Here is a 57,671-nt window from a genome sequence, read left to right as displayed (position 1 = left end):
GACAGCGTCGGCGCCGGCCCGGGCATCAACGACAACGGCTCCGGCTCGGCCGCACTGCTGGAGACGGCACTGACCCTCGCCGAGCAGCACCCCGCCATGGCGGCCCGCGTCCGCTTCGGCTGGTGGACGGACGAGGAACAGGGCCTCAACGGCTCCGACTTCTACGTCAACTCCCTCTCCTCCGCCGAGCGCGCAAAGATCAAGGCGTACTACAACTTCGACATGATCGCCTCGACCAACGGCGGCTACTTCATCAACCACATCGGCTCCGCCGCGGCCCAGCCGATGAAGGCCTACTGGGACTCGCTGGGCCTCCAGCCGGAGGAGAACACCGAGGGCGCCGGCCGCTCCGACGACTACTCCTTCGAGCAGGCAGGCATCGCGACCTCCGGCTATGCGATGGGCGCAAGCGCCCGGAAGACCACGGCGCAGGCGGCCAAATGGGGTGGCACCGCGAACCGCGCCTATGACTCCTGCTACCACCAGTCCTGCGACACCACCGGCAACATCAACGCCACCGGACTCAACCGCAGCGTCGACGGCATCGCCTCCACGCTGTGGCAGCTCGCCGTCACCTCCTCCACCCCGGCGAACGACTTCTCGCTGACGACCAGCCCCACGGCCGGCAGCGTCGACCCGGGTGCGTCGGCCACCAGCGCCGTTTCCACGGCCACCACCAGCGGGTCCGCCCAGTCCGTCAACTTGTCGGCGTCCGGCGCACCGGCCGGGGTGACCGTCTCCTTCAGCCCCTCCTCGGTGACCTCCGGCGCCGGCTCCACCATGACCGTCGCCACGACCTCGGCCACCGCGCCGGGCACCTACCCCCTCACCGTCACCGGCACCGGGTCCGTCACCCACACCACGACCTACACCCTGACGGTCAAGGGAGCCGGCGGCTGCACCGGCCAACAGCTCCTCACCAACGGCGGTTTCGAGAGCGGCACCACGCCCTGGACGGGCGACACCGGCACCATCGGTGCCCACACCGGCCAGTCCGCCCACGGCGGCAGCAGATTCGCCTGGCTCGGCGGCTACGGTTCCTCGGCCACCGACACCCTCAGCCAATCGGTGACCGTGCCCGCCGGATGCCGCAAGGCCACCTTGACCTACTGGCTGCACATCGACACCGATGAGACCGGCTCCGCCGCCTACGACACCTTCAAGGTCAAGGTGGGCAGCACCACCCTGACGACCCTCACCAACACCGACGCAGCCGCCGGCTACACCCAGCGCGCCCTGGACCTGAGCCCCTACATCGGACAGCGGATCACCCTCACCTTCACCGCCACCGAGGACGCCAGCCTCCAGAGCAGCTTCGTCCTCGACGACGCGGCCCTGCAGACCGGCTGACCCTTCGAAGAACGAGCCGGAGGGGCGGGCCCGCAGCGGATCCCGCCCCTCCGGTGCTTCCCGCAGTGGGTCAGGCTGTCGTCTCGTCCGTTTGGTAGCACGCGGTGGTGTAACGGTCCCGGTCGCCGGTGGGCGTCCAGCCGCCGGTGCCCTGGCCGGGGTCGGCCAGGGCGAAGCCGTTGTCGAGCAGCTGCGCGCGGAGTGAGTCGGCCGGGAAGCCGCTGCCCTCGGGGGTCTCCCCGACCGGCCAGAGGGTGACGAGCAGGGCTTCGGTGTCGCCGGTGTCGGGTTCGCGGTCGAGGCTGGCGACTTCGAGGTGCCAGCGGCCATGCCGGACGAAGGCCTGCGCACGGTAGACGGCTCGCGCGGCCGGCGTGTTCTGGTCGGTCTCGGTCATGCGGGGTGGGCTCCTGTCGTGGGGCGGGGAGGCGGCGGGGAGTGCGGCGCGTATGGAGAGTCTGCCGGTGATGCCTGCCTCGCAGCGTACGGTTCCTCTGCTCCGACCGTGCAGAGCTTCCGCCGCCGGGTGACGGTCCGGCCCCGGCCCCGGCCCCGGCCCCGGCCGCGTCCCGCCCGGGCGGCTGCTGCCACGCACCGCGACTGACCATACGCCCGGACACTCACGGCTCCTCGGCGCCGGGCTTTGTCCAGCGGGCGGGCAGGGCGGTGGCGGGGGTGGTGTGTTCGGGCAGGCCGGCGAGGGCTTCGACGTGGGCCGGGCGGTAGGGGGTGGGGCCACTCCACTCCAGCAGCAGCACGGTGGCGTCGTCGTTCAGCCGCCCATCGTGGTACGCGAGGTGACGTCTCATCAGGCGGCGCAGTGTCTCGGGCACCGGCAGCCCGTCGGCGTGGTGCTGGATGAGGAAGTCGGTGAAGCTGGGCAGGCCGAACTCCCGGCCTTCGCTGTTGCGGGCCTCGGTGATGCCGTCGCTGTAGAGCAGCAGGCGGTCACCGGGCTCCAGCTGATCCCGGCAGAGGGAGGGCGGCAGGCCCAGGCCGGTGCCCATGGGAGGTGCGGGTGAGCAGGGCAGGCTCAGGGCGGTGCGTCCGTTGCGGATGATGACCGGTGGGGGGTGTCCGAGGCTGGTCCAGATGAGGACTCCGGTCTCGGTGTTCAGCTCGGCCAGGACGCCCGTGGCGAAGCGGTTGGTGTCGAACTGCTCCGCGAGGATGCGTTCCACGGCTTCGGCCGTCGGCAGGAGCCCGGAGCCCTGCCGACGGTGGTTGCGGCTGGCGGCGACCGCGAGGTTCGCGGTCAGCCCGGCGGCGGTGTCATGGCCCATGGCGTCGAAGAGCGCGAGGTGCACGATGTCACGGGCGACGGCGTAGTCGAAGACATCGCCACTGACCTCGTAAGCGGGCTCCATCACCGCACTGATCAGCACCCGGCCGGTGGCGAAGGTCCGCGGTGGCATCACGCGCCACTCCATCTCCGCGGCGATGTTCATCCGCCGGCGCCGTACGAGCCGTGCGTACGTATCGCTCGTCCCGCGCTTGCTGACCACCATCAATGCGAGCAGCCCGGCAAGATTGCGCAGGTCCTGGGCCGCTTGCGCGTCCCATTCCGTATCGGGGGCCGCGGTGGCCCGCAGCACTCCCAGACGCTCGGTGCCGTCGAGCAACGGCACCCACCAGACCCCGCCTTCGGAGGCGGCGCCGGCGACGATGCTCCCCGTCTGGAAGGCACGCCCCGCGAGGGTGCCCTCGATCCGCAGCTCATCGGGGACGGTCTCCGCCCCGCCGCCGGCCCCGGACTCCTGGCCCGCGAGCAGGCACAGCACATCCTGCTGGAGATCGGCCAGGTAGATCAGAACCTCCTGCCAGCCGACCCGGGCCGCATGCTTGGCGACCATGTCCGGGATCTGATCGAGTGTGACCACATGGCTGGCAGCAATCAGATCACCCAGCATCCGTCCGCGGGCCGCTGGACTGCTCATTCAGGCACCTTTCCTCGGGCCCCGGCTCGCCGAGCCGTGCGCCCTGTGGGCTGTCCCTTCGTCGCACCGCCGGTCGCCGGCGCACCCTGTGGCGGTGCGTGTGCTGTCGATGGTGACACCGAGACGGAGTTCGCCCGGAGCGACACCGCGGGGAGGCACGAGAGCGACACCTCGGAGCGCAGATTCTTGACGCGTGCCGAACGGCCGTCGGGCTGCGCGCAGCCACTCGGGTCACGAGCGGTCAGGGAACCATCCGGACCACCTCTCCTATCTCCAGTGCCACATAGAGGGCGCCGTCCGGCCCGAATGCCAGACCGTGCGGTTCCGATGAGGGGGTCGGCAGGTCGAATTCCTCGATACGGCCGTCCGGAGTGATGCAGCCGATGCGGTTGGCTCCCCATTCGGTGAACCAGCAGCCTCCGTCCGGGCCCGCGACGATCGCATGCGGCCGGGATGCGGGGTCCGTGAGGGGGAACTCCTCGATCCGGCCGTCCGTCGAGATCCGGCCGATCCGGCCGGCGCCGATCTCGACGAACCAGAGGGCGCCGTCCGCGCCGCAGGTGATGCCGACCGGTGCGGCGTTCTCGGTCGGCAGGGGATAGAGGGTTATCTCTCCGCGGAGGCTGATACGGCCGATCGCGTGCGCTTGATTGAGGGTGAACCACAGGGCGTCATCGGGGCCGGTGGTGAGGGCCGAGGCGAACGCGCCGCTGACGGGCAGCGGAAACTCCGTCACCTGGCCGTCCGTGGTGATCCGGCCGATGCGGTCGGCGTGCAGCTGGGTGAACCACAGTGCTCCGTCGGGGGCGGACACCATGCCGAACGGCCCACTGGCCGGAGTCGGAAGGGGGAACGAGGTCGCCTCTCCGGTGACCGTGATCCGTCCGATCCGATGGTCCTGACTCCGGGCGAACCACAACGCGCCATCGGGGCCGGAGGTGATGACGGTCGGGCCGCAGGTCGCGGAGTCGAGCTGGTGGCAGGCGAGTTGACCGTCCGGAGTCAGGCGGACGATCTGCCCGGCGTGGACCAGGGTGCACCACAGTGCGCGATCGGGGCCGGGAGTGAGGGCGTACGGACCCGCGCCGGAGTCGGAGACGGGGAACCGCTGGAACGAGGCGGCACGGGGCGACATGACTGGGGCTCTTCCTTATCCGGACATCACTAGTGCTACAAAAGTTGCATTAAGAATGCTGCCACGGCGCCGCCCCGCAGGCAAGCGGATTAACGTCGCCGGGCGGCCCGACCCGGACGCGCGCCCCGCCCCGCAGGCGCGTCCTGGTGCCGAACTCCCCCAGATCCAGGGCGTGTTCAGGCTGCGAAGAGGAACTGCCGGACCGTCGACGGACCGGAGTCCGTCCGGCCCCGATCCCCAAGCGTCGTCCAGATGTAGGGACATACCGACGGCAGCGCCGGGTAGGGGACCGACCGACGGGGGCTCGGCAAGAGGAGGAGCCAGAGCATGACGAGCAACAGCACGTTGACGGCAGAAAGGAACCCGAAGGCCACGGCGAAGCGGTGTGCCGCACAGGCCCCGAGGGCGCTGCCGAAGATCCAGGCCCCGCAGCGCGTCGCCCCCGCCGACGCACGGGAGTTGTCCAAGCGGTTCCTGCTGAGGCTGGACGAGCTCGAGGAGGGGACGAGCGAGTACCAGTACGTGCGGAACACCCTGATCGAGATGAACCTCTCCCTGGTGCGCTATGTCGCGCGCCGCTTCTCCAGCCGCAGGGAATCCATGGAGGACGTCCTGCAGGTCGGCACGATCGGTCTGATCAAGGCGATCGACCGTTATGACTCCTCCCGCGACGTGGAGTTCACCACGCTGGCCGTCCCGTACATCCAGGGCGAGATCAAGCGGTTCTTCCGCGACACGACCTGGTCGGTGCGCGTGCCCCGGCGGCTGCAGGAACTCCGTATCGACCTGGCCCGCGCCCGGGAGGAGCTGGAGTGCGAGGGCATCCACGAACCGACCGCCGCCGACCTCGCCGCCCACCTCGATCTGACGGAGGATGAGGTGGCCGAGGGACTTGTGGCCTCCAATGGCTATGACAGCGACTCCATCGACCGGCCCATCCAGGCCGGCGGCGGAAAGCAGCAGACCGGACTGGTCGCCGACCTCATCGGCACCGAGGACCCCGCTCTCGCGCTGGCCGAAGACATCCAGGCCCTCAAGCCGCACCTGGCCGATCTGGACGACCGGGACCGCACCCTCCTCCAGCTGCGCTTCGGGGCGGAAATGACGCAGGCAGAGATCGGCGAGGAACTCGGCCTCTCCCAGATGCATGTCTCCCGCCTTCTGACCCGCGCCTGCACCACGCTCCGCAAGCGACTCCTGGCCGAGGGCTGAGGTCCGGCGTCGTCAGCCGGCCTGGTCGCTGTCCTTCATCGCGCCCCAGCCGTGCCAGCGGTCGATCTCGATCCAGGCGCTGACCCGGCGGCGGTCCCGCTGCGGGTACGGCTTGCCGAGGTAGCGCTGCGCCAGCCGGTCGATATCGGCGAGGTCCTCGTCCGCAGTGATGTCGGCGACGCGACCGATCAGGCTGAGGTGGGTGTACCAGTTGCCTTCGTCCAGCACGGTGAGGCTGACCCGGGGGTCACGGCGGATGTGTGTCAGCCGTTTGCGGCCCTCGTCCATGTTGACCAGGACCTGGCCGTGATCCCAGAGGTACCAGGTGGCCGTGGAGACCGGCTGGCCGTCCGACCGCAGTGTCGTGATGACCGCCGGATTCACCTTGGCCAATACGGCGACTGCCGCATCGGGAAGCGGTGGTTTCGACATAAGAGGCGCTCCTTGCTGGGTTGCTTGATCCGGCCGGACGGCGGTGACCGGCGGCTCGCGTCCGACGGACCGGCGCGACGGGTCTTCCGCCGGTCCGGCCGGACCGCGTCGGGCACGACGGACGTACGGCCCAACTGACCGGCCCGGGGCCATCTTGCACGGCTACTTGCGCTTTATTCGGCAGCACCCACCGGAGGAGAGGCGCACCGGTTGCTGCGGCCCGTCGGCCGCGCCGGTCCGGTCGAGGCCGCCGGGGCGGTGCCGGCCGGCTTCCGCAGGAGCAGCATCGCGGCGTCGTCATGCAGCTCGCCGCCCACGTGCGCGAGCAGATCGTCATGGAGCGCGGCGAGGGTGCGGGACGGCTCCTCCGACAGGTGCTGGGCCAGCCGTTCCCCGAGCGGGTAGAACGCCCGCTCGTGGTCGCGGGCCTCGGTGACCCCGTCGGTGTAGAAGAGCATCTGATGCCCGTCCGCCAGCGTCACATGCTGGAGACCCGGCGACTCGCCCGAGAGGGACCGCAGTCCGAGCGGCGGTGCCGGATGGACGGGCTCGACCGGCAGGATGCCGGAATCATGGACCAGCAGCGGAGCGGCGTGCCCGCAGTTGACCAGCTCCATGCGGCCGTCCTCGGGGTAGCCGGCGAGCACGGCCGTGACGAAGTCGTCCGGACCGAGGTTGCGCGCCAGGCTCCGCTCGATTCGGTGCACCACATCCAGGAGATCCGGCTCGTCGTAGGCGGCCTCCCGGAACACGCCCAGCACCAGGGCGGCCACCCCTACCGCCGGCAGCCCCTTGCCGCGTACATCGCCCACGATGAGCCGCACCCCGTACGGCGTGGACACCAGCGCATAGAGGTCGCCGCCGATCCGCGCCTCGGCTGCGGCGGCGCTGTAGTGGACCGCCGTCTGGAACGGCCCGACGGTCGACGGCACCGGCTTGAGAAAGGCGTGCTGGGCGGCTTCGGCCACCGAACGGACGGCGGCCAGCACCTGTTCGCGGCGCCTGCGAAGGGCGCTGGCCAGGGCGCTGGCCAACGTCACGGCGGTCAGTGCGGACAGCACGATTGCCTGCTCGGTCCCCGGCACACCGCCATGCACACCGAACACCGCGCCCAGCGCCACCGCCAGGGCACCGATGCGCAGCACTCCCCATGGCCCGCTGGTCGCGGCGGCCAGCGCGGGGCCGACGGCGAGCAGCGGCAGCCAGCTCATACCGGTGTCGCCGGCGAGGGCGAGAAATGCGACGACGGCGATGATCAGAACCGGTGCGCCATGTGCGTAGTGCCGGCGGACGCCCCTGGTTCCGGACGGTTGGTCCGCGGTGCGGCGCACCGGCGCCCACAGGGCGGAGAGCGGTGTGGTGAGCTGCCATCGCGGCCGGGGCTCGTGGTGGTGGATTCGGGCCTGGCGCATGTCCTCGTCCGCAGCTCGCTTCCCTGCTCATGGCACTTACGTACCTAAATGTCCGTTTCATTAAGGAAACGGGCATCGCGCGGCAGGTGCAAGGACCCGGATTTCAGATAGTGAGCGACAAACCCCTGGTCACGCGGCTCGCTGCCGGAAGCAGCCGGTCCCGGACCTCGTCGAGGCGGGAGATCCGGTCCGCCCGGAGCGAGACGCCGAGCGAGCCGAGTGTCTCCCCGCTGTACACCGGCACCGCGACGCAGAAGGTGCCGAGGCTGTACTCCTCCATGTCCGTGACCACCGCCGGCGCGGGCGTCAGGTCGAGCCTTCGGCACAGTTCGGCGCGGCCGGTGATCGTGCGCGGGGTGAGGTCGGCCATTGGGTGTCGGGACAGGTAGTCGTCGCGAGCCTCGGTGTCCAGTTCGCGCAGGACGCACTTGCCCAGCGCCGTGGCATGCCCGGCGTCCTCGAAGCCCACCCAGATGTCGACCCGCGGCGCCCGGGGGCCGTCGACGATCTCGACGACCCGGATCTCGCCGTCCTCGTAGAAGGTCAGATAGGCGGCGGCCGACAGATCGTCGCGCAGGGCCGCGAGTGCGGGCCGGACCCGGTTGAGCAGGGCCTGTGCCTGCCCGCCGGACTGCAGTGTGTCCAGCCTGTCGCCGAGGACGTAACCGCCGTCCTCCAGCTTCCGGATGTACCCGTCGTGAGTGAGCGTACGCAGCAGGTGATAGGCGGTGGCCAGCGGCAACTCCGTCTCCCGTGCCAGCTGCTTCGCCGGGGCGCCGCCCTCGTGTGCACCCACGGCCTCCATCAACCGGAAGGCGCGCTGGACGGAAGTGATCAGCGTCGGGCCTTCTGCGGTGCCCATACGTTCAGCCTGCTCCCGGCGCCCCGCTCAGGCAAGGGTGATCGGCGGGTGGCGCCACGCGTGTGTGGTGGGGCGGCGGAGTCTGTCGCCGCCCGCGATGGGAACACAAATTCGAATGCATGGGTACGCTGAAGGCATGCATCTTCAGGGCTCGCTCTTCGACCAGACCGACGAGGTCCGGCTCGGGTCGCTGCGCGGGATGCGCCGGACGGTGCTCGGCGACGGGGCCTGGCTCGATCTGCTCCCGGGGTGGCTGAGCGGGGCCGACGCCCTGTTCGCGCAGCTCGCCGCCGAGGTTCCCTGGCAGGCCGAGCGCCGGCAGATGTACGAGCAGGTGGTCGACGTGCCGCGACTGCTCGCCTTCTACCGGTCCGACGACCCGCTGCCGCACCCCGTACTGGACGAGGCGCGCGAGGCACTCTCCGCCCACTATGCCGACGAGCTCGGCGAACCGTTCACCACGGCCGGGCTCTGCTACTACCGGGACGGCCGCGACAGTGTGGCCTGGCACGGCGACCGGATCGGCCGCGGCCGGCGCGAGAACACCATGGTCGCCATCCTGTCCGTGGGGGAGCCGCGCGACCTGCTGCTGCGCCCGCGGCGCGGTGGCAGCAGCGTGCGACGGCCGCTCGGTCACGGCGACCTGATCGTGATGGGCGGCTCCTGCCAGCGGACCTGGGAGCATGCGATCCCCAAGACCGCGAGGGCGGCGGGGCCGCGGATCAGCATCCAGTTCCGGCCGCACGGCGTGCGCTGACGCGACGACGGGGCGCCGCCCGGCGACGGGGTGCCGCCGCACGCCGCACACCGCGGGTGAGGGGCCTCGGCGACACAGCGAACGGGCCCCCGAGCCGAAGCGGCTCAGGGGCCCGGCAACTGCCGAGGCGGAATGCTCAGCGCCGGTGGTGGTGGCACACCAGGCGCTCGCGGTGCCAGACCCTGATCCAGTGGCCGTGGCGTCCGGCGCGTCCGTCCCGCCAGACGCGGATCCAGTATCCGTGGACCATGTGGCAACGGCCCCGGTCGAGGTGTCGTGTGGCTGTGTGGTCGCCGTGGTGGGACGGGGCGGCCGAGGCGATTCCCACCGAGGAGAGGACGGTGCCTCCGGCGAGGGCAACGGTGGCGGCGCCGAGAGCGAGGGCGCGCTTGAATCCGTCAATCATTGAGGATCGTGCCTTTCTGCATTGCCATGGTGCGAGATGCCCTGCCGACGGCCGGGCATGAATGACCATGCACCTGTGGCGCCCGCCAAATCCGGTCAACACCGATGGCTTTACGCAATGCATAGAGAATGCGGAAGAAAGCAGCCTCTCGCTTATCTGCCGTCACTTCCGGCGCAAGCCGACGGGAATTCCTCCAGGAGCGCCACGATCGCGGCATGACCCGCTTCCCCCACCGGGACCGCCCCGCCGGGCCGCACGGGCTGCGCCCCGCGCTGCAGCAATGTCTCCACCTTGCGTACCCGTCCCTCGTGCGGTGATGGGTCGTCGGGTCAACGCCCCGGCCATGCACCGTCCTTTCCCGGGAATGAGCCTTCGGGGGGGAGAATGCGTCAGCCGCTCCGTCAAGTCGTACCGAAATATGCGCAGTTCGCGGAATGCGGGCGGGCGGTGCAGAGCACCGGCGGCGGCCCGCGCGAATTCGGCGCCCGCTGCTGCTGCCGAAGATTTCCGAACGGCTGCCTTGCGAACGGATGCACCTGGCCGCGCCGTGGGCCGTCGGGCTTCAGACTTTCGGGCTTTCGGCCGATCGGGCCACCGCCGCGCGCCACGACCCGCAGACAGGCCCCGGCCGGCCCCCCGGCACCGTCCCGCGATGCCATACGCCAGCTGATCCCTGACGGCAGCCGCCCCCTCTGATCCGCCGTACGGGCCCCCGACTACAGGGGCTACGTCGATCCCGGCCCCCGGGGCCCCTGCTGCCGCTGTCCGCGGCGAGAGCGGCGGGGCCCCGCGGCCGTACAGGTGATTCCTGCGGACCCATGGCCGGGTGGGCGCTGTGCGGCGTGCGGCGGAGGCCAGAATGGCTCCGCGCCGCCGTGCCACGCCCTCAGGCCGCTTGTGGCGCCGACACCCCCGAGGGCGGGGCGCCCCGTTGGCCCACCCCGACCAGAGGTGTTGAGTTGAAGCACACAAGTGCACCTACGCCCCGCACCGTCATCGTCGGTGCCGGTGTGATGGCCCTGATCGCCGCCACACTCACCCTGCAGAGCGCCGAAGCCGCTCCCGCCCGGGGCCCTGACCCCCAGTCGGCAGACGCCGCCGTACAGCGCGCCAAGGCCATCAGTGCCGCCCTCGGCGCTCGTGGCGCCGGTGCCTATTACGACGCCGGTAAGCACCGGCTCGTCGTCAATGTGACCGATAAGGCCGCCGCGGGCACGGTCCGGGTGGCCGGCGCCGAGCCCAAGGTCGTCAAGCATTCCCTCGCCGCACTGGACGCCGCCCGCGCGACCCTCAAGCAGAAGGCCACGATTCCCGGTACGTCCTGGGCCATGGACCCGAAGACCAACCGGGTGGTCGTCGTCGCGGACCGCACGGTCCAGGGCCGCAAGCTGCGGCAGCTCACGAAGGTCGTCTCCGCCCTCGGTGACCGCGTGGCCTTCCACCGGTCGGCGGGCCGGCTCCACCCACTGATCGCCGGTGGCGACGCCATCTGGGGGAGCGGCGCACGCTGCTCGCTCGGCTTCAACGTCACCAAGGGCGGCAAGCCGTACTTCCTGACCGCCGGGCACTGCACCAGCGCCATGCGGAACTGGTCCGACGAGCAGGGCGGACCGGAGATCGCGGTGTCGGATTCCAGCAGCTTCCCCGGTGACGACTACGGCCTCGCGCGGTACACCGACGACGACATCGAGCACCCCAGCGAGGTCGACCTCTACGACGGCGACACCCAGGAGATCACCGAGGCCGACGACCCGATCGTGGGCCAGCACGTGGAGCGCAGTGGCAGTACCACCCACCTGCGTGAGGGCGACGTCCTTGCGGTCGACGCGACGGCCAACTACCAGGAGGGGACGGTCGAGGGCCTGATCCAGACCAGTATTTGCGCAGAAGCCGGAGACAGCGGTGGCGCGCTCTTCGACGACGAGACCGCGCTGGGCCTGACCTCGGGCGGCCGGGGCGACTGTGCCACGGACGGTCAGAGCTACTACCAGCCGGTGCGCGAGGCCCTGGAGGACACCGGGGCACACGTCGGCTGAACCGTCGGCACGACGGCGAAGGGCAACGCCCCGCTGCACTACGGGGTGTGCAGCAGGGCGGCCTTCCGCTGGAGGATGACGGGCCGCGCCTCCCGTGGGGGCGCGGCCCGTGGTGGTCAGCGGTCCTGGGAGAGGGCGTACAGCTCGCCGAGGAGGCTGTCCTCCTGGGCGATCAGCTGGTCGAAGGTGCCCTGTTCGCGGATTCCGCCGTCGTCGAGGACGATGATGTGGTCCGCCATCTTCACGTTGTCCAGCCGGTGGGTGACCACGAGCGTGATGCGGTCGGCGGCCATCCGGCGCAGCGAGCGGAAGAGCTGGTGCTCGCCCCGGGCGTCCATTTCGCTGGTGGGCTCGTCCAGAATGAGCAGTCCGGGCCGCCGGTAGAGGGCCCGGGCGCAGGCCAGCCGCTGCCACTGCCCACCGGAGAGTTCGTGGCCGCCCCATACGGAGCGGGCCAGCAACGTGCTGAGCTCGTCGGGAAGTTCGCGCAGGACGTCCGCCATACCGACCTCCTCGGCGGCCCGCCAGACCTCCTCGTCGTGGTGGTCATGGGCGTGGGGCTGGCCGAGGGTGATGTTCTCGCGGGCGGCCAGGGGCCAGTGGCCGTACTTCTGCGGTACCAGCCCGACGTGCCGCCAGACGGACTCGGCATCGGCCGTGGCCAGATCGGTGCCGTCCCAGGACACCGTGCCGTGGGTGGGCAGGGTCAGCGCGCTGAGCAGCCGGACCAGTGTCGACTTGCCCGCTCCGTTCGCGCCCACCAGGGCGACGACCTCGCCGCGGCGGAGCGTGAGGGAGAGTTCGTGCAGCGCCGGGGAGGTCTTGTTCGGGTAGGTGTAGGCGACGTCGTCCAGGCGGATCTCCTTCGGCGCGGTGACCGTGGCGGTGCCGCGTGCCGTGGTCAGCGTGCGCACTTCGGAGAGGAAGTCGTGATAGTCGCCGAGGTAGAGGCCGTGATGAAACATCACCGCGCCGTACCTGATGATGCTGTTGAGGGCGCGGCCCGCGGTCTGCGAGGCGACGATGGCGGTCCCGGCCATGGCCAGGGCCATCTGGCCGGTGAGGACCAGCGCGGCGAGTGACGCCCACATCCCGAGCGTGAAGAACCCCGAGAGCGCCGCGGCGACCAGGGTGATCCTCAAGTACGGTCCGGCGCCCGCCAGTTCGCGCCCCTCCACCCGGTCACACATCGTCCGGTACCAGGAGTACAGATAGCTGCGCATGGTGTTGGCGCGCACCTCGTCGGCGAGTTCCGAGGTGGTCAGCCACCAGCGCATCATGCCCCGCACATTGCGGGCGGAGAGCGTACGGTCGTGGACCCGGTAGTCGATCCTGGCAGCGATCACTCCGCCCAGTCCACGGGGGATGACCGAGAGCATCAGCACACCGAGCAGCAGCGGATGCAGGACCGTCAGGACGGATGCCGCGGAGACCAACTGAACCAGCCCGTTGGTGAGGGTCTTGGCGTCGTCGGCGAGGTCCATGGCACGCAGCGCGCCGATCTCCGCGGCCTGACTGCGGTCCTTGAACCCCTCCTGGTCGTAGGCCGACAACTCGGCTCGCATGTGCAGATCGACGATCGTCAGGTCGGCCGCCGAGGCGACCTGCGGGTTCAGCCGCCTCGTGGCCCAGTCGGCCAGGATCCAGGCCGCCGAACCCACCGCCATGGCGACCCCGGCGACGATCAGGGCCGGCATCGCCTCGTGGAACTTCGCCGCCGCCGTACCGCCTGCGACCAGGGGCTTCATGGCTCGTGCGACGGCGGTGAGCATCACGGCGGTGCCCAGCCCTGACAGCAGTTGGCTGACGAGGATGGTGAGCACCATGCGCCGGTCGACCGACCAGGCGAGCCGGGCGGTCTGGAGCAGCGCCGCGGGCACCCGGCGGGCCATCTCCCGCAGGGTCGCGTCGTCCATCGCACGGCGGTGCCGGCGCCCGTTGTAGTCCAGCTCCGGCGGCGGCGTGGTACGGGGCAGCTCGCGCCGGGCGGCGGGGACGGACGGCCGGCGGTCCGTCCCCGGGGCGTCGGAAGCGGCGGCTCGGGCGGGTGGCAGGTGGTGGCTGAAGGTCCTTTTCATGTGATGTCCCCCGTCGTCGGTCGAGTCAGCGTGCGGCGGCCGTACGGCGAGCCGGGCCGGAGCCCGTCCGCTGCGCGCGGTCTCGCGGGAAGGAAGCGCCGGATGCTCATGCCCACCACCGCGGTGACGGGCGTGCTGACGACCCGAAGCCGTGGCGCGCAGCGGCGTCAACCATGGGCCTGCCCTTGGGGGCGAGGCCGGGAGCGTTCTCGAACAGGGCGTGAGCAAGGGCGAGCACAGGTACGGGATTCACGGTTCCTCCAGGAGAGAGCGGGTGGCACTGACAATCGAGAAAACGGGCCTGATCGGTGCCCGTAACGGGGATCCTGGGGCGAATCGTCGAACGTGAATTCGGCACAGGGGTGGGAAGCCAAGCGGGAGTTCGGTGGCGTGCGAGAGCGCCGCGTTCGATTCACTCGTGAGGGTTTGGGTCACTCTTGTGGGGTATTGCGGGGGTGCGGTGCCGCAGGGGGCGGGCCGGGGAACGTGGAGTAGCGGGCGGCCGGAGTGCCCGCGGCTCGCGGGGATGAAGTGCGGCGGTGCAGCCCGAGTGTGAGGGGTGCGGGCGCTCGGCGGCGGTCAGGCCGATTGTCAGTGGGGCCTGTCAGGCTCGTGAGGTGACTGATCGTGTGGAAGACCTGCTGGAGCCCGGCAATGGCTGGGCGGAGCACGTACGCAGAGGGAGCTCCGGCGTGAGGCGGGGCGGCGTGGGCGGTTCAGCCGGCGAAGCGGCGGACGTAGCGCTTTTGCCAGGGGGTTTCGACGGCGTGGGCGTCGTAGTTCTGGCGCACGAACTCCACGGCTTGGCCGGCCGGTACGCCGTCCAGGACAGCGAGGCAGGCCAGGGCGGTGCCGGTGCGGCCACGGCCACCGCCGCAGGCGACCTCCACGCGTTCGGCCTCGGCACGGGCCCACACCTCGCGGAGGGCCGCTTGCGCCTCCGCGCGGTTGCTGGGCAGCCGGAAGTCCGGCCAGCGCAGCCACCGGACTTCCCAGGGGAGAGGGGGAGGTTGCTTGCCGAGAAGGCAGACGGTGAAGTGCGGCGTCGGTCCGTCCGGCAGCGGTCGGCGCAGGGCGCGCCCCCGGACCAGGCGTCCGGAGGGAAGCTTCAGAACTCCCGGCTCGGTGGCTCTCCAGGTCTCGGTCACGCGCTCACTGTAGTGCTGGGCAGGCGTACGGCGGTCGCCACGGTCGCCCCTGCCGTCCCCGTCGGCGGCCGGCCCGAGGCTCTTCTGGGCGTCCCGCCGCCTCCGGGCCGTACTCCTCAAGGGAGTTGGTCAACTCATCTCCTCAGGCGAGTAGTTCAGGCGCGACGGCACATAAACAGATGCCGGAAGCCCGCACCGTGTGTAATGTGTGCTTCCAATGATCAGCTATTACCAGGGAGGGCTTGATGGTTCCGGAACTTGTCAGGGTCTGGGTGTCCGGCTGGGTCATGTCGCGGCGCCGGCCGCGGCCGGTCGAACTGCCCTGGGGGCTCTATGTCGATGTCGGCAAGCCCGATCAGGTGGGGCGTCATGTGCTGCCCGGCGCCGACGAGTCCGCGGTGCGCGAGGCCGCTGCCTCGGTGAGCGTGCCGCACACCTGGCTCAAGGTGCCGATGGATCCGGAGCACGTGGGGGAGTGGCTGCCGCAGGGCTGGGTGGTGGACAGGGCCGAGGCGGGCCATCTGATGGCAACTGACCTGTATGCCACGGATCCGATAGTTCCCGAGGGCTACACCGCGGATCTGGAGACCCACGACGACGTCACCTACGTCCGGGTGCTCGACGCGGCGGGCGAGTGTGCCGCCAAGGGCCAGATCGCCGTCCTCGGGCAGGCCGCGGTCGTCGACTGCGTCCAGACGGAGGACGCCCATCGCCGCCGCGGCCTGGGCGCCTTTGTGATGCGCAGGCTCGCCGACCATGCCGTGGCCGAGGGCGCGGCTCTCGGCGTCCTGGGCGCGACCGATGATGGACGTGCACTGTACGAGACGCTGGGGTGGAAGCAGTATGCACCGCTGGCGGCGTGCATCTACCGGCCTTGAGGGTCGTCCGGCAGGGGAGCGCCTCTCCCCGGGCGCCAAGATGGAGTACGGCCACTGACGCCCCCGACCCGTCCGCACTCCGCACCCCCGCCCTCCGCGCTTTGCGGTCCGCTGCGCTCGGACCGAACTCAGCCGATGAGGGCGTGCGTCAGATGCATCAGGCGTTCCCGGGCGCGGGGGTCGTATGCCTGGTCGTGCGCCCGGGTGTCGGTGAAGCGGTCGAAGTAGCGGCCCGTAGTGGATTCGAGGTCGGGGTCGAGGAGCAGGCGTACGGTCGGCCGCACTCCCTCCTCGACGCCCACGGCGGGCGTCAGGCCGTAGGCGCGCACGCCCTCGGTGTCCATCAGATGCGCCGGGTGAAGGGTGTTCACCGTGACGCCGGTGCCGTCGAGTTCGGCGGCCAGCTCGAACGTCGCCATGATCATCGCGAGTTTGCTGCGACAGTAGGCGCGCAGTCCCTCGTAGTCGTGCTCCAGCATGACGTTGTCGAAGTCGATGGCCTTCTGTCCGATCGAGGCGACATTGACCACGCGGGCGGGGGCCGAGGCGATGAGCAGCGGGAGCAGATCGCGGATGAGGGCGTAGGGGGCAAGGTGGTTCACGGCGAACCGCAGTTCATGGCCCTGCCGGCTCAGTTCCCGTCGCAGCGGCTCGGCGCCCCCGCCCGCGACCGCGTTGTTGACCAGTGCGTCGAGCCGGGGCTCGGCCGCGCGGATCCGGGCGGCCATCGCATGGACCTGATCGAGGTCGGCCAGGTCGGCGAGGTAGGTACGGACGGTGGTGGCCGGCGCGGCGGCCCGCACCTCCTCCGCCACGGCATCGAGACGAGTGCGGTCGCGGCCGTGCAGCAACAGGGTGCCGCCACGGGTGGCCAGGTCGAGCGCGATACCGCGGCCCAGGCCCTGGGTCGCGCCGGTGATCAAGGTGGTGTGTGAGCTCATACCCGTGATCATGACCCGACGGCTCCCGGTACGGGAGTGTGCGCTGGGCCTGGTGTTGCGACCACCAGCCGCCGTCGTACCCGGTGAGGAGGCGAGGGATTCCGCCCGGGGCGGCGAAGTCAATTGCCGTGCCATGAAATGAAGTTGGGCTCAGTCGAAGGCACGTGAATACTGTCGTGATGTTCTCGGACGCCGACGCCGCCGCGCTGTATGACCTGCTGAATCCGTGGGAACCCGACAGCCGGCCCAGCGATCGCTTCTACGACGAACTGGTGAGGGCCGCGGACTCGGTACTGGACGTCGGCTGCGGGACCGGTGCCATGCTGCACTGGGCGCGCGAGCACGGTCACACCGGACGTCTCGCCGGCCTCGACCCGGACCGTGCCGCGCTGGCCCGGGCCCGGCGTCGCGTCGACATCGAATGGGCCGAGGGCACCGCAGCGGACGCGGCATGGCAGGCCGCATTCGGCCTCGCGACGATGACCGGTCACGCCTTCCAGTGCCTGGTCACCGACGACGAACTGCGGGCCTCGCTCGCCGCGATCCGTGCGGCGCTGCGCGCGGACGGCCGCTTCGCCTTCGAGACACGGCACCCGCAGGCTCGTGCCTGGGAGGACTGGAACCCGTCGAACGCCCGCGACCTCACCGACCCGGCCGGACGCGCCCTGCGGGTCTGGCACCGCGTCGAGTCCCGCGCAGGTGACCTGGTCACCTTCACCGGCACGACGGCGGAGCCCGGCGGCAGGGTGCTCCGCGTCGACCGCACGACCCTGCGCTTCCTCGACGTGGCCGCGCTCGACGCGTTCCTCGCCGGGGCGGGCTTCGCGATCGAGGGCCGCTACGGCGACTGGGACGGCGGTCCGATCACGGGACGGAGCCGGGAGATCATCACGGTCGCCCGCCGGATGTGACCGGCAGAAAAAGATTCCGGCCCGCCTACCCAACAGCCCTTCACCCCAGATAGGCAGGCGCCAGCGCGGAAGTCATCAGCCGGCGCGGCGTCCCCTTGCCGTCGGCCGGGACGGTCCACAGGTCGGAGCCGTAGTCGCCGGGGAGGGCGTAGACCAGGGTGGAGTTGTTGGCCCACAGCGCCTGGTCGTCGAGGGAGCGGTGCTCGGTGGTGGCGGTTTCGGTCATGCTGCGCAGGTCGAGGACGTACAGCCGCCAGGGTGCGTCCGGGGAGGCGTGGGCCACCCGCTTCTTGTACGCGAGGCGGGTGCCGTCGGGGGAGAGGGAGGGGCATTCGACATTGCGGTGCAGGGTGGTCAGGGTGCGGGCGGTGACATCGCCCCGGACGAGATAGGTCCGGCCGCCGGTCGCCAACGTGGCGTAGAAGCGGTGGTCGTCGGCGAAGGTGATTCCCCAGATGTTGATGTCGGAGGCGTGGTACGGCCGGCCGTCCTTGGTGACGGCGAAGGACTCCAGGTTGGCGTCGATCGCCCAGGTGCGGGTGTCGACGAGGGCGGTGCGGGTGGAGAAGTTCGTGCCCGCGTAGGAGTCCCCGCTGACGAAGACCGTCCAGGCGACCAGATGGCCGGACGGCGAGACCCGGGCGCGGGTGGGGATGCCGGCGGCCGGGAAGTGGTGGCGTTCGTGCAGATGGGAGTCGAGGACGACGGCCCGGTAGGTGTCCTGCAGGGCGCCGTGCTCGGCCTGCAGACAGATACCGGTGGCCGCGGCCGCGTGGAAGCGCAGGCACTTGAGGCCGGAAACGGTGCGTGGTCCCGCAGGCCGGCCGGCGGGTACGGCGGCGATCTCGTCACGGTGCGGGCCCCAGGCGAGGTTGCGCACCAACAGCTGACGCCCGCCGGACGGTTGCAGCGCGACGGCACCGGTCCGTACCGGCGGACCACCCGCCTGGTCCTGGTCCCGCGCGTCGGACCGGTCGGCGGCACGCAGCACCGCTGCGGTGCCCACCGTCCCGAGCAGGACAACGGCGGCCAGCAGGATGACCAGGCGGGTGGTGCGGTTCATGCGGACACCTCATCGTCGGTACGGAGAGCGAGCGGGCCCGCACGGCGCCGGCGGCCGGCACGGTGGCGATCCCGGCGAGCACCAGGAGAAAGCCCGCGAGTCGAGCGGTGGTGGCACCAGCATGCGTGCCACCGGCTGGCGGTTGTGGCACCAACAGGCGTGCCACCGGCTGGAGTTCAGCGGCACTCCCGGCCCGGCACCTCCAGTGATGCCCGGCCGGGGCGCCGGTCACACCGGTACGGGGACCGGTGCGTGGCGCGTCGCGGCACGGCCGACGGCCGTGCCGCGGCCACCTGCGTCAGTTCCAGATGCCGGTGATGTCGGAGGCGCCGGCGGCGTTGCCGGCGTGGGTGGTCAGACCGGCCAGGTCCTCCACCGTACGCAGCAGGTTGTAGTGGTTGTAGGTGGTGCTGACGGAGCTGCCGGGGGCGACGTGCTCTCCGTACAGGACCGTGGGGATGCGGTTGCCCGACTGCTTGTTGTCCTCGTCGAAGGTCACCGCCAGGACGCTGTTGTGGGTCTTCGCCCAGGTGGCATAGGCACCCAGATTGTTCTGGAGCCAGGTGTCGCCGGTGGACACCGAGCAGTCGTGCATGTCGTTGCACAGGTTCGGCACCACGAAGGAGACCTTCGGCAGGGTGGTGTAGTCCGTCGGGAACTGCGCCATGGTCTTCGCGGTGCTGGTCGGCACGTTGGAGAAGCCGAACCAGGGGTTGTGCTTCTGTGCGTACTGGCCGCTGCTGCAGACCGTCGAACCCTCGCTGGGCAGCGACTCGTTGTAGCTGGCCCAGGTCTTGCCGGCGCCGATCAGCTCGGAACCGAGGTTGGCCGCGTTGATCGAACCGACGCCGACGCAGCTGTCGTCGGTGCGGCCCTGGTTGGAGCCGGAGAAGAGCATGTAGTAGTTCGGCTCACTGGGGTGGGTCAGGGCGTACGACTGGGTGAGGTTGGCGCCACCCGCCTTGAGCGTGTTGTTGATGTACGGCGCACTGGAGCTGCCGATCACCTGCGTGTACGCGTGGTTCTCCAGTACCACGACCACGACGTGGTCGGGGGCCGGAAGACCGGCGGCCTGGGCGGTGGAGCCGGTGGCGGCCCACAGGCCGAGCGAGGCGGCGGTGAGGGCCATGGCCCCGGCCAGTGCGGTGAGGGTGCGACGGCTGCGCGGGGGAGCCTGGTGTTCGGTCATGACTGTCCTCCTGGACAGAAGTGACGAGCGCGGGGGGTGGGGCGCCGTAACCTTAGAAGCCGCGCACGCCGCCGGCCGGGTCCGGCGGGTGAAGACCAGGCGAACGCTTGCCGCCCACAATCGGCCATGTACGGCGCGCACTTCCAGCCAGGGTCGGACGAGCCGCCGTGGTCAGCCGACGGCGCGGGCGATGAGCAGGGCGACATCGTCGTAGTCGTCGGGGTGCCGCAGGGTGCGCAGGAGGTGGTCGCAGGTCTCCTCCAGGCTCAACCGGGGGGTGTCCAGCAGGCCGAGCAGGACCTGGAGCCGGGTGTCGATGTCCTGGTCCCGGGTTTCGACCAGGCCGTCGGTGTAGAGGACGAGTTGGTCGCCGGGGGCCAGCGCAACGGTGGTCGCGTGGAAGGTGACGTCACCCACGCCGAGCGGGGCACCGGTGGGCAGGTCCAGGAGTTCGGGAGCGCGGCCGGGCCGGACGAGAACGGGGGGCAGATGGCCGGCGGTGGCGATGCGGCACTTGCTGCGGTGCGGGTCGTGGACGGCGTAGACGCAGGTCGCGATGGACTGTTCCAGACCGGTGCTGCTGCGGTCGACGTGCTGGAGGACCTGCGCGGGGTCGAGCCCGAGATCGGCCAGCGCACGGGTGGTGTTGCGCAGTTGGCCCATGGTGGCGGCCGCGTTGATGCCGCTGCCCATCACATCGCCGACCACCAGGGCGGTCTTGTCGCCGGCCAGCGGGATCACGTCGTACCAGTCGCCGCCGACCTCGCTGGCCGCTCCGGCGGGCTGGTAGCGAGAGGCGATCTCCAGTCCCGGCTGGGACTCCGGACGCTGCGGCAGCAGGGTGCGCTGGAGGGTGAGGGCGGTGGTGCGTTCCCGCTGGTACCAGCGGGCGTTGTCGATGGACACCGCGGCCCGGTTGGCCAGCTCGCCGGCCAGCACGAGGTCGTCGTCGTCGAACGGCAGCGGATTGCGCAGGCGCTTGAGGTCGAGCGCGCCGAGCACGGTGCCGCGGGCGATCAGCGGCACCGCCATGTACGAGTGCAGCCCGGCACGGGTCAGACGGGCGGCGGACTCCTCGTCGCGGGCGATCTGCGGCAGCTCGTCCGGAGTGACATGCTGCACGAGGACCGGGGTGCCGGTGGTGACACACCGGGTGACCAGCCGGTCCGCCTCGTAGCGGGCGGGTTCGCCGACGGGGTCGGCGGCGTCGACCGCTTCCGTGTCGTAGGCCGCCGCCACCGCCAGCGCACGGAACACCGACGGCCCGGCCGTGGAGGCCCCCGGGCCGGGGGCGTGGTGCAGGGTGGTGTCGAGGATGTCGACGGCGGCCACGTCCGCGAGGTCCGGGACGACGAGATCGGCGAGCTCCCGGGCGGTCTGCTCAAGATCGAGAGTGGTGCCGATGAGCACCGAGGCATCGGCGATCAGCGCCAGCCGCTGACGGGCGTGGTACGCCTCGGTGGCCGCCCGGTGCCGGTCGGTGACGTCGATCACCGATATGGCCACCCCCAGGATGGTGCCGCCCGGAGCCTCCAGCCGGTAGTACGACGCCGACCAGGCGTGATCGTGGTCGGGGTCGGCGGGGGTCCGGCCCACGACCGACTGATCGACCTGCGGGACACCGGTGGCCAGCACCTCGTGCATCACCGCCTCGACCGCCTCGGCGTCGAGGAAGGGCAGCGCCTCGCGGACCCGTCGGCCGATGTGCGCCTCGGCGGGGATGCCGTTGATGCGCTCCAGCGCAGGATTGACGGCCACATAGCGCAGGTCGGTGTCCAGCACGGCCAGACCGATGGGCGACTGCGAGACCAGGCGGGTGGAGAGGGCCACATCCCGCTCCACCTGGCGCAGGGTGGCCTGGTCGGTGGCGAGCCCGAGGGCGTAGACGTCGCCGCTGTCGTCGGTGAGCCGCATATTGCGGAACTCCAGCAGCCGGGTGCTGCCGTCCTTGTGCCGGACGGGGAAGATCCCGGCCCAGGTCTCCCCGCTGTCCATCACCCGGGCGAACAGCTGGAGCACGCGGTCGAAGTCCTCCTCGGCCACCAGCAGCCGGGCCGCGTACTGGCCGAGTGCCTCCCGGGCGGTATAGCCGAGGAGCTGCTCGGCCTGCGGGCTCCAGAGCACGATCCGCCCGGACGCATCGAGGACGACCGCCGCGACGGCCAGCACGTCCAGCAGGCCACGCGGTGGCGGCGGCCCGGCCGAGGCGCGGCCCTCGGACGGGCCGAGATCGGCCTGGAACCCCTCGGTGTCCATACCAGCCGCTCCTGATGCCGCCCGCCGCAACGACGTACGGCCCCTCTGGCCTCGCTCACCCGACACCCCTGAAGACCAGGGGTGCCTTCATCCTCTCTCGACACCGGTGGCTCCCGCAGCTTCACGGGGCGGCGCCCGGACGCCCCACCGGCCCCCCGTCGCGGGGTGGCCGGGCACGGAGCGCGCCCCCGCGCGGCGTCCCCGGTCAGTGCGCGGTCGGCTCGTCCGGGGCGACGGTGAGTTCGGCGACGGCCCCGCCGTCGGGCGCGTTCGAAAACCGCAGCGTGGTGCCGAGCACCCGGGCCTGCCCGATGGCGATCGTCAGCCCCAGACCGTGCCCGGCCTGCTTCCCGCTGCCCGGCCGGCTCCGGAACCGCTGGGGGCCGTGGGCGAGCAGCTCCTCGGGGTAGCCGTCGCCGTGATCCCGAACGGTGATCACCGGCCCGTCCACGGTCACCGTCACCGGCGGCCGGCCGTGCTTGTGGGCATTGCCGACGAGGTTCCCCAGGACGCGCTCCAGCCTGCGCTGATCGGTCTCCACCCGGGCGTCACGCACCACCCGCACCTCGGCCGCCAGCCCCGTCGCCCGTACCGCGCGCTCGGCCAGCGGCCCCAGCGGATGCACATCGAGGTCGGCGCGCTCCACCTCCGCGTCGAGCCGGGAGATCTCCAGCAGGTCCTCGGTCAGCCGGCGCATGGCCCGGACCCGCTCCTGCACCATTTCGGTGGGCCGGCCGGGCGGCAGCAGCTCGGCGGCCGCATGCAGACCGGTGAGCGGGGTGCGCAGCTCATGGGCCACATCGGCGGTGAAACGCTGTTCACTGTTGAGCTTGGTCTGCAGACTCGCGGCCATCGCGTCGAGCGCGGCGGCCACGGCGGCGGGCTCGTCCCGGGCGTACCCGGGGCGCAGGCCGCGGGGGTCGTCGACCCGGGCGTCGAGATCCCCGTTGCTGATCCTGCGCGCCACCTGCGCGGTGCGGTGCAGACGCCGCGTGACGCCCGAGGCGGCGTACAGCCCGACGAGCAGCGTCAGGAAGATCGCGACGGCCGCGGAGCCGATGATGGCGCGGTCCAGCCCCTGGAGGACCGCGGCCCGCTGGGTGTAGTCCTGCCGGATGGCCAGCGCCGTGCCGTCGGCCGGGGCGACCGCCCACATCACCTGACGGTCGCCGTGCCGGCCGAGCTGGGTGCCGCGCTCGCCCCGCTGCGCCATCGTGCGCAGCGCCGGCGGCAGATCCGAGGGGTTCACCGCCGCATTGCGGCCGAGGGGCTCACCGTCGACGTACGCCTCGACCACCGAGTCCAGCTCGACCAGGGCCGCCTCGCGCGCCTGGTCCGCGGTCTGCCGGCCGACCAGGACATGGACCAGCACACCGAGCACCGTGGCGAGGAAACAGCACATGACGACGGTGAAGAAGGCGGCCTTCCACCGCAGCGTCGCCGTCCACGCGAACAGGCGCCGGCGCGCGGACCTACCGGCGCTCACGACGCGCTCTTCGGGGGCGCGGTCCGAGCGACCTCATCGAATTCCATGACCCGGAGGATCATGGCCTGGGTGCGCTTGTCCCAGGAGTAGACCGTGCGCATGTCGTAGCCGGGCGTTCCGGTCGGCTCCCGCAGGATCACATCCCCGCCGGTCACCTCCACCGACAGCGGGGTGGCACCGGCGTCCATGATCCGGGTCACCACTCCCTCCTTGAGCATGAAGACCCACAGCGCCAGGACGTGGTCCGCGCCTTCGATGCCGACGATCAGCTCGTCCTTGCCGTCGCCGTTCAGATCCCGGTACTGCGGATCCCGTACGGGGCACCGCTTCCGGTCGGTGGCACAGTGTTCGATCTTCTCCGTGGTGGCCTGGTCGAACTGCGGTGAGCCGTTGTCTTCGGAGCCCGCGAGGACCTGCGCGTTGACGACGGTGAGCAGGGGCACGGTGCGGATGTCGCCGGACGGGACGTGCGGCACCCCGCGAAGCGGCGCGGGCTTCTCGGGCGCACCGACCTCATCCTTGGAGGGCTGCGGGGCCGGCGGGCGTTCGGGCCACAGCCGCGCGGGAGCCGAGGCGGCAGCGGTACGCCCCGCGCTCTTGGGCTCTCCGGCCCCTTCCATGCACCCGCTCAGCAGCAGGCCCCCGACCGCCACGCCGAGAACCGGCGGCAGGACCCGTATGCGACCGGGAACCGGCCGGGAGCGGGGGAGGGACACAGCATTTCCAGTCGGTTCAGCGGGAAGGTCATGTGACACACGATGGTGGCTGCTCACTATTGCAGCAATCCCGCGGAAGTGTAACGAAAGGATATGCAGCGACAAAAGGCGCGCTCGCCCGGCAGATTTCCGTAACCGGGCAAACGCGCCTCGAAATGCTCACGGCCGGCTCAGGGGCTTGCCGGCATCCGGGACCGTCCGGCGCACCGTGCTGTACGGGCCGATATTCCTCGACGTGAGGTGTTGATTGCGCCTGCGGATTGTGCCGGGACGTCAGACGCCCCGGCACCCGGCAGCACTCTCCGCCAGCAGCCGGGCCACCGCCCCCACTTGAAGGGACGGACGAGCCCGTCTCCGTGCACGGAGGGTCAGTACCCCTCCGTGCACACGATGTTGCCGTTGCGCCGTTCCAGACAGGCCCAGGCCTTGATCCCCTTGTCGTTGACCATGGCGGTGTACGCGGAGGTCCGGCCGGCGGCCACCCTCGCCGCGTAGCACGAGGGGTGCCGGCAGGCAGCACCGCCCTTGTTCCGCGCCTCGATACGGTCACCGGCCCGCGCACGGGTGACACGCACCCACGCCGCACGACAGGTGGGGCTGTACCGCAGTTCGAGCAGCGGACCGATCTCTGCGGTGCGGCGGACGGTGCGCGCATGACGGTCGCAGCCGGTGGCCGACGGGCTCTTCCCGGCGCAACCGCTGCCCGAGCAGTGCGCGGTGACCTCGGCGGGAGCCGCGTATACGGGCACGGTCACGGATCCGGTCAACAGGAGGCCGGCGGCCGCGGTGACCGCGAGGCGTATTCGGGCGCTCATGATGTCTCGTCCCCCCGTCACTTGTAGGTGATGTCCCAGTGGCTGCTCTCCCGGGCGTAGATGTTGCCCGCGGAGGACTTGTACATGGGTGCGCCGTCCCCGCGCTTACCGGCGTACCGGAAGGTGTGCTTGATGTAGTTGGTGACACATGGGGTCGGGGAGATGTCGACCTTGTAGCCGTTCCAGTGGCTGTACCTGCCCGACGCATGACCGGTCTCGGTGCCGCCGGTAATGGTGACCGCACAGTGGCTGGCACGCTTGAAGGCGATGATCCCGTTGACCGTGCCGGAATTGATGCGCGAGAAGGACGTGCACCGGCGGTTGTTGCGGTCCGAGCAGTGACCGCTGGAGGTCCAGCTGATGCCGGCCGCCCGCAGCGTCCGGGCGGCCTGGGCCTGGGTCAGCTTCGTACCGCTGGCGGCCGCGGCGTCCGCGGTGACGAGGGGCGCGACGACCGCGACCGCGGTCAGGGCGACCGCGGCAAGGCGGCTGCGGGCAGACAGGTGTGTGGACAGCATCGAGTTCCCTTCGTGAGGACGGTTCGAGGTGGGCCGGCCGGACTCGCACCGCGGGGACCGTCGCCGGACGGCCGGTACGAGCCGGACCTCGCCGCCCACCTCGCCACCGAGCATGTCGCCGGGGCGGCCGGGGGAACACCGTCGCCGGCCAGGAAGGGAACGCGTGGGACGACATAGGCGCTGAGCTGCTGGGACGTCGGGGCACCTGAGGAGATCGTGGGACGCCGGACGCCCCTGCGCGACGGGAACACCGCAGCGCCCGCCGCCCGTGCCGGCACGGACGGCAGCCGGGCGCCCGTACGTCCTTCGGGCACCCGGCTCGCCTCCGGCCGGCGCGGTTACTCGGCCACGTAGGTGCAGCCCGTCCAGACGAACACCTGAAGCGTATGACCGTCCTGCCGGACCCGTTCCGCCGTCGGCTCGAAATGCTCATAGCGGTTTCCGCAGAGCAGCTTGAGCGGGGACGTCATGTCCGGCACATAGCGGACCCGCTCCTCGTCGGGGACGTAAGTGGTGGGGCCCCCACGAAGCAGTGCGTTCATTTCGTTCATCAGCATGGTCAACTGCCCTTCTTCGAGCCCGTTCGACTGCGTAACGACCGATTTTCGGGGTGACGAATCGCTGGCCGCCATTGGAGCAGCGCGACGCTCGGGAAATCCCTAAAGGGCCGGGCTCAGGGACGCACCGCCGGCCGGTGTGCTCCATCGGTATACGAAGCAGGCAGCCGTGCCCGCCCACGCTGCCGAACGGCCCCGTACGGCGCGGAAAGTCTGGGCATTTCCCCGGGACTTGAGGTGTGACCGGTCACTGCGGTGGTTCCGCCCGGCCGCGCGCTCTAGTCTCGGGCCCTGCAGCGCCGTGAGGTACTGCTCCGCGCCGCCGCCCAGCGAGGCGCACCCTCACCGGCGCACAGGACAGGAGACACCGCGATGATCGACGAGTTACTGCCGGAGACGGTCTCTGCGGCGGAGCTCTTCGGTGAACCGCCGGCCGGGGCGCTCCTGCCCGAGGAGGAACCGCACGTCTCCCGCGCGGTCGACAAACGCAAACACGAATTCGCGGCGGGCCGCTGGTGTGCCCGCCGGGCGATGGCCGGGCTCGGCGCGCCGCCCGTACCGATCCTGCCGGGACCGCGCGGGGAACCGCGCTGGCCGAGCGGGCTCGTCGGCGCCGTCACCCACTGCGAGGGGTACGCCGCCGCGGTCGTCGCACGGTCCACGGAGGTGCGCGCGCTGGGCATCGACGCCGAGCCGGCGGAGCCGCTGCCGGACGGGGTCCTGGAGGCCGTGGCGCTGCCCGGGGAACGCGCCGGGTTTCCCCGCAACCCGTCCGGTGCACGGCCGTTGCCCTGGGACCGGATGCTGTTCAGCGCCAAGGAGTCCGTATACAAGGCGTGGTTCCCGATGACCGGGCGCCCACTGGAATTCGAGGACGCATTCCTCTCCTTCGACCCGGACGACCAGACCTTCACCGCGCGGCTGCTGGTGCCCGGATGGCGGCTCGGCGACGAGGTGCTGACCGGCTTCCAGGGGCGCTGGGCCGTGCGGGCGGGCCTGATCGTGACCGCGGTCGTCGTCCCCGCCCCCCAGGAAGGGCGGACGAGCCCGGCGCACGGGTCCGGGGCCGCCACGGAGGCTGCGCGGTGACCGGCCGCCGCGCCACGGCCGCCGTGGAGCCGGGCCGGATGGTACGGAGGGCCGCTCCCCGCCGGAGGGTGCCCGGACGCCCTACGCCCGCAACATCACTTCGCTGCCCGTTCGGGGTCGAAGAACGACCCCAGACCCCGGCGCCCGGACACCCCGAGCTTGCGGTACACGGACGTCAGATGCTGCTCGACGGTGCGCTGGGTCACGAACAACTCCTCGGCGATCTCCCGGTTCGTCCCACCCACCGCGGCCATCCGCGCCACCTGGGCCTCGCTCGGGGTCAGCGACTCCACCCCGCTCGACGTGACCCGGCGCGGCCGGGCGCCGGTGGCCAGCAGTGCGTCATTGGCCCGGACGCGCAGCCGGGCCGCGCCGAGCGAATACGCCAGATCGAGCCCCCGGCGCAGCGTCTCCCGGGCCGCTTCCGTGTGTCCGCACGCATGCAGCGCGGAGCCGTAGTCGACCAGCGTATGGGCCAGTTCGAGCCGCGCCGGGGAACCGTCGAGGGCGGACAGCGCCTCCTCCAGCATGCCTAGCTTCCGCGGGCCGGTCTCCGTCGTCGCCTGGAGCCGCAGACCAGCACCCAGCGCATCGGTCAGCCGCCCCTCCCGGGCGCGTTCCACCGCCTCCTCGGCGAGCTCCCGGGCGGGCGAGAGCGCCCCCAGGGCGAGATGGGCACGGCCGGCCCAGGACCACCAGGACGACACGGCAGGACTCGTCCGGGTCCACTCGCGCTGCCGTCTGCCGGCTTCCAGGAGATCCGTCAGCGCCCCCTTCGGATCCTGATGAGCGAGCCGCAGCCGACCTCTCGCACACAGGAATTCGTTCCACTGCCAGGTGTCCAGACTCGTCGACGGGAAGGGCTGGGCGGCCGCCGCATCGGCGCCGGGGAGGTCACCGGAGTCGATCAGCGCATGCACCTGGGTCGCGACCGGCAGCGCCAGCGTGCGGCCCCAATGGCTGGACGGGACCACATTCAGCGCCGACCGCGTGGCCGCCAGCGACTCGGACAGTGCCCCCAGCCGGTACAGCGCCTCGGCCCGCAGCGCCTGGCACAGGCCGTACAGCAACAGCCGCTGGCTCTGCCGGGTGGCGTCGAGGACCCGCTGATAGGCGGCGTCCGCCTCGTCCGGCAGCCCCGCGTACAGCAGCGCCGTCGCCGCCGTGGTCAGGAAGAACGGCGAGTCGACACCGGGCACGCTGCTCTCCAGCACCCGGCGGGCCGCGGCGGCCGCCTCCTGCGCCCGGTTCGCGCGCACCGAGCACAGGCCGGCCCCGGCGGCGATCAGGGCCCGTTCACCAGGGGTGTTGCCGGGCCGGCTGATGTCGAACGGATACTCCCGCAGGGTCACCGCGAGGCTCTGGAGGTCCTCGGCCGACGCCATCAGCCGCTGCCCCTCCAGAAGGCGCTGCCGATCGGCGTCGTGGACCGACGGCGCCTGATCGGCGAGCAGCTGCACCGCTTGGAGGGACTGCCCGCTGCGGACCAGGCCGCTGGCCAGCGAACTGAGCACGCGGAAGCGCAGCGACGGCTCATGGACGTGCACCAGTGCGGCCTGCAGATGCCGGACGCTCGCCTGCGGATCCACGCCCGCCTCGGCCAGCCCCAGCTCCACCAGGACCGAGGTGTCCTCCGGCGGCTGCCCCTCCGCGGGCAGACAGCGCCGCAGCAGATCCACCGCCAGCGCCGGGGTGCCACGGAACGACGCCTCCCGGGCGGCCTCCCGCAGCACGGTCACCGCCCAGTCCTCGGTGGCCGGCAGGGTGGTCAGCAGCAGATGGCCGGCCACCTGCTCGACACGTGCCCCCGCGTCCAGCAGCAGACGGGCCGCGCGCTGGTGCGCCTGCGCGAGCTGCTCGGGCGGCAGGTCCGCCACGATGACTTCTCTGATCAGCCCGTGGTTGAAGGACCATCTCCGGCCGTCGTCGACCTCCGAGACCAGTCCGTTGGACCGCAGGGCCCGCATCGCGGCCGAGTGGGTCGCGTCGTCCAGCCCGGCCAGCCGTGCGCACACCTCCGGCAGGGCGTCGTCGCCCATCACGGCCAGTGCGCGGGCCGCCGCCGCGGCGGACTCGGGCTGGCTCTCCAGGACGGCCCGCACCGCCTCGTGGAAGAAGGCGCCGTCCTGCGCGGTGATGTACTGCAGACCGTCGACCGTGGGCGGCCGGCCGCCGAGCCGCAGCACGCTCAGCAGGGAGTGCACGAGCAGCGGGTTGCCGCCGGTGATCGCCAGGCAGGCTTCGTGGAACTCGTCGTCCGCGTCATGGCCGAAGACGGTCTTCACCAGATGGCCGATCCCGTGGCAGTCCAGCGGACCGGGCCGCAGCACCCGGCAGAGCGGCTGTCCCGCGATGTCACCGAGGAGCGCGGCGTCCGTCGCCTCGTCGCCGGTGCGCTGGGACAGCACCAGCAGAATGGGCAGGCCCTCGATCCGGCGGGCGAGGTGGGTCAGGAAGCGCAGCGAGGCCATATCGGCGCAGTGCGCATCGTCGACCACGATCACCAGCGGCGCCTCGGCCGCCAGATTGCAGGTGAACCAGTACAGCCCGTGCAGCACGGCGTACGACATGTCCTCGCTGGAGAGCATGACGTCGCCGGGCAGCGTCTCCCCGCTCAGCGCCTGCGCGGCCGTCCGCGCACTGCCCGCCAGCAGCCGGGTGAGCTGTGGTTCGTCGAGGGTGGCCAGCAGCGGTTCGAAGAGCTGGCGCACGACACCGAACGGGAAGTCGCGCTCCAGCGCGTCACACCGGGCCTCCAGTACGTGCAGATCCTCGGTGGGGAGCGAGGCCACCAGCCTGTGCAGCAGCACACTCTTCCCGATGCCGACGACGCCCTCCAGGAGCGCGATACCGCCTGATCCGGCGCGGGCGTCCTGCACGAGACCATGGAGGCAGGCCATCTCCTCCTCGCGGTTGACGAGGGTCAACCGGTCCCGTTGGCATTCGAACGCGTCGGTGGGTATCCCGTCGGTCATCGGGAGTCTCCTCTGTCCGCACCTGCACCCGGCACGGTCGTGCCGGGCAGTCCCCTGCGGGCAGGGACGCAGCATCCGGGCGGCTGCCGGCCCCCGGCCGGTCCGCTCCCGCGCAGGCCCCGCGTGGTCCGCGGCGGCGCCCGTGCGCACAGAAATGCTGCCTGTCCATGGCTGTGTCCTTGCCCTCTCCCCGTAGGGACGCTTTCTCCAGTTTCTCCTATATGCGGTGAACGGAAGACCTCCGGGGGTGCCCGGGAGGCGAAGCCTGGGCGAAGAGATCTTCCCGGGGCCACGTGGGCGCAGTGCCGAACACGCCGACTGCCCGTACCTGGGGCGGGACATCTCCGTTCAGGGGCATGCGCCGGGCCGCCGGTGACGCCTGCCCGGGCGACGGCGCTTTCCAGCTGAGTTGACTCTAGCCCGAGCACCCGGCCGGGGGAGAGCCCCGTGCACCGTGCGGCTCGACGGACGGCGGTGACGGCGGTGGCGCTCTGCGGCCAGGGTGGTCGGTGCGGTACGGCACCATCATCGTCACCGGGGCCGCAACGTCGCTGTGAGCGGCCCGGTTGTCCGGGAGCGCGGGACGGTGCTTCTTGCGGCAGGCATAGGTGGGTGCGGCGCCGACCGGGGGCGCGGAAGAAATTCGACGCTGCGTCAACTAGCCGTGCAGAAAGGGTAGCTGGGCTGGCTACCAGGCGTAGTTGTCCATCATCGCCACGCAACACCGGCTCCGTGAGGAGGGGGATTGTCCTCACGGAGCCGGTGTGTTTCCGGCCGGAGGCGTGGGCCGGCCTGTGTCGCCGTTCCAGCTCGGCCCTCGGAGGGCGGGGGCCCGGGTCCCGAGGGCGGCGTCGGCGACATTTCCATTGTGGCCCAAGCCAGTTGAGGAATTCCCTACATCCGAGGAGAGGCTCCGGGCTCCCGGACAGCGAGGAGCAACGGCGGCCCTGGTGCACGGAGAACGGGCGCCGGGTGAACAGAGAGGGGGCGCCCCATCTGGGACGCCCCACTGTGCTGCCGGCCACGCTGAAGCCTTATGAGGCCCGGGTGTTGGGCATGCCCGGTGCGGTCCGGGCGCCGGGTATGGTCGGCGTTGTGCGAGGCGCCGCGGCCTCGCGTCGGGTGGCGGCCGCGGTGCGAGGCCGGGGAGCGTCCGCCCGGCGGCTGCGGCTGCGGCGGTTGTCGGTGTCCTTCACGAACTCGGGAAGGACCCGGGGCGGCCAACTGCCGATGGTGAGCATCCCCATGGAGTGTGCCCGGGCGACCAGCGCGGCGCGGTTGGGCGCCTTGAGCCGACGCAGCATCAGGCCGACGTGGTACTCCACACCCTGCCTGCTGAGGTAGAGCCGGGCGGCCAGTTGGACCGTGGAGGCGCCGCTCGCGACACCTTCGAGGATCTGCGCGTCGAGCTGGGTGAGCAGCTGCCTGCGGCCGGCCGGCGCGTCATCCTGGCCGGTGAGCGAGGCCGATTCGTCGTCGGGCCGTACGACCACGACGAAGGACGGGGCCTGTTCCGAGTCGCTCCGTACCGCTATGCCGGTCAGTTCACCGGAGAACGGCACCTCCTCGCCACGGATCCCCACCATCCGTTCCACGAACCGGGCGCGGTGCCCTTCTGCCAGGCGGGCGAAGTGCCGGTTCAGCAGGGCGGGAGCGCTGGGGTGCAAGAGCGAGTAGAGGCTGCGTCCACACGCTTCGGTGGAGTCCTGGCCGAAGAGCCGGAAGAACTCCGCGTCGGCGGCCATGATGGCCAGCGTGGCGTCGAGGCTGGCCATACAGGCCTGTTGGTGCTCAAGCGGGCGCCGTCCCGCCGCGAGGGCGGGTTGGTCGGGCGCACGCGGCGTGTGGGGGGTGGGGGCATGAGGGGGCGCCGCCAGAGGCATCGGGTCGGCGTAGTGCTGGGATGTCAAGGGAGCTACCGTCTTTCTGCGGTCGACGCGCCGGAAAACCCGCCGACGAATGAGGCATTGGTCGTCCCCGCTCCTTCGGTCCACGGAGCGAAGTGCCTTTCTTTGCATTGGTATTCCGCTGCTCCGAGCCTAGGAACGCCACATCAGGGAGTCAACGCGACATGTGGCAAATAGCAAAACACTGTGGTGTCTGGGTTCGGTGGTTCGGTGTCAATACGGTGCGGTAGCAATAACTCTTTGTCATGACCGGATTGTTGAGAGAGGCCGGCACCGCTTGGCGGCGCCGGCCGATACCACAAAGGCGAGGGCGGGGCGGGTCAGTAACGCGCCGCCGCGCCGGACGAGTCGGGCTGCCGGCCGAGTTCTTCCAATGCGGCAGAGAGATGCGCCCGACCCGGAATTGACATCTTGCGGTAGCAATTCGTCAGATGCTTTTCCACGGCGCGGCACGTGATGTTCAACTCGTCGGCGATCATCTGGTTCGTGCGCCCCGAGGCGGCCTGCTCGGCGACCTTCCGCTCCGCGGGGGTGAGTTGACCGCGTGCCGCCTCCGGGTCCGGCGGTGCCTCGGCGAGCAGTTCCTCCGCCCGGCGGGCCAGCCAGGGGGTGTCACACCCGACCGCCTCCGCGTGGGCCTGACGCAGCGCCGCACGGCCACGGGCGTCGGCCGGGCCGAGGTGCTCGCCGAGATCCAGCAGGGCCTGGCACAGCTCGAAGCGGTTGGCGGACAGATGCAGCACGTCCACCGCCTCCCGCAGCACCTCTGCGCTGCCCGGGCCCTCGACCATATGGCTGTGCACGCGCAGCGCCCGGCCGAGCGGCCCCGGCGCGCCCCAGGCACGGGCCCGTTCCACCTCCAGCGCACTCAGCTCCCTGGCCTGCTTGTGTTCGCCGAGGTAGAGGTGCAGGAACGCGGCGGCCGAGGCCCAGGGCAGCAGCGCCGGGTTGAGCCATCCGCACTGCTCAAGACGGCGCCCGGCGTCGAGGAAGCAGCCCAGCGCGGCGTCCAGATCGCCCTTCCGCGCCGCGCTCTGCCCCTTCAGCATGGCCAGCCCCGACCACACGTAGGGATCTCCCTCCGCCCGGTATTTGACGGCGAGCAGCCGGTCGGCGAGCTGGTGGTCGCCGGTGAGGATCGCGCAGGCGGCGAGGGTCATCGACGACAACGTGAAGACCTCCTCGTGCTTCGCCCCGGCCAGCTCGAAGGCCGCGAGTGCCTGCTTCTTGGCCTGGTTCAGCCGGCCACGGGCCAGCGAGACGAGCGCCCGCTCGGTATCGATCATCGCCCGTTCCACGCGCGTCTGCCGGCCCACCGCGTTCTCCTGGACCGCACCGAGCCAGGAATCCAGCTCGTCGACGGAGTCCGCGGCCACCAGGCTGGCCACCACCAGCGGCATCGTGGTGTGCACATGCGCGGGCAGGGCCGGCTCGTCCTGCAGGACGCGGTTCGCCACCTGTGCCACCTCATGGGCGGGCAGCGCGTTGGAGAACGTCGCGGCACCCAGCAGCGGGGCGAGCAGTTCCCGCTCGGCCACGGTCCCGGTCCTCGGCTCGGGGCCCAGACCGACGAGACGGGCCACGGAGTCGGCCACTTGCTCCGGCTCCGGCAGCGCCGACTGCCGGATACGGGCCTCCAGGCGCAGCGCCAGCTCCCGGTCCGATCCCTCCAGCCGGTCCCCGGGCCCCAGCGCGTCCGCCGCCTCGCGCAGCAGCTCGTGGACGGGCAGCAGCGTCGAGGAGAACGCGCTGGGGGCCAGCCGCACCACGGCCTGCGCACGCTGAATGGGCCCGTCGCACAGCAGAACGGCCTGGGCGATGTGCCGGACGGAGGCGTACGGCGCGAAGCTGCGCTCCGACGTGGCCAGGTCGATCAGCAGCTCCGCCCGGTCGTGGTCCGGTGAGCTGCCCATCAGCGCGCGCCGCAGATAGCTCGCGGCGACCTCGGGCGCGCCCCGGCGCTGCGCGGCGAAGGCCGCCGCGCGCAGCACCTCGGGGGCCCAGGCGTACGTCGGTGTCGTCAGGGTCATCAGATGCCTCGCCACCTGCTCGGGCGGCCGGCCGGCCCGGTGCAGCGACTCGGCCGCCAGCGCATGCATGGCGGTCCGATCCTCCAGGGGGATGCCCTCCGCCACCGCCGACTGCACGAGGGCGTGGCCGAACCGGGGCCGCTGCATGCCGGTCGTCAGGCCGAGATCCGCCAGCTGCCGCAGGGCATGATCCAGCCCGGCGGAGTCCACCTCCGCCAGCCTGCTCAGCAGCTGTGGGTTCGTGGCGTCGCCGAGCACGGCCACTGCCCGGGCTACCCTCCTGACCTGCTTCGATCGCGCGTCCAGGCGGAGCTTCAGCCGGTGTTGCAGCGAGGCGGGCCGGAGCGCGGCCACCTCCTCGGCGTTGTCCGCGGTGGGCCGGAGGCTCCGGGGTGCGGCATCCGCCAGCAGGCAGTTCAGGAACAGCGGATTGCCGCCGGTGGCCTCGTGGCAGGCCGCCGCGAACGCCTCGTCCGGCGCTTCCCCGTAATACCGCCGGATCAGCTCGTGGGTGTCCGGCAGACCCAGATTCCCGGGGCGCAGGGTGTGCGTGGCCCGTCCGACGATCTCCTGGACCGCCGGATGTCGGGTGAGGGCGTCGCCCTCGCGGACCGCACACACCAGCACCACCGGCAGGTCGGCCAGCCGCCCGCTCAGGTGAAGCAGCCATGCGAGGGTCGCCGGGTCCGCCCATTGCAGCTCGTCGACGAGCATCAGAACCGGCTGGTCGCGGGCCATGTTCGCCAGGAGTGCGGTGAGGCCGCCCACGACGGTCTCCGACGCTCCGGCGCCGCCGGGCCGGCCGGCCTCGAGCGCGCTGCACGCCGGGCCCGCGTCGCCCGAGGCCCATCGCGCCCTCGTCTCCGGCGAAGCGTGCCGCAGCGCCGGCTCCAGGAGCTGGCGGACGACTCCGAGGGAGAAGTCCCGCTCCATCGGGGCCGCGCTCACCCGCAGGTGCTGGGCCCCCTGCGCCGCGCCGAGTGCGCCGATGCCGTCGAGGAGCGCTGATTTGCCTACCCCCAACGGACCGCTGACCAGCACCAGCGCGCCACGCCCGCTTCTCAGGGCGGTGGCCGTCAGGTCCAGTTCAGCATCGCGGTCCAGCAACATCAGGTTCAGATCCCTTCAGACCGCGAGCTGTTGTCGCGGCGGCGTGTGCCGAGGGTGTCGCACGCGGTGCGGGCAAACGGTGGAGCGGTACCGGGGATCTCCCGACCGCACCGCCGTCGGCGCTCGGCGCACAGGGTGCGTAGGGCTACGGACATGCCGCCGTAGGTGGCGCTGGAGTAGGGGCAGGAAGCGCAAAAATCCGGCTGGGCAGTGCGGTCGAGGAGCCTGCTGGGTTTTTGCCGCTCACGCCGAGCGCCCGGCGTGGATAGCGGTGAGCTGGTTTCTGCTGTGCTTCCTGTCTGCGTTCACCTTCCAACGGCAGTGCGGTTCACGGGTATTTCGTCATTCGCTGTGTTCAAGGTTGCCACATCATTCTGAGAACCCCTCTCAGGGGCGTGGAACGGTGCGCTGGGGCGGCAATCGGAGGCACACCCCGGCGGATCCCGGGAGGGCCGTGCGGAAATACTCGGCGGTAGCCTCTCCGGGGAAAGGAAATGTGGCTGTGAACGGCGTCCCTCAGGAAATTTTTCGTGGGAGGTTCGGACTCGGTGCGGCCTCGGGCTCCGAGCGGTGCCGGCACCATGGATCGCACGGTGCGGGCAAAGCAGAATTCCCCCGGGGAGACTGCCGGGCCGTAACGGTGTGACCTATGTTACGCACCCATCTCCGGTGCGCTGCGAGGCTCTTGAGGAGAATCTGAGGCTTCTCCTCCGCCGGCGGTGGCCGCGGCTTGTGGCCGGGCCGGGGGGTGTGCCGGTCCGGCCGCCGCGCCGGGGGGTGGTGAACGGGCAGCCGGAACCGAACCTCTCAGTCGCGCCTGTCCGGCTGTCTGACAAGTTCACGACGCATCGTCGAACGCCAGGTGAGAGGTGTCAACCGGACCAACGGCCCGTTCTGCACTGCCAAACGTCCCCTCTTGTGTCGACACAGGTCGTGGCTGGTGCTGTGACCTCGGGCGATCGCGTCCGGCCACGCTTCTAGGGAAAAACGCAGAAGTCCCCGGGGCTCGTTGACGCGTTTCGCGGCGCGACCACAGGATGCGGGCATGGTCGACCTGGACAGCAGGACAGCATGGCTTCCCGCTCGGCGCGTCAATGCGATGGAGGCCGTGCTGAGTGACCTGCGTGGCGCCATCGAGCGGGGCGACTACGTGGTCGGGGACAAGCTCCCCTCGGAGGCGGAGCTGGGTCAGCGCTTCGAAGTGAGCCGCTCCGTCGTCCGTGAAGCCCTCCGCGCCCTGCAGGCCTTGGGGCTGACGGCCTCCCGCGCCGGCAAGGGGACCTACGTCGCCTCGCCGGGCGCGACGGAAGACCCCACCTTCGGTGCGTACTCCTCCCGCGACCTCGTCGAGGTCCGCCGGCACGTCGAGATCCCGGTCGCCGCCTACGCCGCCACCCGGCGCACCCAGGACGACCTGGATCTCCTCGACCGGCTGCTCGTACGGATGGAGCGGCAGACCGACACCACGGCGTGGGTCGCCCTGGACACCCTGTTCCACATCTCCATCGCCCAGGCGGCCGGAAACCCCGTGTTCCGCAAGGTGATTGAGGAGATCCGGGATGCCCTGGCCCGGCAGTCCACCTTTCTCGACATGCTGGCCAGGGACCGCCGCGAGCAGTCGAACCGGGAGCACCGCGCCATCGTCGAGGCCATCGTCGAGCGCTCCGAGGAGGGTGCCGCGCGGGCCATGACCGCGCACCTCGAACATGTCGAGTCGGCGCTGAGCACCATCGTCCGGCCGGTCCGCACCGGAGCCGGCGCCGATGCCCGCACCGCCGCCCCGAGCTGCCGGTGCGCGGGGGCTTCGGCGATCCCATAACCGGCAGACCACCGCGTCTTGCTTGCTTATGCTACTTTTTGCTCGTGAGTGCGAAGAGGGTGAGTGAGCACGGCGGCCGGACCTTCACCGAGGAGGCCAGGCGCGCCCAGATCGTGCGGGCGGCCATCGACACGGTGGCGGAGCACGGCTACCCCAACACCTCGTTCAGCAAGATCGCCCAGCGGGCCGGTCTGAGCAGCACGGGCATGATCTCGTACTACTTCGCCGGCAAGGCCGAGCTCTTCGACGAGGTGGTGGCCACGGTCCTGCGGGCCGCCGAGGAGTTCGTCGGGCCCCGCATACAGCAGGCGCAGACCTACCGGGCGAAGCTCCGCGCCTATATCGAGTCCAATCTCGACTTCATGGCGAAGTACCCCGGGCACACCCTCGCCCTGGCCGAGATCATCATCGGCACCCGCGACCGGGACAACGTCCCCGTCGGCGCCATCAACCAGGCCACCGCATCCATCGACGCCCTCGTGGACTGTCTCGACAAGGGGCTGGCCGCCGGGGAGTTCGCGGACGTCGAGCCGCGGGTGATGGCCGTGGCCATCCGCGGGGCCATCGACAACACCCTGCGGCACCACATGCTCACCCCCGGCGTCGACCTCGAAAGCTACGGCAGCAAGCTCGCCGACATCTTCGACCGCGCTACTCGGGCCGCCTCCTGAACGACGCCGGGCCGCCCCGCGTCGTCCCGGCACGCGCAGGAAGTCCATGCCGTCCTCAAGCGTGCCGGGAACCTGGCGGGCACCGGCACTCCCGAACCGCCCGTAGTAGTGCCGGTGCCGCACCCCTCCGTCCGGCTACGGCAGCGTCCTCATCGCCGCGACCAGGGTCCTGGCCTGCACATTCAGATAGTGGCTGTGCTTCAGCAGCTCATTGATCTGACACAGCGTCACCCAACGGAAGTCCTCGGGCGTCTCGGTCGGGAAGTCCTCGCCCACGTCGACGATCAGATAGCGGCTGCGGGCGTCAAGGAAGCGGCCGCCCTCCTCCGACAGCACGGCATCGAACAGCGTCCGCTCCGGACGACGGTCCGACTCCAGCACGGCATCGAGATACCGGGGACGGTCCCCGGCGGGAAGATGGGCATAGCTCTGCGGAGTGCACTGCACGGTGGGCCCCAGCTCCACCACATCGAGGAAACCCGGCTCCACCCGGGCGCTCAGCAGCGCATGCGGCACACCGCCGATCCGCTTCACCAGCAGCGCGGCCATCCCCAGACCGTGCGGTGCGAGCAGCGGCTGCGACCAGGCGGGAACCTCACGCCGGTGCGAGCTGACATCGACGGCGACGATACTGAAGAAGAGCCCGCTCTCATGCGAGATCGCATCCGGCGAGCGGCGCCAGCCCTCGGCCTCGCGCAGCGGCAGCGGCTCGGTGCTGATCTCGTGCCGGGCCCGTCGCGTAGTGACCCAGCTGCGGAGCTCCGTATCGGAGTGCAGCCCGGCATTGGCCGTCGACGAACCCGCCCGCCAGTCGGGGATGCAGGACAGCACCGTACGGGCATCCATGTTCACCAGATCGGGCTGCCGCAGCAGCGCACCGAGCTGGCCCAGGGTGACCCAGCAGAAGTCCTCGCCCGCCTCGACCTCGGGGCCCACCTCGACCACCATGTTGCGGTTGCGCTTCCGGAAGAACCACGACCCCTGCTCGGACTGGAGCACATCGGCCAGCACCCGCCGCGGATCGGGATCGATGAAGCAGTCCATGTACGGCACGGACGAACCGCCGTGCACCCGCGTGTAGTTGCTCTTGGTGGCCTGCACCGTGGGGGACAGCTGCACCCCGTTGGCGTTCCCCGGCTCCGGCTTGGCCTGCATCAGACAGTGCAGCACCCCGTCGATCTCCCGGACCGCGATGCCCAGCACTCCGATCTCCGGCTGGTGAATGATCGGCTGGCACCATTCGCGGACCGGACCGTAGTCGGAGCGGACCCGGAGGCCCTCGATGGAGAAGAAGCGCCCGCTGTCATGCCGCAGGTTCCCGGTGTCGGGAGCAAAGCCCCAGCCCCGCAGTTCCTCGAAGGGTATCCGGCTGACCTGGAGCGCATGGGTGTGCTGCCGTTCCTCGAACCACGCGTGGAACGCCTCGTTGCTCATCACCCCGCCCTCGGTGGCCAGCGCGGAGGCGGCCAGCCGGGACGACAGTGCCACCGTCCGCCGGGAAGACACTGCGGAGCCGGGTGAGTGCAAAGGCTCCACCGTGCTGTCCATATGCATTACTGCGCCCCTCCACGCTGATGTGTGTACGGCACCGACGGCCGCCGACCTCTCCTCCCGCAGCCTGCACCGGGGAGTCCTGGCATTCACCTAGTCTCTGCGGCTCGTCCGCCGGCGTCGGCCGGCGGACGATGCACCCGAGTACCCGGGAAGCCGGCGCCGGGGCCGCGCCGTCGAAGGCTCCGGGCGGCGGCCGCGTACCGCTGCGGAAGCCCTGCTCAGGGCGGTACGAAAGGGCCCTCCGCCGCCCCTAGGAGTTCCCCTAGAGGTGGCCTTCGGCCCGCCGTTGGGAGCCCGCCGCTGTGGAACGGTGAACTCCAGCCGTGAGTGTGTCGCTTCGCGTAGGGAGTGCGATTGATGAACGGGTCGGAAACCGCGGGCTCCACGATTCCCTCGCCACACGGCGAGCCGATCGCGGTCATCGGCCTTTCCTGCCGCCTGCCCGGGGCAGTCGACCCCGACGCCCTCTGGGAACTCCTCCGCGACGGCAGGAGCGCGGTCACCGAGGCGCCGGCCGACCGGTGGTCCGCCGAACTCCTCGCGCAGTCAGGGGTGTCCGAGCCGGCCCGGGGCGGCTTCCTCGACGAGGTCGCCGCCTTCGACGCCGCCTTCTTCGGCGTCTCCCCGCGCGAAGCGCAGTCGATGGACCCCCAGCAGCGGCTCGCCCTCGAACTCGGCTGGGAGGCCCTGGAAAACGCCCGCATCCGCCCGGAACGGCTGCACGGCCACCGGACCGGCGTGTACATCGGCGCCACCGTCGAGGACTACGCCGTCCTCGTACACCAGCAGGGCCCCGAGGCGCTCGACCACCACACTCCGACCGGCCTCAACCGCGGACTCATCGCCAACCGCCTCTCCTACCACCTGGGTCTGCGCGGCCCCAGCATGACCCTGGACACGGCTCAGTCCTCCTCGCTCGTCGCGGTCCAGTCCGCGTGCGACAGCCTGCGCCGCGGAGACTGCGACACCGCCCTGGCCGGCGGGGTCCACCTCAACCTCGCCCCCGAGAGCACCATCGCCATGGCCCGCTTCGGCGCGCTCAGCCCGAGCGGCCGCTGCCACACCTTCGACGCCCGTGCGGACGGCTTCGTACGCGGCGAGGGAGGCGGCCTCGTCGTCCTCAAGCCCCTCTCCCGGGCACTGGCGGACGGCGACCACGTGCACTGCGTGATCCACGGCGGGGCGGTCAACAACGACGGCGGCGGGCCCGGCCTCACGACCCCGGACGCCGCCGCGCAGGAAGAGGTGCTGCGCCTGGCCTGCGCACGCGCCGGCATCCACCCGGGCGACATCGGCTATGTGGAGCTGCACGGCACCGGCACCAAGGTCGGCGACCCCATCGAGGCGGCCTCGCTCGGCGCCGCTCTCGGCACCGACCCACGACGGAGCACCCCGCTGCCGGTGGGCTCGATCAAGACGAACATCGGCCACCTCGAAGGCGCCGCCGGCATCGCCGGGCTGCTGAAGGTGGTGCTGTGCGTGGAGCACGGCCACCTCGTACCGAGCCTGAACTTTGCGACACCCAACCCTGACATCCCGTTCGACGCTCTGAACCTGCGGGTGCAGACCGAGTCCGGCGCATGGACGGCGCAGGAGGGGCGGCAACTCGTCGCCGGGGTCTCGTCGTTCGGCATGGGGGGCACGAATGCGCATGTAATCGTGGGGCGCGCGGAGGAGGCTGAGCGGGCTGAGGTGGGCGAGCCTATTTCGTCGTCCTCGTTCTCGTCCTCGGGTGGCGTGCTCGTGCCATGGGTGGTGTCCGCGCGTTCTGCCGAAGCCTTGGCGGCGCAGGCGGAGCGGTTGGCGTCGCGGGTGGCCGGGGCGGGGCTGTCGCCGGTTGATGTGGGTTGGTCGTTGGTGGCGTCGCGGTCGTCGTTCGAGCACCGGGCCGTCGTCGTGGGAGCGGAGCCTGACGAACTGGTCGCCGGGGTGCGGGCGGTGGCGGAGGGACGCCCCGATGCCGCCGTGACACTCGGCGAAGCGACCGGCCACTCCGGCGGCACGGTGTTCGTCTTCCCGGGGCAGGGGTCGCAGTGGGTGGGGATGGCCGTGGAGCTGCTGGACACTTCGCCGGTGTTCGCGGGTCGGCTGGCTGAGTGTGAGGCGGCGCTGGAGCCGTTTGTCGACTGGTCGCTGACTGCGGTGTTGCGGGGGGTTGAGGACGCGCCGGGTCTGGACCGGGTGGATGTGGTGCAGCCCGTGTTGTGGGCGGTGATGGTGTCGTTGGCGGAGGTCTGGCGCGCCCATGGCGTAGAGCCCGCAGCGGTGGTCGGCCACAGCCAGGGCGAGATCGCCGCGGCCTGTGTCGCCGGGGCGTTGAGCCTGGAGGACGGCGGCCGGGTGGTCGCGCTGCGGAGCAAGGCGATCCGCGCGCTGTCCGGCCGTGGCGGAATGGTGTCGGTGGCGCTGCCCCGGCCTGACGTGGAGGAGTTGATCGAGCCGTGGGACGGTCGGGTTTCGGTTGCGGCGGTCAATGGTCCGTCGTCGGTGGTGGTCTCCGGTGATGGTGATGTTCTGGGCCGGCTGGTGGAGGAGTGCCGGGAGCGTGAGATCCGTGCGCGGCGGATCGAGGTGGATTACGCCTCGCATTCGGCGCATGTGGAGTCGATCGAGCAGACGCTGAGGGAGGTCCTGGCGCCGGTCGCGCCCCGGACGTCCACCGTGCCGCTGTTCTCGACGGCGACGGGGGACTGGCTGGACACCGCCGACATGGACGCCGGCTATTGGTTCACCAACCTGCGGCGGACCGTGGAGTTCGCGCCCGCCATCGAAGCCCTCACCGCGGCCGGCCACCACACATTCGTCGAGGTCAGCCCGCACCCCGTCCTGACCATGCCGGTACAGGAGACGGTCGAGGCCGCGGGCGCCGAGGGGGCGGTCGTGGGCACGCTGCGCCGCGGTGAGGGTGGCCTCGCACGGTTCCACGCCTCACTCGGCGAGCTGTATGTGCAGGGTGTGCCCGTCGACTGGTCCCCGGCCTTCGCCGCCCACCGTCCCCGGCTCGTGGACCTGCCCACCTACGCCTTCCAGCGTGAACGGCACTGGGTGGGGCACACCGCGGAGCGCCCCCACCGGTCCGGCTCCGACGAGCCGGGCCGGTCCATCGGCCCCACGAGCGACAGCCCCACGACCGTGGGCCCCGGGACGAGCCGACCGACGCTCGACGTCGTACGGGACCACGCGGCCGCCGTGCTCGGCCATCGGGACCCCTCCGCGCTCCACGCGGGCCGGACATTCAAGGATCTCGGCTTCGACTCGGTCACCGCCGTAGAGCTGCGGAACCGGCTGAACCGCGTCCTCACCGTACGGCTGCCGTCCACGGCGCTGTACAACCACCCCTCACCCACCCGGCTGGCCCGCTACATCGACACCGAACTCCTGGGCGCCACCGACACCTTGGAGTCGGCGCACGGCCTGGCCACCGACCCCGACGAGCCGATCGCCATCGTCGCGATGGCCTGCCGCTACCCCGGTGGCGTGCAGTCGCCCGACGACCTCTGGCAGATCCTGCGGGACCGGGTGGACGCGGTCACGCCGTTCCCCACCGACCGGGGTTGGCCCACCGACGGGCTGTACGACCCCGACCCGGAACGCTCGGGCACCAGTTACGTACGCGAGGGCGGGTTCCTCGATGCGGCCTCCTTCGACGCCGGGTTCTTCGGGATTTCGCCGCGCGAGGCCCTGGCGATGGACCCGCAGCAGCGGCTGCTGCTGGAGACCTCCTGGGAGGTGCTGGAACGGGCCGGCATCGACCCGACGGGCGTCCGCGGCAGCCTCACGGGCGTGTTCGTCGGTGCCATGGCGCAGGAGTACGGCCCCCGGCTGCACCAGGCGAGCCACCAGGTCGAGGGACATGTCCTGACCGGAACGACCACGAGCGTGGCCTCCGGACGGATCGCCTACACGCTCGGTCTCGAAGGACCGGCCATCACCGTGGACACGGCGTGCTCCTCCTCCCTGGTGGCGCTGCATCTCGCGGCGCAGGCCCTGCGCGCAGGAGAGTGCACCCTCGCGCTCGCCGGCGGGGCGACGGTGATGTCCCGGCCCGGCATGTTCGTGGAGTTCAGCCGGCAGCGGGGACTCGCGCCCGACGGCCGGTGCAAGCCGTTCGCCGCGGCCGCCGACGGCACCGCATGGGGCGAAGGCGCAGGGATCCTGCTGCTGGAACGCCTGTCGGAGGCCCGCCGCCACGGCCACCCGGTGCTTGCCGTGCTGCGCGGCAGCGCCACCAACCAGGACGGCGCGTCGAACGGCCTCAGCGCACCCAACGGCCCCTCGCAGGAACGCGTGATCCGGGCCGCGCTCGCCTCTGCCGGACTGCGGCCCTCCGAGGTCGACGCGGTCGAGGCGCACGGCACCGGCACGGCGCTCGGCGACCCCATCGAGGCGCAGGCGCTGCTCGCCACCTATGGCAAGGATCGTGACGAGGACCGGCCGCTATGGCTCGGCTCGCTCAAGTCCAACATCGGGCACACCCAGGCCGCCGCCGGTGTCGCCGGGGTCATCAAGATGGTGCTTGCGCTGCGGCACGGCGTCCTCCCGGAAACTCTGCACCTCGACGCACCCTCCCCGCATGTGGACTGGTCGGCGGGCACGGTACGGCTGCTCACCGCGGCCCAGCCGTGGGCGGAGAACGGGCAGGTGCGCAGGGCCGGCGTCTCGTCGTTCGGTATCAGCGGCACCAATGCGCATGTGATCGTGGAAGCGTCTCCGGCCATGGCCCCGGACGAACGGGCCGACGACGAGGGCCGGGTTGACGACGAGGGTCAGGTCGGCGCGGAAACAGCGGACGGGGCCAGCGCCGACCAGCCCGTCGTGCCCTGGGTCGTGCACGGCCGGACCCCCGACGCACTGCGCGCACAGGCAGCCGCACTCGCCGCCCATCTCGACTCCCTCCCCGATGCCGCCCCCTACGACGTCGCGCACTCCCTGCTCACGACTCGCGCGGCACTGGAACACCGAGCGGCACTCATCGGCGCCGAACGCACCGCATTGCTCGCGGAGCTGCACGCCGTGGCTGAGGGCGACCCCGGCCCTCACACGGCCACCGGCGCCGTACCCACTTCCCCCGGGCCAGGAGCGGTGTTCGTGTTCCCGGGGCAGGGTTCGCAGTGGGTGGGGATGGCGGTGGAGTTGCTGGACTCTTCGCCGGTGTTCGCGGGTCGGTTGGCGGAGTGTGAGGCGGCGTTGGAGCCGTTTGTCGACTGGTCGCTGACTGCGGTGTTGCGGGGGGTTGAGGGTGCGCCGGGTCTGGACCGGGTGGATGTGGTGCAGCCGGTGTTGTGGGCGGTGATGGTGTCGTTGGCGGAGGTGTGGCGGGCCCATGGTGTGGAGCCTGCGGCGGTTGTCGGTCACAGTCAGGGGGAGATCGCGGCGGCGTGTGTGGCCGGGGCGTTGAGCTTGGAGGATGGCGCTCGGGTGGTGGCGCTGCGGAGTAAGGCGATCCGTGCGCTGTCGGGTCGGGGCGGGATGGTGTCGGTGGCGCTGTCCTCGTCCGAGGTATCGGACCTGATCAAGCCGTGGGGTGGTCGGGTTTCGGTTGCGGCGGTCAATGGTCCGTCGTCCGTGGTGGTCTCCGGCGATGCGGATGCGCTCGATGAGCTGATGGCTGGGTGTCGGGATCGCGAGGTCCGTGCGCGGCGCATTGAGGTGGATTACGCCTCGCATTCGGCGCATGTGGAGTCGATTCGCGAGGAGTTGCTGGAGGTTTTGGCGCCGGTGGTGCCCCGTCCGGCCGAGGTGCCGCTTTTTTCGACGGTGAGGGGAGCATGGCTGGACACGGCGGAGATGGATGCCGGGTACTGGTTCACCAACCTGCGGCGGACGGTGGAGTTCGCGCCCGCCATCGAAGCCCTCACTGCGGCCGGCCACCGCACCTTCGTGGAGGTCAGCCCGCATCCCGTGCTCACCGTGCCGCTTCAGGAAACCGTTGAGGACGAGGGCGCGGATGCGGTGGTGACCGGCACCCTCCGCCGGGACGACGGAGGCCTGGCCCGGCTCTACACCTCACTCGGTGTGCTGTATGCGCACGGCGTGGACGTCGACTGGTCTCCCGCGTTCGCCGAACGCCGCCCGCACCGGGTGGAGCTGCCGACATACGCATTCCAGCGGCAGCGCTTCTGGCTGGAGCCGGAAGCTCCGGCCGTGGCCGCCTCCCCGGAGGAAGAGGCGTTCTGGACGGCCGTCGGGGACAAGGACGCAGCAACGCTGGCGGGCACTCTCGGGCTGCCCGGCGCCGAGGCCCTGGACGAGGTGCTGCCTGCGCTGTCGTCGTGGCACCGGAACCGGCGGCAGCGTGGTACCGCAGACGGCTGGCGCTATCGCGTCGTGTGGCGGCCCCTCACGGAGCCGGCCGCCCGGCAACTCGACGGCGACTGGCTCGTGGTGGTTCCGGCCGGGTACGAGGACGACGCGCTGGTGCACGGCGCCCGTGAGGCGTTGGCGGAAGCGGGGGCACGCGCCCACTCGCTGACGGTGGACGACAGTGCCGGGCTCACGGACCTGCTGCGTGCCGGGCCCGGTCCCTTCGCCGGTGTGCTCTCGCTGCTGGCCCTGGACGAACGGCCGGACCGTACCCACCCCTGCGTTCCCACCGGTCTTTCGCTCACCCTCGCACTGCTCCAGGCCCTCGGCGACGCCGGGATCGACGCCCCGCTGTGGTGCGTCACCCGAGGCGCGGTCGCGATCGGTACGACCGCTGAGGCCGCCACGGGTGGCTGCGTCGGTCAGGACGATGCGCCGGTGAACCCCGACCAGGCCGGGATTTGGGGGCTCGGCAGGGTCGCCGCGCTGGAGCATCCGGAGCGCTGGGGTGGCCTCATCGACCTCACCGGCCAGGCCGGTGGGCAGGCTGCGGCAGAAGGTCAGACAGCAGCCGACGTTCAGGCTGCGGTGGATGGTCGGGAAGTGGCCCTGCTGGCGCAGATCCTGGCAGCCGGGGACGATGAGGACCAGCTTGCCGTCCGTGGGGGCGCCGTGTTCGGGCGACGGCTCGTCCCCGCGCCGGTCGCCGGGAAGCCCTCGCGACGCTCCTGGCGCCCGCGCGGCACCGTCCTCGTCACGGGCGGCACCGGAGCGCTCGGTGCCCATATCGCCCGCTGGCTCGCCGCGAACGGCGCGGAACATCTCGTCCTCACCGGCCGTCGTGGCGCCGACGCCCCCGGCGTGGCCGCCCTGTGCTCCGAACTCCATGAGCAGGGTGTCCAGGTCACCGTGGCGGGCTGCGACATCGCCGATCGGCAGGCGGTGGCGGACCTCGTACGGCAGATCGAGCGGGACGGGGAGCCGGTCCGGGCCGTGGTGCACGCCGCCGGTGTCAGCGCCCTCGGCTCGCTGGCGGAGGCCGGGCCGGCAGACCTCGCGGCGGCGCTCGCGGGCAAGGTCGCCGGCTCCGACCATCTGTCCGCCGCACTCGACCCCGCACCACTCGACGCCGTCGTCTACTTCTCCTCCATCTCCGGCACCTGGGGAGTGGCCGAGCACGGCGCGTACGCCGCCGCCAATGCGCTCCTCGACGCCCGTGCCGAACGCGGGCGGGCCGACGGGCTGCCGGTGCTGTCGGTCGCCTGGGGCCCCTGGGCGGGCGGCGGCATGATCGCCGACTCGATCCACGAGGTGCTGCGGCGCCGCGGAGTGCCGGTCATCGACCCGGACACCGCACTCACCGCGCTCCAGCAGGCGCTCGACCACGACGACACCTCGGTCGCGGTCGCCGACGTGGACTGGCAGCGCTTCAACAGCGTCTTCACTTCCGTACGGCCCAGCCGCCTGCTCACGGAGATCCCGCAACTCGCGGCGGACGAGGACGGAGAAGGATCCGGAGACGACGGCAGCGGTACGGACCGCGGCTTCGCCCGGTCGCCGCTCGCCGAGCAGCTGGCCGGACTCGACGTCCGGCAGCGCACCACAACATTGCTGGATCTCGTCCGCGAACAGGTCGCCTCCGTGCTCGGTCACGACGAGACGGCCCCCGTGGACTCCGAACGCCCCTTCAAGGAGCTGGGTTTCGACTCGCTGACCGCCGTCGAGCTGCGCAACCGCCTGAGCCGGGCCACCGGGCTACGGCTGCCCAGGACCGTCGTGTTCGACCATCCCAGCCCGGCAGGGCTCGCCGGCTACGTCGACGCCCAACTGACCAGTGGGGAGGAACCTGCCACGAAGCCGGCCACGGCGCCCGCCCCCGCCCTGGCTCCCGCAGACGACGACCCGATCGCCATCGTGTCCATGGCCTGCCGTTACCCGGGGGGCGTGCAGTCGCCCGAGGACCTGTGGCGGCTGGTCAGGGAGGGCGTGGACGCGATGTCCGCCTTCCCCACCGACCGCGGATGGGACCTGGACGGCCTCTACGACCCCGATGCCGACCAGCCGGGCCGGAGCTACGTCCGGGAGTCCGGATTCCTGGGCGACGCCGCTGACTTCGACGCCGAATTCTTCGGGATCTCGCCACGCGAGGCCCTCGCCATGGACCCGCAGCAGCGGCTCCTCCTGGAGACCTCCTGGGAGGTCTTCGAGCGTGCGGGCATCGACCCCAAGTCCCTGCGCGGCAGCGGGACCGGCGTCTATATGGGCGTCACCGACCAGGAGTACGGCAACCGCCTGCGCCTGGCGGCCCCCGAGCAGATCGAGGGGTATCTCGCGACCGGGGCGGCCACGAGCGTCGCATCCGGACGGGTCGCCTACACGCTGGGACTTGAAGGCCCGGCCGTCACGGTCGACACGGCGTGCTCGTCGTCCCTGGTCGCCTTGCACATGGCGGTGCGGGCACTCCGCTCGGGGGAGTGCTCGCTCGCCGTCGCGGGAGCCGCGATGGTCATGGCTGATCCCGGGCCGTTCATCGGCTTCAGCCGGCAGCGGGGGCTGGCGCGGGACGGCCGGTGCAAGCCGTTCTCGGCGGCGGCCGACGGCTTCGCCCTCTCCGAGGGCGTCGGCGTACTGCTGGTGGAACGCCTCTCGGACGCCCGCCGCAACGGGCACCCGGTGCTGGCGGTCGTCCGCGGGACGGCGGTCAACCAGGACGGTGCGTCCAACGGTCTCACCGCACCCAACGGTCCCTCCCAGCAGCGGGTGATCCGGGCCGCACTCGCCGATGCCCGACTGTCGGCCGGTGACGTGGACGCGGTGGAGGCGCACGGTACGGGTACGTCGTTGGGCGATCCGATCGAGGCGCAGGCGCTGCTTGCCACGTACGGGCAGGAGCGGGACGCGGACCGGCCGCTGTGGCTCGGCTCGGTCAAGTCGAACATCGGGCACACCCAGACCGTTTCCGGTGTGGCCGGTGTCATGAAGATGGTGCTCGCCATGCGGCACGGCGAGTTGCCGGCGACCCTGCATGTGGACGAGCCGTCGCCGCATGTGGAGTGGTCGTCGGGCGCGGTGGAGCTGCTGACCGAGGCCCGGCCATGGACGGCCGAAGAGGACCGTCCGCGCCGCGCCGGCATCTCCTCCTTCGGCATCAGCGGGACCAATGCGCATGTGATCGTCGAGCAGGCGGAGGAGTCCGGGCAGGCGGCGGAATCTGATCAGGCGGAGTCGGCTGATGGAGGGGAGCCGGCTCCGTCGTCTTCGGCATCGGGTGTGGGTCCGGTGGTGCCGTGGGTGGTGTCCGGGCGTTCTGCCGATGCGTTGACGGCGCAGGCGGAGCGGTTGGCGTCGCGGGTGACGGGCTCCGGCTGGTCGCCCGTTGACGTGGGCTGGTCGTTGGTGGCGTCGCGGTCGCCGTTCGAGCACCGGGCGGTCGTCGTGGGCTCTGAGACCGATGAGCTGGCAGGAAAGCTACGGCAGTTGAGCCCGTCTGCTGCGGTGGGTGATCCGGGCAGGACGGTGTTCGTCTTCCCGGGTCAGGGCTCGCAGTGGCTCGGGATGGCCGTGGAGTTGCTGGACTCTTCGCCGGTGTTTGCGGGTCGGTTGGCTGAGTGTGAGGAGGCGTTGGAGCCGTTTACCGACTGGTCGCTGACTGCGGTGTTGCGGGGGGTTGAGGGCGCGCCGGGTCTGGACCGGGTGGATGTGGTGCAGCCGGTGTTGTGGGCCGTGATGGTGTCGTTGGCGGAGGTCTGGCGCGCCCATGGCGTGGAGCCCGCGGCGGTCGTCGGTCACAGCCAGGGAGAGATCGCCGCGGCCTGCGTCGCCGGCGCCCTGAGCCTGGAGGACGGCGCCCGGGTAGTGGCACTGCGCAGTAAGGCGATCCGTGCGCTCTCCGGCCGTGGCGGAATGGTCTCGGTGGCGCTGTCCTCGTCCGACGTATCGGACCTGATCAAGCCGTGGAACGGTCGTATTTCGGTTGCGGCGGTCAATGGTCCGTCGTCCGTGGTGGTCTCGGGCGATGCGGATGCGCTCGATGAGCTGATGGATGGGTGTCGGGAGCGTGAGGTCCGTGCGCGCCGCATCGAGGTGGATTACGCCTCCCATTCGGCGCATGTGGAGTCGATCGAGGAGACGCTGAAGGAGGCCCTGGCGCCGGTCGAGCCCCGGAAGTCCTCCGTGCCGCTGTTTTCCACGGTGACGGGGGACTGGCTGGACACGGCGGAGATGGATGCCGGGTACTGGTTCACCAACCTGCGGCGGACGGTGGAGTTCGCGCCCGCCATCGAAGCCCTCGTCGCGGCCGGCCACCGCACCTTCGTGGAGGTCAGCCCGCATCCCGTACTCACCGTGCCGCTTCAGGAAACCGTCGAGTCCGTGGGCGCGGATGCGGTGGTGACGGGCACCTTGCGTCGTGACGACGGAGGACTGTCCCGGCTCTACACCTCCCTCGGCGAGCTGTATGTGAACGGGGTGGAGGTGGACTGGTCCCCGGCCTTCGCGGCGCATCAGCCGCAGCTGGTGGACCTGCCCACGTACGCCTTCCAGCACCGCCGTTACTGGCTGGAGTCCGGGCAGTCGTCGGTGGCCGGTGCTGTTGATCCGATCGATGTGCGGTTCTGGGAGACGGTGGAGCGGGAGGATCTGGAGGGTCTGGCGGCGACGCTGGGGCTGGCGGATCCGGGGGCGTTGCGTGAGGTGTTGCCGGCGCTGTCGTCGTGGCGGCAGGGCCGGCAGCAGCGGAGCACGGTCGACAGCTGGCGCTACCGGATCGTATGGCGACTCCAACCCGAGCCGGCGAGTGGGGAGTTGGAGGGCAACTGGCTGATCGTCGTTCCCGCCGACTACCTGGAGGACGACCTGGTACAGGCGACCTCTCGCGGTCTCGGCGACCGGGCCCGCATCATGCCCGTATCGGCCACTGCCGACCGTGCGGAACTGGTGGCACAGCTGGCGGCGCTGGCCGGTGCTGCCGATGAACCGCTGCACGTGCTGTCGCTGCTCGCGTTGGACGACCGGGATGCCGGGGGCCACCGGGGAGTGCCCGGCAGTCTGCTCAGCACCCTGGCGCTCACCCAGGCACTCGCCGAAACGGAGGTGACGGCCCGGCTGTGGGCGGTCACCCAGGGGGCCGTCTCCACCGATGCGTCCGCGCGGGGACCGGAAACCCACCACGTCTCCGACCCGATACGTAACCCCGGTCAGGCTGCCATCTGGGGCCTGGCCCGGGTCTTCGGCCTCGATCACCACGAGCGGTGGGGTGGTCTCGTCGATCTGCCGGGGAACCTGGACGAGCAGGCGCTGCGCCGCTTCCTGTCCCTGCTCAGCGGCGACGGCGGCGGCCAGGACGAGTACGCGATTCGCCCGTCCGGCATCCATGTCCGGCGCATGGTGCGTGCGCCCCTCGACCCGTCGGCGGTGGCCGAGCCGTGGCAGCCGCGCGGCACGGTCCTCATCACCGGCGGCACCGGAGCCCTTGGCGCCCATGTGGCAAGGGCGCTAGCCGCCGGCGGCGCGGAGCACCTGGTTCTCGCCGGCCGGCGCGGCCCGGATGCCCCCGGCGCGTCCGAGTTGTCCGCCGAGCTGACCGCACTCGGTGCGCGCGTCACGGTGGCCGCATGCGATGTGACCGACCGGGCCGCCGTGGCCAAGCTGCTGGACTCGTTCACCGACGAGGCCCCGCTGACCGCCGTCGTGCACACCGCGGGCGTCGTCGGCGAGGCCCGCCCACTCGACGAGACCTCCCTCGACGACGCGATGGCCGCTGTACAGGCCAAGGTCTCCGGCGCCTGTCACCTCGACGAGCTGCTGGCCGATCACCCGCTGGACGCCTTCGTGCTGTTCTCCTCCGGCGCCGGAGTATGGGGCAACGGCGGACAGGGACCCTACGCGGCAGCCAACGCCGCTCTTGACGCACTCGCCGAATGGCGCCGTGCCCAGGGCCGCCCGGCCACCTCCCTCGCCTGGGGTGCCTGGGCGGGCGGCGGCATGGTCGACGAGGCCGTGGCCGAGCAGCTGCGCCGCCGCGGTGTCCCCGCCATGGATCCCGGCCTGGCCGTACACGCGCTGCGGGAAGCCGTCGACCACGGCGAGACCACCCTCGTCGTCGCCGACATCCGATGGGACCGCTTCCTCCCCGCCTACACGGTGAGCGGGCCCCGGCCCCTCCTGAACGAGCTGCCGGACGTACGGCAACTGCTCGCCGTACAGGAGGAGCAGGCGGACGAGGCCGGCGAGAAGGGCTCGGACCTGCCGGACAAGCTGGCCGCGCTGCCGGAGCCCAAGCGCAAGCGCATGCTCCTGGACCTCGTCCGCACCCATGCGTCCGCCGTACTGGGGCACTCCTCCACCGATGCGGTCAGGCCCACGCGGGCCTTCCGTGAGCTGGGTTTCGACTCACTGACCGGAGTGGAGCTGCGCAACCGGCTCAATGCGGCCACCGCGCTCACCCTCCCAGCGACTCTGGTCTTCGACCACCCCACACCGACCGCACTCGCCGAGTATCTGCGGGACGCACTCCTGCCCCCGGAACCGGACGCAGGGAGCGACATCCCCGTGCTCCCCGAGCTGCAACAGGTCGCGAGCGCACTGCAAGCGGCCACCGACGACGACACCCGGCAGGCGCTCACCGAAGGACTGCGCGGCCTGCTCGCCCACTGGGAAGGCCAGGCGCCGCCACCGGTGGAGACCGTCGACGACGAACTCGCGGAAGCGAGCGATGAGGACATGTTCGACCTGATCGACAGGGAACTCGGGATCGGCTGATCCGGAACGCACACCGACCGCCGGTTTCTTGAAGGGCTGACGCTACATGGACAACGAGGACAAGCTCCGCGACTACCTCAAGCGGGTCACCACGGACCTGCGGCAGACCCGCCGCAGGCTGCAGGAGGTGGAGTCGCGAGAGCACGATCCCATTGCGATCGTCGCGATGGCCTGCCGTCTTCCGGGAGGGGTGGCCTCCCCCGAAGAGCTGTGGCGGCTGGTGGCCGAGGGCACCGACGCCATCGGACCCATGCCGACCGACCGCGGCTGGGACGTGGACAAGCTGTACGACCCGGACCCCGACCGCCCGGGCAGCAGCTACGTCCGCCAGGGCGGTTTCCTCTACGACGCCCCGGAGTTCGACGCCGGCTTCTTCGAGATCTCCCCGCGCGAGGCCCTCGCCATGGACCCGCAGCAGCGGCTCCTCCTGGAGACCTCCTGGGAGGTCTTCGAGCGCGCGGGCATCGACCCGACCTCGGTACGCGGCAGCGCAGCCGGCGTCTTCGTCGGGTCGAGCAACCAGGGCTACGCCGCTGCCGCCGACGGGAGCACCGCCCCGGAGGGCGTCGAGGGCCATCTGCTGACCGGAGGTTCGGCGGCCGTGCTCTCCGGACGGCTCGCCTACAGCTTCGGGCTGGAGGGGCCGGCCGTCACCGTCGACACCATGTGCTCGTCCTCGCTGGTCGCCCTGCATCTGGCCGTCCAGGCGTTGCGGCACGGCGAGTGCGAGATGGCGCTCGCGTGCGGAGCGACCGTGATGTCCTCGGCCCGGAACTTCGTGGAGTTCAGCCGTCAGCGCGGGCTCGCGCGAGACGGCCGGTGCAAGCCGTTCGCCGCGGCCGCCGACGGCACCGCATGGGGCGAAGGCGTCGGCGTCCTGCTGCTGGAACGCCTGTCGGAGGCCCGCCGCAACGGCCACCCGGTGCTGGCGGTCATTCGCGGCAGCGCCACCAACCAGGACGGTGCCTCGAACGGTCTGACCGCGCCGAACGGCCCCTCCCAGCAGCGGGTCATCCGGGCCGCGCTGGCCAATGCCGGTCTGTCCGCCGGTGAGGTGGACGCGGTGGAGGCGCACGGTACGGGCACCACGCTCGGCGACCCCATCGAGGCGCAGGCGCTGCTCGCCACGTACGGGCAGGAGCGGGACGCGGACCGGCCGCTGTGGCTCGGCTCTGTCAAGTCGAACATCGGACATGGGCAGGCCGCCTCCGGCATCGCCGGAGTGATGAAAATGGTGCAGGCGATACGCCATGGCGTCCTGCCCGCGACGCTCCATGTCGACGCGCCCTCACCGCATGTGGACTGGTCGACGGGGAACGTCCGTCTGCTCACCGACGAGACCGCCTGGCCCGAGACCGACGCGCCCAGGCGAGCCGGAGTGTCGTCCTTCGGCGGCAGCGGCACCAACGCCCATGTCCTGCTCGAACAGGCACCGGCCGAGGAACCTGCCGACGAACAGCCCACCACCCCCGCATATCAGGCTGCGCCTGCCGCGCTGCCGTGGGTGGTTTCCGGGCGCTCCACGACGGCCTTGCGCGCGCAGGCAGAGCGACTGGCGTCGTGGGCGGAGACCGCCGGCCGGTCGCCGGTGGACACCGGGCATTCGCTGGTGGCCTCACGTGCGGCCCTTGAGCATCGAGCCGTGGTGGTGGGCACCGACCAGGACGCACTGGTCGCCGGACTGCGCGCCGTGGCGGAGGGCGAGACCCCCGCCGGTGCGGTGGTGGGCGACGCCGGAAACCTGGAGGGGGACGCCGATGTGGTGTTCGTCTTCCCGGGTCAGGGGTCGCAGTGGGTCGGGATGGCGGTGGAGTTGCTGGACTCTTCGCCGGTGTTTGCGGGTCGGTTGGCGGAGTGTGAGGAGGCGTTGGGGCCGTTCACGGACTGGTCACTGACTGCGGTGTTGCGTGGGGATGACGGCGCGCCGGGTCTGGACCGGGTGGATGTGGTGCAGCCCGTGTTGTGGGCCGTGATGGTGTCGTTGGCGGAGGTCTGGCGCGCCCATGGCGTGGAGCCCGCGGCGGTCGTCGGTCACAGTCAGGGAGAGATCGCCGCGGCCTGTGTGGCCGGCGCCCTGAGTCTGGAGGACGGTGCCCGTGTGGTCGCCCTGCGGAGTAAGGCGATCCGTGCGCTGTCGGGTCGTGGCGGGATGGTGTCGGTGGCGCTGTCCTCGTCCGAGGTGTCCGATCTGATCGAGCCCTGGAACGGTCGGATTTCGGTTGCGGCGGTCAATGGCCCGTCGTCCGTGGTCGTCTCCGGTGATGCGGACGCGCTGGATGAGCTGATGGACGGGTGCAAGGAGCGCGAGGTCCGTGCTCGTCGCATTGAGGTGGATTACGCCTCGCATTCGGCTCATGTGGAGTCGATTCGCGAGGAGTTGCTGGAGGTTTTGGCGCCCGTCGCGCCCCGTGCGGCTGAGGTGCCGTTCTTTTCGACGGTGACGGGGGAGTGGCTGGACACGGCGGAGATGGATGCCGGGTACTGGTTCACCAACCTGCGGCAGACAGTGCAGCTGGAGCCCGCGGTGCGTGCGCTGCTGGCCGCGGATCATCGGGTGTTTGTGGAGGTCAGCCCGCATCCGGTGCTGACGATGCCGGTACAGGAGACCACCGAGGCGGCGGGTGTCGATGCGGTGGTCTCGGGCACCCTCCGCCGGGACGACGGTGGTCTGTCGCGCCTCTACACCTCCCTCGGCGAGCTGTATGTGAACGGTGTGGAGGTGGACTGGTCCCCGGCCTTCGCGGCGCATCAGCCGCAGCTGGTGGGCCTGCCCACGTACGCCTTCCAGCACCGCCGTTACTGGCTGGAGTCCGGGCAATCCTCGGAAGCCGGTGCTGTTGACCCGGTCGATGTGCGGTTCTGGGAGTCGGTGGAGCGGGAGGATCTGGAGGGTCTGGCGGCGACGTTGGGGCTGGCGGACCAGGTGGCTCTTCGTGAGGTGTTGCCTGCGCTGTCGTCGTGGCGGCAGGGCCGGCAGCAGCGCAGCACGGTCGACGGCTGGCGCTACCGGATCGCCTGGCGGCCCCAACCCGAGCCGGAGCAAGCCAAGTTGGCGGGGCCCTGGCTCGTCGTTGTCCCCGCCGACTACCTGGACAACGACCTCGTACGCGCCACTCTCCAGGGCATCGCGGACAACGGCGCCGAGACCGTACTCCTCGTCCTTGAGGACTCGACCACCGACCGCCGAGGCGTGGCCGACCTACTGCGGAACTCCCTGGTGACCGGCGCCCCCAGCGGCGTCCTCTCCTTCCTTGCCCTGGACGAGCGACCGCTGACCGAGTTCCCCGAGGTCACCGTGGGACTGGTCCAGTCGGTGGCGCTGATGCAGGCGCTCCTCGACGCCGACGTCCAGGCTCCGCTGTGGCTGCTCACGACCGAGTCCGCCGCGACCGGTTTCTCCGACGACGCGGTCCGGCACCCGCTCCAGGCGGCCGTCTGGGGCCTGGCCCGGGTGTTCGCCCTGGAGCACCCCAAGCAGTGGGGCGGCCTCGTCGACCTGCCCGCCGCCTTGGACGACCGTGGTGCGGCCCTGCTGTGCGGGGTCCTCGCCGCAGGCGGGGACGAGGACCAGCTTGCCCTCCGCGGCGACGCGCTCCTCACCCGCCGGCTGACCCGCGCCCCGCTGGACGGCGGCGAGCCGGCCGCCCCCTGGCGTACCAGCGGAGCTGCCCTGGTCACCGGCGGTACCGGTGGTCTCGGTGCGCACACCGCCCGGCTGCTGGCCCGTAGTGGCGCCGAGCATCTGGTGCTGACCAGCCGGCGTGGCCCGGACGCGCCGGGCGCGGCCGAACTGCGGGACGAACTGGCCGCGTTGGGGGCCCGCGTCACCATCGCCGCCTGCGATGTGACGGACGCCGATGCGCTGGCCGAGCTGGTCGCCCAGGTCGAGTCGGACGGCCCGGCCATCCGTTCCGTCGTGCACACCGCCGGAGTCGGTCTGCTCGTGCCGCTCGCCGACACCACACTGCAAGAGTTCGCCGACGGCGCCCGCGCCAAGCTCCTCGGTGCCCGTAACCTCGACGCGCTCTTCGACCGCGACGGCCTTGATGCCTTTGTGCTGTACTCGTCCGTCGCCGGAACCTGGGGCAGCGGAGACCACGGTGCCTACGCCGCGTCGAACTCCTACGTCGACGCGCTCGCCGCACACCGGCGCGCCCGCGGTCTGACGGGTACCTCGATCGCCTGGGGCATCTGGAGCCCGGAGGGCGGCGGGATGGCCGTCGACGTGGTCCAGGAACAGCTGCGCTGGCGCGGCATTCCGTTCATGCCGGCGCACCTGGCCGTACTGGGACTCCAGCAGGCGCTCGACCACGATGAGACGTTCCTCGCTGTGGCCGACATCGACTGGGAACGCTTCGTCCCCGTCTTCACCGCCGCCCATCGCCGCCCGCTGCTGCACGAGGTCCCCGAGGTCCTGCGGGCGCTGGAGGCCGACGAGGCCGACACGGACGCCGCCGAGAGCACCTCCGAGTCGCTCCGCACCCAGCTCGCCGGGCTGGCTCCCGCCGAACGCGAGCGGCAGCTCTCCGACCTCGTACGCAAGCAGGTCGCGGCCGTACTCGGCTACTCGGACACCTCGGAGGTCGAGGTCGGCCGCGCCTTCCGCGAGCTGGGCTTCGACTCCCTCACCGCGGTGGAACTGCGTAACCGGCTCAACGCGGCCACCGGACTGAAACTCCCCGCCACCGTGGTCTTCGACCATCCGACCGTGAAGGCGCTCGCCGGGCATCTGGAGACCACCCTGGTCGGGCCGAGCGGCGCCCTGTCCGTACCGGCCGCCGCCCCGGAAACCGTCGCCGCCCCGGAAACCGTCGCCGCCGTCGCCCCGGCCGAGGACGACGCGATCGCGATCGTGTCCATGGCCTGCCGCTACCCCGGAGGCGTGCAGTCGCCCGAGGACCTGTGGCAGCTCGTGCGGGACCGGACGGACGCGATCTCGGAGTTCCCCGTCGACCGAGGCTGGGACCTCGACGGGCTCTACGACCCGGACCCGGACCGCACCGGTACCTGCTACGTCCGCGAGGGCGGATTCCTCGATGCAGCCGGTGACTTCGACCCCGAGTTCTTCGGGATCTCGCCGCGCGAGGCCCTCGCCATGGACCCGCAGCAGCGGCTCCTCCTGGAGACCTCCTGGGAGGCGATCGAGCGCGGTGGCATCGACCCCCGAACCCTGCGGGGCACCCCGACCGGCGTCTTCTTCGGGGCCGCCTACCAGGGCTACGGAACCGGCGAAGCCCCCGAAGGACTGGAGGGGCACCTCATCACCGGAACGGTGACGAGCATCGCCTCCGGCCGCATCTCCTACACGCTCGGACTGGAAGGCCCCGCGGTCACGCTGGACACGGGCTGTTCGTCCTCA

At 71.2% G+C, this 57,671-nt stretch carries 33 protein-coding genes (2 of these 33 cut by a window edge); 11 read left to right on the top strand and 22 right to left on the bottom strand.

All coding sequences use genetic code 11. The features are described from left to right. Positions 1–1,350, top strand: partial view of a M28 family peptidase gene (locus tag CPH93_RS01475; protein WP_096211668.1) — the 3' portion only. The gene continues 465 nt to the left of window position 1, outside the view; 1,350 of the gene's 1,815 nt are visible here — the last part of the coding sequence; its start codon lies off the left edge, out of view; its stop codon occupies positions 1,348–1,350. Between the two features lie 70 nt (positions 1,351–1,420). On the opposite strand, the gene CPH93_RS01470 is transcribed toward CPH93_RS01475, so the two are convergent. The 3 genes from CPH93_RS01470 to CPH93_RS01460 form a co-directional block, all read right to left on the bottom strand. After that, entirely contained in the window at positions 1,421–1,747 is a 327-nt protein-coding gene (locus tag CPH93_RS01470) for a hypothetical protein (RefSeq protein ID WP_093487946.1), read from the bottom strand. Positions 1,748–1,970: 223 nt separating this feature from the next. Beyond that, a complete protein-coding gene (locus tag CPH93_RS01465; RefSeq protein ID WP_093649288.1) occupies positions 1,971–3,260 on the bottom strand; it encodes a PP2C family protein-serine/threonine phosphatase in 1,290 nt (429 codons plus the stop codon). A 268-nt stretch (positions 3,261–3,528) separates the two neighbouring features. Next, positions 3,529–4,422 (bottom strand): Vgb family protein, encoded by an 894-nt coding sequence (locus tag CPH93_RS01460; RefSeq protein WP_096211667.1) that lies wholly within the window; start codon positions 4,420–4,422, stop codon positions 3,529–3,531. Between the two features lie 327 nt (positions 4,423–4,749). Here CPH93_RS01460 and CPH93_RS01455 point away from each other — a divergent pair, with 327 nt between their 5' ends. Continuing rightward, positions 4,750–5,634, top strand: a complete 885-nt coding sequence (locus CPH93_RS01455) for a SigB/SigF/SigG family RNA polymerase sigma factor (protein WP_093487953.1) — start codon at positions 4,750–4,752, stop codon at positions 5,632–5,634. Between the two features lie 12 nt (positions 5,635–5,646). On the opposite strand, the gene CPH93_RS01450 is transcribed toward CPH93_RS01455, so the two are convergent. The 3 genes from CPH93_RS01450 to CPH93_RS01440 form a co-directional block, all read right to left on the bottom strand. Continuing rightward, entirely contained in the window at positions 5,647–6,066 is a 420-nt protein-coding gene (locus CPH93_RS01450; protein WP_096211666.1) for a PPOX class F420-dependent oxidoreductase, read from the bottom strand. Positions 6,067–6,239: 173 nt separating this feature from the next. After that, positions 6,240–7,478, bottom strand: coding sequence for a PP2C family protein-serine/threonine phosphatase (locus CPH93_RS01445; RefSeq protein ID WP_096211665.1), 1,239 nt, complete (start codon positions 7,476–7,478; stop codon positions 6,240–6,242). A 103-nt stretch (positions 7,479–7,581) separates the two neighbouring features. Next, the gene (locus CPH93_RS01440) at positions 7,582–8,340 is read right to left on the bottom strand and encodes an IclR family transcriptional regulator (RefSeq protein WP_093487959.1); all 759 of its coding nucleotides are present in this window, start codon (positions 8,338–8,340) and stop codon (positions 7,582–7,584) included. Positions 8,341–8,476: 136 nt separating this feature from the next. On the opposite strand from CPH93_RS01440, the gene CPH93_RS01435 reads away from it, so the two are divergent. Continuing rightward, on the top strand, positions 8,477–9,097 hold the full coding sequence (locus tag CPH93_RS01435) for an alpha-ketoglutarate-dependent dioxygenase AlkB (protein ID WP_006607828.1): 621 nt from the start codon (positions 8,477–8,479) through the stop codon (positions 9,095–9,097). A 136-nt stretch (positions 9,098–9,233) separates the two neighbouring features. Here the strand turns inward: CPH93_RS01435 and CPH93_RS01430 are convergent, their stop codons facing one another. Beyond that, positions 9,234–9,503, bottom strand: coding sequence for a hypothetical protein (locus tag CPH93_RS01430; RefSeq protein ID WP_096211664.1), 270 nt, complete (start codon positions 9,501–9,503; stop codon positions 9,234–9,236). Positions 9,504–10,462: 959 nt separating this feature from the next. On the opposite strand from CPH93_RS01430, the gene CPH93_RS01425 reads away from it, so the two are divergent. After that, a complete protein-coding gene (locus tag CPH93_RS01425; RefSeq protein WP_443031422.1) occupies positions 10,463–11,539 on the top strand; it encodes a S1 family peptidase in 1,077 nt (358 codons plus the stop codon). 116 nt (positions 11,540–11,655) lie between these two features. Here CPH93_RS01425 and CPH93_RS01420 read toward each other — a convergent pair whose 3' ends face one another. Together CPH93_RS01420 and CPH93_RS01415 are read right to left on the bottom strand one after the other, a co-directional pair. Then, the gene (locus CPH93_RS01420; RefSeq protein WP_231977137.1) at positions 11,656–13,617 is read right to left on the bottom strand and encodes an ABC transporter ATP-binding protein; all 1,962 of its coding nucleotides are present in this window, start codon (positions 13,615–13,617) and stop codon (positions 11,656–11,658) included. Between the two features lie 716 nt (positions 13,618–14,333). Beyond that, the gene (locus CPH93_RS01415; RefSeq protein WP_096211662.1) at positions 14,334–14,765 is read right to left on the bottom strand and encodes a protein-tyrosine phosphatase family protein; all 432 of its coding nucleotides are present in this window, start codon (positions 14,763–14,765) and stop codon (positions 14,334–14,336) included. 245 nt (positions 14,766–15,010) lie between these two features. On the opposite strand from CPH93_RS01415, the gene CPH93_RS01410 reads away from it, so the two are divergent. After that, positions 15,011–15,643: a GNAT family N-acetyltransferase gene (locus tag CPH93_RS01410; RefSeq protein WP_093487967.1), complete on the top strand. Its 633-nt coding sequence runs from the start codon at positions 15,011–15,013 to the stop codon at positions 15,641–15,643. 128 nt (positions 15,644–15,771) lie between these two features. On the opposite strand, the gene CPH93_RS01405 is transcribed toward CPH93_RS01410, so the two are convergent. Continuing rightward, the gene (locus CPH93_RS01405) at positions 15,772–16,584 is read right to left on the bottom strand and encodes an SDR family NAD(P)-dependent oxidoreductase (protein ID WP_096215248.1); all 813 of its coding nucleotides are present in this window, start codon (positions 16,582–16,584) and stop codon (positions 15,772–15,774) included. Between the two features lie 179 nt (positions 16,585–16,763). On the opposite strand from CPH93_RS01405, the gene CPH93_RS01400 reads away from it, so the two are divergent. Next, complete coding sequence (locus CPH93_RS01400; RefSeq protein ID WP_096215247.1) at positions 16,764–17,495, top strand: methyltransferase domain-containing protein; 732 nt, start codon at positions 16,764–16,766, stop codon at positions 17,493–17,495. Between the two features lie 40 nt (positions 17,496–17,535). On the opposite strand, the gene CPH93_RS01395 is transcribed toward CPH93_RS01400, so the two are convergent. From CPH93_RS01395 to CPH93_RS01360, 8 genes are all read right to left on the bottom strand, one after another. After that, entirely contained in the window at positions 17,536–18,558 is a 1,023-nt protein-coding gene (locus CPH93_RS01395) for a TolB family protein (protein WP_096211661.1), read from the bottom strand. A 298-nt stretch (positions 18,559–18,856) separates the two neighbouring features. Further along, positions 18,857–19,747 carry an alkaline phosphatase family protein gene (locus CPH93_RS01390; RefSeq protein ID WP_093487972.1) on the bottom strand — a complete coding sequence of 297 codons (891 nt, stop codon included), beginning with the start codon at positions 19,745–19,747 and terminating at the stop codon, positions 18,857–18,859. Positions 19,748–19,918: 171 nt separating this feature from the next. Further along, positions 19,919–22,003: a SpoIIE family protein phosphatase gene (locus CPH93_RS01385; RefSeq protein ID WP_096211660.1), complete on the bottom strand. Its 2,085-nt coding sequence runs from the start codon at positions 22,001–22,003 to the stop codon at positions 19,919–19,921. A gap of 205 nt (positions 22,004–22,208) precedes the next feature. Then, a complete protein-coding gene (locus CPH93_RS01380; RefSeq protein ID WP_093649290.1) occupies positions 22,209–23,489 on the bottom strand; it encodes a sensor histidine kinase in 1,281 nt (426 codons plus the stop codon). Next, positions 23,486–24,109 (bottom strand): hypothetical protein, encoded by a 624-nt coding sequence (locus CPH93_RS01375; protein WP_231977136.1) that lies wholly within the window; start codon positions 24,107–24,109, stop codon positions 23,486–23,488. The genes CPH93_RS01380 and CPH93_RS01375 overlap by 4 nt, the downstream gene beginning before the upstream one ends. A gap of 464 nt (positions 24,110–24,573) precedes the next feature. Next, on the bottom strand, positions 24,574–25,020 hold the full coding sequence (locus CPH93_RS01370) for a DUF2690 domain-containing protein (protein WP_093487978.1): 447 nt from the start codon (positions 25,018–25,020) through the stop codon (positions 24,574–24,576). A gap of 17 nt (positions 25,021–25,037) precedes the next feature. Next, positions 25,038–25,538 (bottom strand): hypothetical protein, encoded by a 501-nt coding sequence (locus CPH93_RS01365; RefSeq protein ID WP_096215246.1) that lies wholly within the window; start codon positions 25,536–25,538, stop codon positions 25,038–25,040. Positions 25,539–25,876: 338 nt separating this feature from the next. Continuing rightward, positions 25,877–26,095 (bottom strand): DUF5988 family protein, encoded by a 219-nt coding sequence (locus CPH93_RS01360; RefSeq protein ID WP_040901966.1) that lies wholly within the window; start codon positions 26,093–26,095, stop codon positions 25,877–25,879. 372 nt (positions 26,096–26,467) lie between these two features. Here CPH93_RS01360 and CPH93_RS01355 point away from each other — a divergent pair, with 372 nt between their 5' ends. Further along, positions 26,468–27,184, top strand: a complete 717-nt coding sequence (locus CPH93_RS01355) for a 4'-phosphopantetheinyl transferase family protein (protein ID WP_096211659.1) — start codon at positions 26,468–26,470, stop codon at positions 27,182–27,184. Between the two features lie 95 nt (positions 27,185–27,279). Here the strand turns inward: CPH93_RS01355 and CPH93_RS01350 are convergent, their stop codons facing one another. From CPH93_RS01350 to CPH93_RS01340, 3 genes are all read right to left on the bottom strand, one after another. After that, a complete protein-coding gene (locus CPH93_RS01350; protein ID WP_159394947.1) occupies positions 27,280–30,159 on the bottom strand; it encodes an ATP-binding protein in 2,880 nt (959 codons plus the stop codon). 1,034 nt (positions 30,160–31,193) lie between these two features. Further along, complete coding sequence (locus CPH93_RS01345) at positions 31,194–32,042, bottom strand: helix-turn-helix transcriptional regulator (RefSeq protein ID WP_256332095.1); 849 nt, start codon at positions 32,040–32,042, stop codon at positions 31,194–31,196. Positions 32,043–32,386: 344 nt separating this feature from the next. Further along, positions 32,387–35,206: a helix-turn-helix transcriptional regulator gene (locus CPH93_RS01340; protein WP_096211657.1), complete on the bottom strand. Its 2,820-nt coding sequence runs from the start codon at positions 35,204–35,206 to the stop codon at positions 32,387–32,389. Positions 35,207–36,251: 1,045 nt separating this feature from the next. Here CPH93_RS01340 and CPH93_RS01335 point away from each other — a divergent pair. Then, positions 36,252–37,025, top strand: a complete 774-nt coding sequence (locus CPH93_RS01335; RefSeq protein WP_096211656.1) for a FadR/GntR family transcriptional regulator — start codon at positions 36,252–36,254, stop codon at positions 37,023–37,025. 44 nt (positions 37,026–37,069) lie between these two features. Then, positions 37,070–37,696, top strand: coding sequence for a TetR/AcrR family transcriptional regulator (locus CPH93_RS01330; RefSeq protein ID WP_231977135.1), 627 nt, complete (start codon positions 37,070–37,072; stop codon positions 37,694–37,696). Between the two features lie 135 nt (positions 37,697–37,831). Here CPH93_RS01330 and CPH93_RS01325 read toward each other — a convergent pair whose 3' ends face one another. Continuing rightward, positions 37,832–39,244 carry an NDP-hexose 2,3-dehydratase family protein gene (locus tag CPH93_RS01325; RefSeq protein WP_096211655.1) on the bottom strand — a complete coding sequence of 471 codons (1,413 nt, stop codon included), beginning with the start codon at positions 39,242–39,244 and terminating at the stop codon, positions 37,832–37,834. Between the two features lie 363 nt (positions 39,245–39,607). Between CPH93_RS01325 and CPH93_RS01320 the strand changes: the two genes are divergently transcribed. Next, positions 39,608–52,312 carry a type I polyketide synthase gene (locus CPH93_RS01320; RefSeq protein ID WP_096211654.1) on the top strand — a complete coding sequence of 4,235 codons (12,705 nt, stop codon included), beginning with the start codon at positions 39,608–39,610 and terminating at the stop codon, positions 52,310–52,312. Positions 52,313–52,358: 46 nt separating this feature from the next. Continuing rightward, positions 52,359–57,671: the 5' end (the start) of a type I polyketide synthase gene (locus CPH93_RS01315; protein ID WP_096211653.1), read on the top strand. Its footprint extends 9,546 nt past the window's final position; only the first 5,313 of its 14,859 coding nucleotides appear in the window; it begins with the start codon at positions 52,359–52,361; its stop codon lies off the right edge, out of view.

This window comes from Streptomyces sp. 2323.1 (genome assembly GCF_900221035.1).
GTDB classification, from domain to species: Bacteria; Actinomycetota; Actinomycetes; order Streptomycetales; family Streptomycetaceae; genus Streptomyces; species Streptomyces sioyaensis.
This window is presented reverse-complemented; position numbering and strand designations above follow the sequence as displayed.

Excerpts from the sequence above, each read along its gene's own strand:
- CPH93_RS01320 (WP_096211654.1), top strand. The coding sequence starts at position 39,608 with ATGAACGGGTCGGAAACCGCGGGCTCCACGATTCCCTCGCCACACGGC.
- CPH93_RS01430 (WP_096211664.1), bottom strand. The coding sequence starts at position 9,503 with ATGATTGACGGATTCAAGCGCGCCCTCGCTCTCGGCGCCGCCACCGTT.
- CPH93_RS01340 (WP_096211657.1), bottom strand. The coding sequence starts at position 35,206 with ATGTTGCTGGACCGCGATGCTGAACTGGACCTGACGGCCACCGCCCTG.
- CPH93_RS01455 (WP_093487953.1), top strand. The coding sequence starts at position 4,750 with ATGACGAGCAACAGCACGTTGACGGCAGAAAGGAACCCGAAGGCCACG.
- CPH93_RS01450 (WP_096211666.1), bottom strand. The coding sequence starts at position 6,066 with ATGTCGAAACCACCGCTTCCCGATGCGGCAGTCGCCGTATTGGCCAAG.
- CPH93_RS01375 (WP_231977136.1), bottom strand. The coding sequence starts at position 24,109 with ATGGAAGGGGCCGGAGAGCCCAAGAGCGCGGGGCGTACCGCTGCCGCC.
- CPH93_RS01325 (WP_096211655.1), bottom strand. The coding sequence starts at position 39,244 with ATGGACAGCACGGTGGAGCCTTTGCACTCACCCGGCTCCGCAGTGTCT.
- CPH93_RS01355 (WP_096211659.1), top strand. The coding sequence starts at position 26,468 with ATGATCGACGAGTTACTGCCGGAGACGGTCTCTGCGGCGGAGCTCTTC.
- CPH93_RS01465 (WP_093649288.1), bottom strand. The coding sequence starts at position 3,260 with ATGCTGGGTGATCTGATTGCTGCCAGCCATGTGGTCACACTCGATCAG.
- CPH93_RS01420 (WP_231977137.1), bottom strand. The coding sequence starts at position 13,617 with ATGAAAAGGACCTTCAGCCACCACCTGCCACCCGCCCGAGCCGCCGCT.
- CPH93_RS01400 (WP_096215247.1), top strand. The coding sequence starts at position 16,764 with ATGTTCTCGGACGCCGACGCCGCCGCGCTGTATGACCTGCTGAATCCG.
- CPH93_RS01350 (WP_159394947.1), bottom strand. The coding sequence starts at position 30,159 with ATGACCGACGGGATACCCACCGACGCGTTCGAATGCCAACGGGACCGG.
- CPH93_RS01345 (WP_256332095.1), bottom strand. The coding sequence starts at position 32,042 with ATGCCTCTGGCGGCGCCCCCTCATGCCCCCACCCCCCACACGCCGCGT.
- CPH93_RS01460 (WP_096211667.1), bottom strand. The coding sequence starts at position 4,422 with ATGTCGCCCCGTGCCGCCTCGTTCCAGCGGTTCCCCGTCTCCGACTCC.
- CPH93_RS01335 (WP_096211656.1), top strand. The coding sequence starts at position 36,252 with ATGGTCGACCTGGACAGCAGGACAGCATGGCTTCCCGCTCGGCGCGTC.
- CPH93_RS01470 (WP_093487946.1), bottom strand. The coding sequence starts at position 1,747 with ATGACCGAGACCGACCAGAACACGCCGGCCGCGCGAGCCGTCTACCGT.
- CPH93_RS01370 (WP_093487978.1), bottom strand. The coding sequence starts at position 25,020 with ATGAGCGCCCGAATACGCCTCGCGGTCACCGCGGCCGCCGGCCTCCTG.
- CPH93_RS01410 (WP_093487967.1), top strand. The coding sequence starts at position 15,011 with ATGGTTCCGGAACTTGTCAGGGTCTGGGTGTCCGGCTGGGTCATGTCG.
- CPH93_RS01395 (WP_096211661.1), bottom strand. The coding sequence starts at position 18,558 with ATGAACCGCACCACCCGCCTGGTCATCCTGCTGGCCGCCGTTGTCCTG.
- CPH93_RS01365 (WP_096215246.1), bottom strand. The coding sequence starts at position 25,538 with ATGCTGTCCACACACCTGTCTGCCCGCAGCCGCCTTGCCGCGGTCGCC.
- CPH93_RS01405 (WP_096215248.1), bottom strand. The coding sequence starts at position 16,584 with ATGAGCTCACACACCACCTTGATCACCGGCGCGACCCAGGGCCTGGGC.
- CPH93_RS01445 (WP_096211665.1), bottom strand. The coding sequence starts at position 7,478 with ATGCGCCAGGCCCGAATCCACCACCACGAGCCCCGGCCGCGATGGCAG.
- CPH93_RS01435 (WP_006607828.1), top strand. The coding sequence starts at position 8,477 with ATGCATCTTCAGGGCTCGCTCTTCGACCAGACCGACGAGGTCCGGCTC.
- CPH93_RS01390 (WP_093487972.1), bottom strand. The coding sequence starts at position 19,747 with ATGACCGAACACCAGGCTCCCCCGCGCAGCCGTCGCACCCTCACCGCA.
- CPH93_RS01440 (WP_093487959.1), bottom strand. The coding sequence starts at position 8,340 with ATGGGCACCGCAGAAGGCCCGACGCTGATCACTTCCGTCCAGCGCGCC.
- CPH93_RS01360 (WP_040901966.1), bottom strand. The coding sequence starts at position 26,095 with ATGCTGATGAACGAAATGAACGCACTGCTTCGTGGGGGCCCCACCACT.
- CPH93_RS01385 (WP_096211660.1), bottom strand. The coding sequence starts at position 22,003 with ATGGACACCGAGGGGTTCCAGGCCGATCTCGGCCCGTCCGAGGGCCGC.